The organism is Pseudomonas lijiangensis (assembly GCF_018968705.1).
In the GTDB taxonomy this organism is placed as follows: domain Bacteria; phylum Pseudomonadota; class Gammaproteobacteria; order Pseudomonadales; family Pseudomonadaceae; genus Aquipseudomonas; species Aquipseudomonas lijiangensis.
Window position 1 is genome coordinate 1 of sequence record NZ_CP076668.1, and the last position, 57,671, is coordinate 57,671.

Consider the following 57,671-nt stretch of genomic DNA (forward strand, 5'->3'; position numbering starts at 1 on the left):
GTGTCAGTGGAACTTTGGCAGCAGTGCGTGGAGCTTTTGCGCGATGAGCTGCCTGCCCAGCAATTCAACACCTGGATCCGTCCGCTACAGGTCGAAGCCGAAGGCGACGAGTTGCGTGTATATGCACCGAACCGTTTCGTTCTCGATTGGGTAAACGAAAAGTACCTGAGCCGTCTGCTTGAGCTTCTGGGCGAGCACGGACAGGGAATGGCGCCTGCCCTTTCCTTATTAATAGGCAGCAAGCGCAGCTCGGCCCCGCGTGCAGCACCCAATGCCCCATTGGCTGCTGCCGCTTCGCAAGCGCTGTCTGCCAATAACGTCAGCAGTGTTTCAACACCTGTTGCCGCTCCGGTGGTGGCTGTTCCTGCGCCGGCTCCTGCAGTACAGAGCGCCGAGACTCACGACGAGCCGTCGCGTGACAGTTTCGATCCGATGGCGGGCGCCAGTTCGCAACAGGCTCCGGCGCGGGCCGAGCAGCGTACAGTCCAGGTCGAAGGTGCGCTCAAGCACACCAGTTACCTGAACCGCACGTTCACCTTCGAGAACTTCGTCGAAGGTAAATCCAACCAGCTCGCCCGTGCTGCGGCCTGGCAGGTTGCGGATAACCCCAAGCATGGCTACAACCCGCTCTTCCTTTATGGTGGCGTTGGTCTGGGTAAGACTCACTTGATGCATGCCGTGGGCAACCACCTGCTCAAGAAGAACCCGAATGCGAAGGTTGTCTATCTGCACTCGGAGCGTTTCGTGGCCGACATGGTCAAGGCGCTGCAACTGAACGCGATCAACGAATTCAAGCGTTTCTATCGTTCGGTCGATGCCTTGCTGATCGATGACATTCAGTTCTTCGCCCGCAAGGAGCGTTCCCAGGAAGAGTTTTTCCACACCTTCAACGCACTGCTCGAAGGTGGGCAGCAGGTCATTCTTACCAGCGACCGCTATCCCAAAGAGATCGAAGGTCTGGAAGAGCGTCTGAAATCCAGGTTCGGCTGGGGGCTTACTGTGGCTGTAGAGCCGCCTGAGCTGGAAACCCGCGTTGCGATCCTGATGAAGAAAGCCGATCAGGCCAAGGTCGAATTACCCCATGACGCTGCATTCTTCATTGCGCAGCGCATTCGCTCCAACGTCCGTGAACTCGAAGGTGCACTCAAGCGTGTCATCGCTCACTCGCACTTCATGGGCCGGGATATCACGATCGAACTGATTCGTGAGTCTCTGAAAGATTTGTTGGCGTTGCAGGACAAACTGGTGAGTGTGGATAACATTCAGCGTACTGTCGCCGAGTATTACAAGATCAAAATCTCCGACCTGTTGTCCAAGCGTCGCTCTCGTTCTGTTGCCCGTCCACGTCAGGTGGCGATGGCGCTTTCCAAAGAGCTGACGAACCACAGTCTTCCGGAAATTGGCGATGTATTCGGCGGTCGTGACCACACGACCGTTCTGCATGCATGCCGCAAGATCAACGAACTCAAGGAATCCGACGCGGATATCCGCGAGGACTACAAGAACCTGCTGCGGACTCTGACTACATGATGACGCCAGTGCAGCTTATCAAGGCAAGGGACTAGACCATGCATTTCACCATTCAACGCGAAGCCCTGTTGAAACCTCTGCAATTGGTCGCCGGCGTTGTTGAACGCCGTCAGACCCTGCCGGTGCTATCCAATGTGCTGATGGTCGTCGAAGGCCAGCAACTTTCGCTGACAGGTACCGACCTGGAAGTGGAGCTGGTCGGTCGTGTCCAACTCGAAGAGCCAGCCGAACCCGGGGAAATCACTGTTCCTGCGCGCAAGCTGATGGATATCTGCAAAAGCCTGCCGAACGACGTGCTGATCGACATCAAGGTCGATGACTCCAAAGTCGTGGTCAAGGCCGGTCGTAGCCGCTTCACCTTGTCCACATTGCCTGCCAACGACTTCCCTACTGTAGAAGAAGGTCCTGGCTCGCTGACGTTCGATCTGGTGCAGAGCAAACTGCGCCGCCTGATCGAACGCACCAGTTTTGCAATGGCCCAGCAGGATGTCCGTTACTACCTCAACGGCATGCTGCTTGAAGTCAGCGCTGGCATCTTGCGCGCTGTCGCCACCGACGGTCACCGTCTGGCCATGTGCTCGATGTCTGCACAGATCGAACAAGCCGACCGCCATCAGGTGATTGTGCCTCGTAAAGGTATTCTGGAAATGGCGCGTCTGCTCACCGAGCAGGACGGCATTGTCAGCATCGTATTGGGTCAGCACCACATTCGTGCCACGACCGGCGAGTTCACCTTTACCTCCAAACTGGTAGACGGCAAATTCCCGGACTACGAGCGCGTCCTGCCAAAAGGCGGTGACAAGCTGGTACTGGGTGATCGTCAGGCATTGCGTGAAGCGTTCAGCCGTACTGCAATTCTGTCGAACGAAAAATACCGTGGCATCCGTCTGCAACTGGCCAACGGTCAATTGAAGATTCAGGCCAACAACCCTGAACAGGAAGAAGCGGAAGAAGAGATCAGCGTAGAGTACAGCGGCGACTCCCTGGAAATCGGTTTCAACGTGAGCTACCTGCTCGACGTGCTGGGTGTGATGACTACAGAGCAAGTGCGCTTGATTCTGTCCGACTCCAACAGCAGCGCCCTGGTACAAGAATCGGATAACGATGATTCCGCCTACGTTGTCATGCCGATGCGTCTGTAACCTCATGTTCAGCGCTATCTAGATGTCTCTTAGCCGCATCTCGGTCACTGGGGTGCGCAATCTGCACCCGGTGACCTTCTCCCCCTCCCCGCGTATCAACATCCTTTACGGTGCCAACGGAAGTGGCAAAACCAGCGTGCTGGAAGCCATTCACTTGCTGGGCATTGCACGCTCGTTTCGCAGCAGTCGTCTTCTTCCTGTCATTCAATATGAACAGCCAGCCTGCACGGTCTTTGGTCAGGTTCAACTGGCTGAGAGTGGCCAAAGCAATCTGGGCATTTCCCGAGACAGACAAGGCGAGTTTCAGATTCGCATTGATGGGCAGAATGCACGCAGCGCTGCTCAACTGGCCGAGATACTTCCACTGCAACTGATCAACCCTGACAGTTTTCGCTTGCTGGAAGGTGCACCGAAAATTCGCCGACAGTTTCTGGACTGGGGAGTGTTCCACGTGGAACCTCGTTTCATGTCCACCTGGCAGCGGCTCCAGAAGGCCCTGCGGCAGCGGAACTCATGGCTGCGGCATGGTACACTTGACGCCGCTTCGCAAGCGGCATGGGATCGGGAACTGTGCCTGGCCAGTGATGAAATCGATGAGTTTCGTCGCACTTATATCAAGGCCCTGAAACCCGTCTTTGAACAAACTTTGAGCGAACTTGTTGAGCTTGAAGGTTTGACCCTGAGCTACTACCGAGGCTGGGATAAGGAAAAAGAGCTGAGCACTGTGCTCGCTTCATCCTTGCATCGCGATCAGCAAATGGGCCATACACAGGCCGGACCACAACGAGCTGATTTGCGTCTTAGATTAGGCGCACACAATGCCGCGGATATATTGTCCCGCGGTCAGCAGAAGCTAGTGGTCTGTGCATTGCGCATCGCTCAAGGGCATCTGGTTAGCCAGGCTCGCCGCGGCCAATGTATATACCTGGTGGACGACTTGCCTTCCGAACTGGATGACAACCACCGCCGCGCACTTTGTCGCTTGCTGGAAGAATTACGCTGCCAGGTATTTATCACCTGTGTAGATCAAGAATTTTTGAGGGAAGGCTGGCAGACGGAAACGCCAGTTGCTTTGTTCCACGTGGAACAAGGCCGTATCACCCAGACCCACGACCATCGGGAGTGATTGCATGAGCGAAAATCAAACGTACGACTCGTCCAGCATTAAAGTGCTGAAAGGACTTGATGCCGTACGCAAGCGTCCCGGAATGTACATCGGTGATACAGACGATGGCAGCGGTCTGCACCATATGGTGTTCGAGGTGGTTGATAACTCGATCGACGAAGCTTTGGCTGGCCACTGCGACGACATCAGCATCACCATCCATCCAGACGAATCCATTACCGTACGCGACAACGGCCGCGGTATTCCGGTAGACGTCCACAAAGAAGAAGGCGTTTCGGCTGCAGAGGTCATCATGACCGTGCTCCACGCCGGCGGTAAGTTCGATGACAACTCCTACAAGGTTTCCGGCGGTCTGCACGGTGTAGGTGTTTCTGTAGTTAACGCCCTCTCGGAAGTCCTGCAACTGACTGTACGTCGCAGCGGCAAGATCTGGGAGCAAACCTACGTTCACGGTGTTCCACAGGAACCCATGAAAATCGTGGGTGAGAGCGATAGCACCGGTACACAGATCCACTTCAAACCTTCCGCTGAAACCTTCAAAAACATCCATTTCAGCTGGGACATCCTGGCCAAGCGGATTCGTGAACTGTCATTCCTGAACTCCGGCGTTGGTATCTTCCTGAAGGACGAACGCAGCGGTAAGGAAGAGCTGTTCAAGTACGAAGGTGGTCTGCGCGCTTTTGTTGAATATCTCAACACCAACAAGACTGCGGTCAACCAGGTCTTCCACTTCAACGTCCAGCGTGACGATGGCGTGGGTGTCGAGATCGCCTTGCAGTGGAACGACAGCTTCAACGAGAACCTGTTGTGCTTCACCAACAACATTCCGCAGCGTGACGGCGGTACGCATCTTGTTGGTTTCCGTTCTGCGTTGACCCGTAACCTGAACAACTACATCGAACAGGAAGGTCTGGCCAAGAAGCACAAAGTTGCCACGACCGGTGACGATGCGCGTGAAGGCCTGACTGCGATCATCTCGGTCAAGGTGCCGGATCCGAAGTTCAGCTCCCAGACCAAAGACAAGCTGGTTTCGTCCGAAGTCAAAACCGCAGTTGAACAAGAGATGGGTAAATACTTCTCTGACTTCCTGCTGGAAAACCCGAACGAAGCCAAGGCTGTCGTGGGCAAGATGCTCGATGCTGCACGCGCTCGTGAAGCTGCACGCAAGGCTCGTGAAATGACTCGCCGTAAAGGCGCGCTGGATATTGCAGGTCTGCCGGGCAAGCTCGCTGACTGCCAGGAAAAAGACCCTGCCCTTTCCGAACTGTACCTCGTGGAAGGGGACTCTGCTGGCGGTTCAGCCAAGCAGGGGCGTAATCGTAAAACCCAGGCAATCCTGCCGCTCAAGGGCAAGATCCTCAACGTCGAGAAAGCACGTTTCGACAAGATGATCTCTTCCCAGGAAGTGGGCACTTTGATCACTGCCTTGGGCTGTGGCATCGGCCGCGAAGAGTACAACATCGACAAACTGCGTTATCACAACATCATCATCATGACCGATGCTGACGTCGACGGTTCGCACATCCGTACCCTGCTGCTGACGTTCTTCTTCCGTCAGTTGCCGGAGCTGGTCGAGCGTGGCTACATCTATATCGCTCAGCCACCGCTGTACAAAGTCAAGAAAGGCAAGCAAGAGCAGTACATCAAAGACGACGACGCCATGGAAGAATACATGACCCAGTCGGCTCTGGAAGACGCCAGCCTGCACCTGAACGACTCGGCTCCTGGTATCTCCGGCGAATCGCTGGAACGCCTGGTCAACGACTTCCGCATGGTCATGAAGACTCTCAAGCGTCTGTCGCGTCTCTATCCTCAGGAGCTGACCGAGCACTTCGTTTACCTGCCTCCTGTCACGCTCGAGCAACTGTCTGACCATGCAGCCATGAAAGACTGGCTGGCCAAGTTTGATGAGCGTCTGCGTGCGGGTGAGAAGTCAGGTCTGGTGTACAAGGCCAGCCTGCGTGAAGACCGTGAACGTAACGTATGGCTGCCAGAGGTCGAACTGATCTCCCATGGCCTGTCGAACTACGTCACCTTCAACCGCGACTTCTTCGGCAGCAACGACTACAAGACCGTCACTGCCCTGGGTGCACAAATCAGCTCCCTGCTGGAAGAAGGCGCCTACGTGCAACGTGGCGAGCGCAAGAAGCCAGTCACCGAGTTCAAGGATGCCCTCGCCTGGCTGATGGCCGAAAGCACCAAGCGCCACACCATCCAGCGCTATAAAGGTCTGGGCGAAATGAACCCGGATCAGCTCTGGGAAACCACCATGGACCCAAGCGTGCGCCGCATGCTGAAAGTCACGATCGAAGACGCAATCGCCGCCGACCAGATCTTCAACACCCTCATGGGTGATGCGGTCGAGCCACGTCGCGACTTCATCGAGAGCAACGCGCTGGCGGTTTCCAACCTGGATTTCTAAGGTTGTTGTAGGTGCAAGTTGGACGTACTTTTATCGTCCCCTGAATTAACCCCAGCCTCGGTGCTGGGGTTTTTTTTACGATTCTTGCCGGCTTCCTGAATGGGGCATTTGATAGCATGCGCTCTTCATTCGTTGAAGGCCATGGACGAAAGTCAATTGAGCTATGGCCGTCGTCGTAGAGGTAAAAGCTGTGACAGATGGCAACCTCCTGGTAAGACTACAAGCCGAGAATGCAAGACTGATTGCGCTGCTCGAGGCCCATGGCATTGACTGGCAAGTGCCTGCTGAGCCAATCAGAGAAACGCCTGTTCAAATCGAGACATCCTCGCAACTGAATACGGATAGCAAGATTGCACTCTTCAGAAGCCTTTTTCGTGGCAGGATTGATGTCTATCCCATTCGCTGGGAAAGCAAGGCTGGCAAGTCCGGATATGCCCCAGCCTGCGCTAATGAATGGCGGCCAGGTGTTTGCGAAAAGCCACGGATCAAATGTGGCGACTGCGGCAACCGTCAACTGCTTCCGCTGACCAATGAGGTGATTTTTCGCCATCTTGCAGGCGATGTGGTTATCGGCATCTTCCCATTGCTTCCTGACGATACCTGTTTTTTTCTGGCTGTTGATTTTGATGAGGCCGAATGGCGAGATGACGCCAAAGCGTTCATTCAGTCTTGCCGTGAGCTAAATGTACCAGTAGCGCTGGAAATATCGCGCTCGGGCAATGGTGCACATGGATGGGTTTTTTTCGAGCGTAATGTCTCTGCATTTGATGCTCGTCGTTTGGGGGCTGCAATAATTAGTTATGCCTGCAAAATGACTCGCCAGTTAGCCCTCAGCTCATATGATCGCTTGTTTCCAAATCAGGACTATATGCCCAAAGGTGGGTTCGGTAACCTCATTGCGTTGCCTTTGCAAAAAAAGGCCCGAGCCTTGGGTAACAGTGTTTTTGTAGATGATTCGCTGGAGCCTTATGCTGACCAATGGGCTTTTCTGGGGGCTATCCGTCAGATGAGTCCAGAAGACATTCAGCCAGCGATCACAAAGGCAACGGGCAATCAGGACCCGTTAGATGTTGCTTTTGTTGATGAGGAAGAAGGTGATATCGAACCCTGGAAAGATCGAAAGCCCAAGTCAAACCAGTTGGCGTGCCCTCTTCCTGCCACTCTCAACATTACTCTAGCCAACCTGATCTATTTTGAAAAAACAGAGTTGCCGCAGCCATTAGCCAATCAATTTATTCGGCTCGCTGCGTTTCAAAATCCAGAGTTCTATAAAGCTCAAGCCATGCGTATGTCCGTGTGGAACAAGCCGAGAGTAATTGGCTGTGCGCAAAATTTTCCTAAGCACATTGCTCTGCCACGTGGCTGCTTTGAGGCAGTTCTCAAGCTTCTCGATGAAAATGAGATAGTTCCGATTATCCAAGATGAGCGCTTTACGGGTAATGCAATTGAGGTAAGTTTCCTTGGCACCTTGCGTGCTGATCAGGAGGTTGCGGTCAGTGCAATGCTAAGTCATGACACTGGTGTTCTCTGTGCTCCAACAGCGTTCGGCAAGACGGTGAGTGCGGCTGCACTGATTGCTCGCCGTGGGGTTAACACCCTGGTTCTTGTTCACCGGACAGAGTTATTAAGGCAATGGCAAGAGCGTTTGCAGATGTTCCTGAAGGTTGGAGCGGATGCCATCGGAACTTTGGGAGGCGGCAAGTCGAAACTGTCCGGCGTCATCGATATAGCAGTCGTTCAGTCGCTGTCGCGAAAGGGTGAGATCAACGATCATGTGAAAAACTATGGCCAAGTCATTGTGGATGAGTGTCATCATCTTTCAGCTGTGTCGTTTGAGGCTCTTTTGAGAAATGTCCCATCTCGCTATGTAGTGGGATTGACGGCGACTCCGGTTCGTCGTGACGGGCAACACCCCATCATTTTTATGCAGTGCGGGCCTATCAGACATTCTGCTTCTCGTGCAGCGAGTGCTCCCCATGATCTGACTGTTTTCCCCTTCTGGCTTTCAAAGCCTTTGGTACTCCCCGAAGGCTCTGGGATTCAAGATGTCTTCCGGCTCTTGGCAGACGACGCTGAGAGGACGTCCAAAATTGCTTTGGAGGTTCAAGCAGCCTACAACCAAGGTAGAAAAGTGCTGGTACTGACGGAGCGGACTGAGCATATTGATGCTCTTGAGAAAGCTCTTATACCGCTAGTGGGCAATCTGTTTATCCTTCATGGACGAGTACCCAAGAAACAGCGTATTTCTCGCTTGAACGATCTGGAGTCCCTGCCAGCAGACACGCCGCGAGTACTTTTGGCTACGGGAAAACTGGTAGGTGAGGGTTTTGACCATCCACCCCTGGATACACTGGTTCTGGCGATGCCCGTTTCGTGGAAGGGCATCCTTCAACAATATGCCGGACGTTTGCACAGGGAGCACTCAGATAAAGCAGACGTTCGAGTGATCGATTTCGTCGACACGGGAAACTCCGCTTTATTGAGGATGTGGGACAAGCGACAGGCTGGGTATAAAGCAATGGGCTATCGGCTGATAGATAAAGCAGCCACCATGAAATTGCTTTAGCGCATTTTTATGGAAGACAGGTCTGTGTCTTGAGCTACTGACCAGCAGCAAACTCATACTGGCGAGTTAAAAAAAAATAGGCATAATCGGCTTTTCTTAAAATTTTCTGGGCTCAGTAAAGAAAAAATGTGCGGCCGAGCCAAATGTAAGGATTTTCGCCATGAACTCCGTTGGATATGCTTGGCTGTGCGAGGCCTTGCGGCTCTCTGCTTTTCCTTTACGCCGACCAGCCCGGATTCAGCCAGTCACTCGAATTGAGCATATTGGTGAGACTTTGGCGGTCCCCGCAGGTATTTCTCCTGCCCCTGATGACCTGCTCGGACACCTGCTTTTTGCCCTGAAGCATGAAGGTATCAATCTGGTCATTCTGGCTCAAGCACTGCCTCAGATATCCAATTCAAGGCTTGAGGCCGAATTACAGGCGGCTCCAAATGGCAGCTATATTCGCAAGGCTTGTTTTCTGCGCGAAGCATTCACGGGTGAAGAGGTACACCAACATTTTCCGGTAAAGGGGCGCTTTGTACCTCTGTTCGATCCTGAGCAGTATCTGACGATGCCTGGGGAGCGTAATTCCCGGTGGCGAGTAGAGTTCAACGGTATAGGCACGCTGACTTACTGCGCCACCGTTGAACGCACCCCCGAAATTGTTGCGATGCTTGAACACGATATCCTGAGGCGTGCGCAGGCATTCATCCAGAGTCTGCCCTCTGGAATGATGGATCGGGCCATCAACTGGGCCTACCTGCACGAAACTCAAGACTCATTTGCTATCGAAAAAGAAGCACCCAGCGAAGAGAAATCCCGCCGCTTTATTCAGTTGCTCAGACAGGCCCATGAGCGCTTACCGCTGAGCGAGGAATATCTGGTTGCCCTTCAAAACGCAACGCTATCCAACCCCTATGCAATGGCTGCTGCCTTTCGTCATGAACAGAACCATTTGGCCAATGGTTTGCAGGGGGCAGCAGGGGTCACTTATGTTCCTCCTGACCCAGAGTTGTGCCGTGAACTCATGGAGCAGCTCATGACCTTTGGAAATGAAGCTGCTACCCAGATTGATCCCTTGGTTGCCGCTGCAATCATTTCGTTTGGATTCGTATTCCTCCACCCTTTCATGGATGGAAATGGTCGACTTTCCCGGTTTCTCATTCATCAGACACTCTGTCGCACGGGGGCTTTAGAGAACGGGCTGCTCCTGCCTGTCTCCGTAGCGATGAAGCGTGAGGAACGTTTGTATCTGGAAACCCTTCAGGCGTTTTCCCGGCCTGCGCGTGAGTTCTGGGATGTCAGGTGGATCGATCAGGGCAATATGTCGTTTAACTTTACAGGGCATCCGGCTATCTACCGTTTCTGGGATGCCACACCAGGCGTCCGATTTACGATGGAAATGGCTAAACGAGCCCTGGAAGTTGAGCTTCGTGAAGAGACTGTCTTCCTTGAGAATTACGACAAGATTGTCAGAGCTGTTGATGAGCGCTATGACGTACGTGGCAGTGATTTATCCAACCTGGTAATGATGTGTCTGACGCAACAAGGCATAGTTTCAAACCATCGTCGAAAGCAGTACAGGTATAAGGTTCAGGAGGAGGTTTTTGATTATATCGAGCAGGTGACGCAGAACCTGCTTGCGGAACAGCGGCAGGAGAATCAATCGTCCCATTAAGACGGCAACTGAGCTTGTGGGTGACGGGGCGAAAAGAAAAATGTGGGGCAGATGCCAATAAAGGCTTTCTCCGTAAGCGTTGCGGCCAATCGATCTCGGCTTTCCCGCATAACTGGAATATTGGATCAAAGTGAAATAGCGATACCGATGCAGCCTATCAGCATCGTGGCTCCCAGCCCCAAGGAACGTAGCCGCTCTCCCTGTTCCCGCCCTTCCCCCTTGTTGATTTCAAAAGCACCTGCTGCAGCCACCATGAGGGAAAACGCCATGAACCAGAGCATCAATCCCCAGCCATAGCTGTAACCCGAAGCATAAAAGAAAGTGATCGTATTGAGCGACAGCATTAGCGCCAGAAAAGCGGGTCCTGTTGTACTTTGCGAGGATTGCAGCCGTAGAAAACTGATGAGGAAGAGAGGGTTTGCATACCAGGCAAATTGAAAACGCAATGGCCCGAGCCAACCGTTAGTCAACAGGGTCCACCCGATGGTGATTTTCTGACCATCTCTGATTATTACCGGAAAAAACAGGGAAGCTATCCACAGAACAAGTGCTGCTTTTGACAACACGTCACTTGAAAGAGCGCCACTTTCTAATGATTGATGGGCAGGCTTTCTTGCTTTCCATATGAAGGGAATCAGCAAACCCGCGTAAAAGCACAAAGTTGAAAAGACGCGACTTCCCGGTTCCCTGTGCATGACATATCCCATGGATAAAGCGGCTACTGCACCCCCTGCAAGAATCCAGTAGGCATACCCTGCAAACTCCTTGATGACAGGAGACTTGTGCAGTCGCATCAATTGCTTCATCAGCGTCAGTACAAGCGCCAATGAGTACCCGAGCACTCCACCCCAAAACAGAGAATGGGTTGTGGAGCGTGAAAGCATCTCTTCCATTTTCCATCCTTGTCGATCCAGAACCTGCGCCCACTAAAAAGCCGACCCCAAGGTCGGCTTTCTATCTACCCGCAAAATTTATGCACGTTTTCAGCTCACTAATGAGCTTCAGAAATAAGCAGCTAAATTAATGACTTAGCCGCTTTTTTCGATGATTTCGCAAAAATGGTGCACAGGTTATCCACAAAATCAGACTTCTACTTTCTCGCTGCTCGAGACAGGTGCAACATCTGAACCCAGGGACTTCTGGGTGGCTTCGTTCCAGGCCTGTACGCGGTCGTTGAGGGCTGCAATGGCGCGGGGGCCGGAGCCTTCGGCGTACATGGGTTCACCGATGACCACCTGGATAGTGCCTGGCTTTTTCGCCCAGCCTTCCTTCGGCCAGTACTTGCCGGCGTTGTGTGCCACAGGCAGCACAGGCAGTTCGGCGTTGACGGCCAGGGCGGTGCCGCCACGGGAGAACTTGCCGACCTGACCGAACGGGACGCGGGTGCCTTCCGGGAAGATCAGTACCCAGATACCGTCTTTGAGCAATTCATCACCCTTCTTGGCGATCTGCTTGAGTGCGGCCTTGGGGTTCTCGCGATCAATCGCGATAGGGCGCAGCATGGCCATTGCCCAACCGAAGAACGGCACATACAGCAGCTCACGCTTGAGGACCTGGCTCATGGGCTCGAAGTAAGCCGATAGGAAGAAGGTTTCCCAGGTGCTCTGGTGGTTGGAAATGATCACGCAGGGGGTTTTGGGAACGTTGTGCGCGCCGGTCACTTCCACGTGGATATTCAGGAAGACGCGGGTCAGCCAGATTGCACAGCGGCACCAGTAGACATTGATGAACCGGTAGCGGGCTTTGAAGGACAGAAAGGGCGCGATGAAGAAACTCAATGTGCACCACAGCAGCGAGCTGGTGCCTAGCAACAGGTAAAAGAAAAAGGTCCTGATTGCCTGGATGATCGACATAGTTGCTTTTACCGTACGGGCAGGTGCCCGCTCATTCAGCGTGCCGTTGAACCTGAGGGCTTACAGCGAGACGCTATTGTGGATAAGTTCTGCGGCAACTGCCGCCAGATCGTCAAAAATCAAAGTGCCGGCCGGCACTGTTCCGTCCATTGTCCTGCGGCCTTTACCGGTCATTACCAGAACAGGTTGTGCATCGACGGCCAAAGCAGCCTGCAGGTCACCCTTGCTGTCGCCCACGAACCATAAACCTTTCAGGTCTGTTGCGTAATGATTGGCGATGGTCTGCAGCATGCCAGGCTTTGGCTTGCGGCAGTCACAACCTTGATCCGGCCCATGTGGGCAATAAACGATCAAGCCAACCTCGCCACCCTGCCCTGCCACCAGCTCGCGCAAACGCGCATGCATGGCATCCAGAGTAGCAAGATCGTAATAACCTCGTGCAATGCCCGACTGGTTGGTGGCAATCGCCACCGTCCAGCCGGCCTTGCTCAATGTTGCGATGGCCTCGATCGAGCCAGGAATGGGAATCCACTCCTCTACCGACTTTATATAAGCGTCGGAGTCATGGTTGACGACTCCGTCCCGATCGAGAATCAGCAGCTTCACTCTCTATTCCTCAACCCAGCAGCGAGATATCGGCAACGCCCAGGAACAGGCCGCGCAGACGTGCCAGCAATGCATAACGGTTGGCGCGCACATTGGCGTCGTCAGCGTTGACCATCACTGCCTCGAAGAACGCATCCACAGGCTCGCGCAGGGTTGCCAGGCGTGCCAGGGATTCGCTGTACTGACGCTCGGCAGCCATTGGCTGTACCGCGTGGTCGGCCTGTTGAATGGCCGAATACAGGGAGAACTCGTTGGCGTTGTCGAAGTACTTGGGCTCGACGGTCTGGGCGATGCTGCCCTCGGCCTTGCTCAGCAGGTTCGATACACGCTTGTTCACCGCCGCCAGTGCAGCAGCTTGTGGCAACTTGCGGAACGCCTGAACGGCCTGGACCCGCTGATCGAAGTCCAGGGCGGAACCTGGCTGCAGGGCACGGACCGACAGGTAGACCGCAACCTCGACGCCTTCGTCTTCGTAACGCGCACGCAGGCGGTCGAAGATGAACTCCAGCACCTGATCGGCCAGGCCGGCAGCCTTGACCTTGGCGCCGAACTGGCTGACCGCGAACTTGACGGTCTCGATCAGATCCAGATCCAGCTTCTTGTCGATCAGGATGCGCAGGATACCCAGCGCAGCGCGACGCAGGGCATACGGGTCTTTGCTACCGGTTGGCAGCATGCCGATGCCGAAGATGCCGACCAGAGTGTCGAGCTTGTCGGCAATGGCCACGGCCGCGCCGGTCAAGGTAGTCGGCAGTTCTGCACCCGCACCGCGAGGCATGTACTGCTCGTTGAGCGCCAGAGCAACGTCTTGCGCCTCACCGTCCGCCTTGGCGTAGTAGAAACCGGCAATACCCTGCATTTCCGGGAACTCGCCAACCATCTCGGTCGCCAGGTCGCACTTGGAAAGAATGCCCGCACGTGCCGCACGCTGGGCGTCGCCGCCAATGCGTGGCGCGATGAAAGCGGCCAGCTTGGAAACGCGCTCGGCCTTGTCGAAGACGCTGCCCAGCTGAGCCTGGAACACGACGTTCTTCAGGCGATCATTGAAGGTTTCCAGCTTCTGCTTCTTGTCCTGCTTGAAGAAGAACTCGGCATCGGTCAGACGTGGGCGAACCACCTTCTCGTTACCGGCGATGATCTGTGCCGGGTCCTTGCTCTCGATGTTGGCAACCGTGATGAAGCGCGGCAGCAACTTGCCTTCGCTGTCCAGCAGGCAGAAATACTTCTGGTTGTCCTGCATGGTGGTGATCAGGGCTTCCTGAGGCACTTCGAGGAAGCGCTCTTCAAACGAGCAGACCAGCGGCACCGGCCACTCGACCAGACCCGCCACTTCGTCCAGCAGGCTTGGCGGCACGATGGCAGTGCCTTCCTGCTGGGCAGCCAGTTCGTCGACGCGCTTGCTGATGATCTGGCGACGTTCGTTGAAGTCGGCCAGTACATGAGCGGCCCGCAGGTCGCTGAGGTAGCTGGCTGGCGAGGAAATACGCACGTCTTGCGGATGATGGAAGCGGTGACCGCGAGAATGACGGCCTGCGCTCTGGGCCAGGATCGTGCAGTCGATCACCTGGTCGCCCAGCAGCATGACCAGCCATTGGGTCGGACGCACGAACTCTTCCTTGCGGGCACCCCAACGCATGCGTTTGGCGATTGGCAGGTCGTTCAGCGAGTCTTCGACGATGGTCGGCAGCAGTGAAGCGGTCGGTTTGCCGATGATGGTCTGGCTGTAACGCAGCTTGGGACCACTCTGATCGATTTCGCTCAGATCGACGCCGCATTTCTTGGCGAAGCCCAGTGCTGCCTGAGTCGGGTTGCCTTCAGCATCGAAAGCGGCCTGACGAGGCGGACCGTCCAGATTGACGCTGCGATCCGGTTGTTGCGTGGCCAGGCCGGTCACCAGCACCGCCAGACGACGTGGCGCGGCGTAAACCTGTTTGGCGCTGTAGGTCAGGCCAGCGCTCTGCAGGCCTTTTTCGATACCGGCCAGAAATGCATCGCCCAAGGCACTGAGGGTCTTGGGTGGCAGTTCTTCGGTACCCAGTTCGACCAGAAAATCTTGAGCACTCATTGTGCAGCCTCCAGCTTAGCCAACACTTCATCGCGTAGATCGGGCGGTGCCATCGGGAAGCCAAGCTTGGCCCGGGCTTGCAGGTAGCTCTGGGCGACAGAACGGGCCAGCGTGCGCACGCGCAGGATGTACTGCTGACGCGCAGTCACGGAAATGGCCCGGCGCGCATCCAGAAGGTTGAAGGTGTGCGAAGCCTTGAGGACCATTTCATAGCTTGGCAATGGCAGCTCAAGCTCGATCAGGCGTGCAGCTTCGCTTTCATAGAAGTCGAACAGCTCGAACAGTTTTTCGACGTTGGCGTGTTCGAAGTTGTAGGTCGATTGCTCCACTTCGTTCTGGTGGAACACATCGCCGTAAGTCACCTTGCCGAACGGGCCGTCAGCCCAGACCAGATCGTAGACCGAGTCCACGCCCTGCTGGTACATGGCCAGACGCTCCAGGCCGTAGGTGATTTCGCCGGTCACCGGGTAGCACTCGATGCCACCGACCTGCTGGAAGTAGGTGAACTGCGAGACTTCCATGCCGTTGAGCCAGATTTCCCAGCCCAGACCCCAGGCACCCAGAGTTGGCGATTCCCAGTTGTCTTCGACGAAACGGACGTCATGCACCAGCGGGTCGAGGCCGATGTGCTTGAGTGAGCCCAGGTACAGTTCCTGAAAGTTGTCCGGGTTCGGCTTCAGGATCACCTGAAACTGATAGTAATGCTGCAGGCGGTTGGGGTTTTCGCCGTAACGGCCGTCAGTCGGGCGACGGCTTGGCTGTACGTAAGCGGCGTTCCAGGTTTCCGGGCCTACGGCGCGCAGAAATGTGGCGGTGTGGAAAGTGCCGGCGCCTACTTCCATATCGTAGGGCTGAAGTACCACGCAACCTTGTTCTGCCCAGTATTGCTGGAGGGCGAGGATCAAGTCTTGGAAGGTACGCACGGCTGGCGTAGGCTGGCTCACAAAATTCACCTGTGCTGGGCTGCGATTTAAAGAGCGGGAGTATACCCGATTCGGCTGCACGTCCACCCTTGGAAGGCCTATGACTCGCTGCTTTTGGTGCAATGAAGACCCGATTTACATCGCTTATCACGATCAGGAATGGGGAGTGCCGCTGCGCGATGCGCAGAAGCTCTTCGAGTTGCTTTTGCTCGAAGGGTTCCAGGCCGGTCTGTCATGGATCACGGTTTTGAAAAAACGCCCGCGATATCGCGAAGTCATGTTCGGTTTTGATGTTCATCGCATCGCCGTCATGACCGACGACGAGATTGAAGTCCTGATGCAGGAGCCGGGCATCATCCGTAACCGCCTCAAACTCAACGCTGCCCGCCGCAATGCACAGGCCTGGTTGAAACTGGACGACCCGGTCGGCTTTCTCTGGTCGTTTGTCGGTGGAGAACAGAAGGTCAACCACTTCAAGGACCGCAGCGAGGTCCCGGCCATCACGCCAGAGGCCGAAGCCATGAGCAAGGCCTTGAAGAAAGCAGGGTTCACTTTTGTCGGCCCGACCATTTGCTACGCCTACATGCAATCGAGCGGCATGGTCATGGATCACACCGTCGATTGTGATCGATACGCGACTCTGGTCCGCTGAAGGTTACAATGCGCACCTCGAGAATTTGGGAGTGATCTGTGGATAAGTTCAAAGGTGCCATGATTGTCGGGGCGTTGCGGTTGTTTGCCCTGCTGCCCTGGCGTGCCGTGCAATGGGTCGGTACTGCGATTGGCTGGTTGATGTGGAAACTGCCCAACCGTTCCCGTGAAGTGGCGCGGATCAATCTGTCCAAATGCTTTCCGGAACTGAACAAGACTGAGCTGGACCAATTGGTGGGTCGCAGCCTGATGGATATCGGCAAGACCCTGACCGAAAGCGCCTGCGCCTGGATCTGGCCTGCCCAGAAGTCCATCGACCTGGTGCGTGAAGTCGAAGGCCTCGATGTGCTCAAGGACGCTCTCGCTTCTGGCAAGGGTGTGGTCGGGATCACCAGCCACCTGGGCAACTGGGAAGTGCTCAACCACTTCTATTGCAGCCAGTGCAAACCGATCATTTTCTATCGTCCACCCAAGCTCAAGGCTGTGGACGAACTGCTGCGCAAGCAGCGGGTGCAGTTGGGCAACCGTGTTGCGGCTTCCACCAAGGAAGGCATCCTCAGTGTCATCAAGGAAGTGCGTAAAGGCGGCTCGGTGGGGATTCCTGCGGATCCGGAGCCGGCAGAGTCGGCCGGTATCTTCGTACCCTTCTGCGGTACCCAGGCACTGACCAGCAAATTCGTGCCCAACATGCTGGCTGGCGGCAAAGCCGTTGGCGTCTTCCTGCACGCCATGCGCCTGCCGGACGGTTCAGGCTACAAGGTGGTTCTGGAAGCTGCACCTGAAGACATGTACAGCACCGACACTGAAACATCGGCGGCAGCCATGAGCAAGGTGGTCGAGAAATATGTGCGGGCTTATCCGAGCCAGTACATGTGGACCATGAAGCGCTTCAAGAAGCGTCCGGAAGGCGAAGCGCGCTGGTATTGAACAGTTCAGGAACACTTTGTGGGAGGCAGCTTGCTGGCGACTTCACGTACAGACGCAGAATGTCTGTCGGTTTTCAGGCCTTTTTCGCCAGCAAGCTGCCTCCCACAGGTTTGTCTGTTTCTTTATTGATCAGTTAAAAGAAGCTCAACCCCACCTGAAACAGCCGCTCAACATCGCGGATGTATTTTTTATCCACAAGGAACATGATCACGTGGTCGCCGGATTCGATCACGGTGATGTCGTGGGCGATCAGGACTTCTTCGTCGCGGATGATGGCGCCGATGGTGGTGCCCTGCGGGAGGATAATGTCCCTGATGGCCTTGCCGATGACCTTGCTGGATTTGGCATCGCCGTGGGCTACGACCTCAATGGCTTCGGCCGCTCCCCTGCGCAGTGAATGCACACTGACGATATCACCGCGCCGCACGTGGGTCAGCAAGGTGCCGATGGTCGCCAGTTGCGGGCTGACGGCGATATCGATTTCCCCGCCTTGCACCAGGTCCACATAGGCCGGGTTATTGATGAGGGTGACCACCTTGCGCGCCCCCATTCGCTTGGCCAGCAGCGACGACATGATGTTGGCTTCGTCGTCGTTGGTCAGGGCCAGGAACAGGTCGGTATTGCCGATGTTCTCTTCCATCAACAGGTCGCGATCCGAAGAACTGCCTTGCAGAACCACCGTGCTGTTGAGGGTTTCCGAGAGATGACGGCAACGGGCCGGGTTCATCTCGATGATCTTCACCTGATAGCGGCTTTCGATGGCTTCGGCCAGACGCTCGCCAATGTTGCCGCCACCGGCGATCACGATGCGTTTGTAGCTTTCGTCCAGGCGGCGCATCTCGCCCATTACGGCGCGAATATGCGCCTTGGCCGCAATGAAGAACACTTCGTCATCGGCTTCGATAACGGTGTCGCCATGGGGCGTGATAGGCCGGTCGCGACGGAATATCGCGGCTACCCGGGTGTCGACATTGGGCATGTGCGCCCGCAGCTGGCGCAGTTTCTGACCCACCAGCGGTCCGCCGTAATAAGCCCTGACGGCCACTAGTTGTGCCTTGCCTTCGGCAAAGTCGATCACCTGAAGGGCGCCGGGGTATTCGACCAGACGCTTGATGTAGTTGGTGACGACCTGTTCCGGGCTGATCAATACATCCACCGGAATCGCATCGTTGTCGAACAGACCGGCGCGGGTCAGGTAAGCCGCTTCACGGACCCGGGCAATCTTGGTCGGCGTGTGGAACAGCGTGTAGGCCACCTGGCAGGCGACCATGTTGGTTTCATCGCTGTTGGTGACGGCCACCAGCATGTCGGCATCATCGGCACCCGCCTGGCGCAGCACTGTGGGAAACGAGCCCTTGCCCTGTACCGTGCGGATATCCAGGCGGTCGCCCAGGTCACGCAGGCGGTCGCCATCGGTGTCCACTACGGTGATGTCGTTGGCTTCACTGGCCAGATGTTCGGCCAGCGTGCCGCCAACCTGCCCTGCACCCAGGATGATGATTTTCAACGGCTATCTCCCTGTCAGACCGACGCTGCGATCTTGATCAGTTTGGCGTAATAGAAGCCATCATGCCCACCTTCCTGCGCCAGCAACTGGCGGCCGTGGGGCTGCTTGATGCCTGCGGGTTGCTGGCCGAGCTGTCCGGCGATGTCCAGCTCGCGGGCGCCGGAGGTACGGGCCAGGAAGGCCTCGATCACTTCAGTGTTTTCCGTGGGCAGCGTCGAGCAGGTGGCGTACAACAGAATGCCGCCGACTTGCAGCGTCGGCCAGAGCGCGTCCAGCAACTCGCCTTGCAGCGTGGCCAGGGCGGTAATGTCATCGGCCTGACGGGTCAGCTTGATATCCGGGTGGCGGCGGATCACGCCGGTGGCCGAGCAAGGCGCATCGAGCAGAATGCGCTGGAAGGGCTTGCCGTCCCACCATTGGGCGGTTTCCCGGGCGTCGGCTGCGATCAGTTCGGCATCCAGGCCCAGGCGGTCGAGGTTTTCCCGCACGCGCACCAGACGCTTGGCTTCCAGATCAACAGCCACCACGCCGTCGAGTTGCGGCTGCACTTCCAGCAGATGGCAGGTCTTGCCGCCCGGCGCGCAGCAGGCATCCAGCACACGTTGGCCGGGCGCCAGTTCCAGCAGGTCGGCAGCCAGTTGCGCGGCTTCATCCTGCACGCTGATCCAGCCTTCGGCAAAACCGGGGAGTGAGCGCACATCACCCGGCTCGGCCAGCAGGATGCCATCCTGGCTGAAGGTGCAGGCAACGGCTTCGATCCCGGCGGTTTTCAACAGCTCAAGGTATTGAGCGCGACTGTTATGCCGACGGTTGACCCGCAGGATCATGGGCGGATGCGCGTTGTTGGCGGCGCAGATGGCTTCCCATTGCTCGGGCCATGCGGCTTTCAGGGCTTTTTGCAGCCAGCGCGGGTGAGCGGTACGCACCACCGGATCGTGTTCCAGTTCAGCCAGCAGCGCTTCGCTTTCTCGTTGGGCACGACGCAGGACGGCATTGAGCAATGCTTTGGCCCATGGTTTTTTCAGCTTGTCGGCGCAACCCACCGTTTCACCGATGGCGGCGTGGGCGGGAATGCGGCTGTAGAGCAACTGATAAAGTCCCACCAGCAACAAGGCCTCGACATCGGCATCAGCGGCCTTGAAGGGTTTTTGCAGCAGTTTGGCTGCCAGCGCGGACAGGCGTGGCTGCCAGCGTGCCGTGCCGAAAGCCAGATCCTGAGTGAGGCCCCGATCACGGATGTCGACCTTATCCAGCTGGGTCGGCAACGAACTGTTCAGCGAAGCCTTGCCGCTCAGCACGGCGGCCAAGGCTCTGGCGGCAGCCAGACGCGGGTTCATTGGCCCAACACCGTGCCGGTGGCGAACTTCTCGCGACGGCTGTTGAACAGGTCAGTGAAGTTCAGCGGCTTGCCGCCCGGCAATTGCAGGCGAGTCAGGCGCAAGGCGCCCTGGCCACAGGCGACGATCAGGCCGTCCTTGCTGGCACCGAGAATCGTGCCCGGTGCGCCCTGCCCTTCGGCAAGGCTGGCGGCCAGTATCTTGAGGGCTTCTTCATTCAAGGTGCTGTGGCAGATGGGCCACGGATTGAAGGCGCGGATCAGGCGTTCCAGCTCGTCTGCCGGGCGGCTCCAGTCGATGCGTGCCTCGTCCTTGTTCAATTTGTGAGCATACGTGGCGAGTGTATCGTCCTGCACTTCGCCCACCAGCGAACCCTCTGCCAGACCCGCCACGGCTTGCACTACGGCAGGCGGACCTAGTTCGGCAAGGCGATCGTGCAAGGTGCCGCCGGTGTCTTCTGCCGTGATGGGCGTCGTGACCTTGAGCAGCATCGGGCCGGTATCCAGGCCGGCTTCCATGCGCATGACGGTCACGCCGCTTTCGGCATCACCCGCCTGCACGGCCCGCTGGATCGGCGCTGCACCGCGCCAGCGTGGCAGCAAGGAGGCATGGCTGTTGATGCAGCCCAGACGAGGAATATCCAGCACCACTTGCGGCAGGATCAGGCCATAAGCGACCACCACCATAAGGTCGGGCTTGAGCTCGGCCAGCTCCTGCTGAGCGGCGGCATCACGCAGGGTTGGCGGTTGCAGCACTTGCAGGCCATGCTGTAGCGCCAGTTGCTTGACCGGGCTTGGCATCAGCTTCTGTCCACGACCGGCCGGGCGATCAGGCTGGGTATAGACCGCGATGATCTGATGAGGGCTGTCCAGCAGGGCCTTCAAGTGTTCGGCGGCAAATTCCGGAGTACCGGCGAAGACGATGCGCAGTGGCTCGGTCATGGGCTTCTCGTTGTGTAAAAAAGAAAAGGCCCTCACAGGCCTTTTGGGTGATGGATCAAGCGTTCTGTCTGTGCTGTTTTTCCAGCTTTTTCTTGATCCGGTCACGCTTCAGATTGGAGAGGTAGTCGACGAACAGCTTGCCGTTCAGGTGATCGCATTCATGCTGGATGCAGACGGCGAGCAAACCTTCGGCAACCAGTTCGTAAGGCTTGCCGTCACGGTCCAGAGCCTTGATGCGAACTTTTACGGGGCGGTCGACGTTTTCATAGAACCCGGGTACCGAGAGGCAGCCTTCCTGATACTGATCCATTTCTTCGGTCAGCATTTCGATTTCGGGGTTGATGAAGACGCGAGGCTCGGTGCGATCTTCGCTCAGGTCCATCACGACCACGCGCTTGTGGACGTTGACCTGGGTCGCTGCCAGACCGATGCCCGGGGCCTCGTACATGGTTTCAAACATGTCGTCGACCAACTGGCGTATGCCGTCGTCTACTATCGCCACAGGTTTGGCGATGGTGCGCAGGCGCGAATCGGGAAATTCGAGAATGTTTAGAATGGCCATATACGTAAGGGCTGCACTGTAGGGTAAAGTCAAAATCGGCTGCCAGGCTTGAAACGTCAAAGCAGACAGCTATATGAGACTGATGGGACTTATGTTTACGCGAGACAACATGATAAAGGGATTCACCGCATGAGGAAATCACTACTCGCCCTGCTGCTTTTGACTGCCAGCGGTCTTGCTCAGGCGCAAGTGCAACTCAAGGAAGGCCACCCGCAGAGTTATACCGTCGTTGCCGGTGACACACTTTGGGATATTTCCGGCAAATTCTTGCGCGAACCATGGAAATGGCGCGAGATATGGCGGGCCAATCCCCAGGTACGCGATCCTGACCTCATCTATCCCGGCGACTCGCTTTCGCTGATCTACATCGACGGCCAGCCTCGTGTGGTACTCAACCGCGCCGAATCCCGCGGCACCATCAAATTGTCACCGCGTGTGCGCAGCACGCCGACGATCGAAGCGATCCCGAGCATTCCGCTGGGCGCCATCAATGCGTTTCTGATCAGTAACCGGATCGTCGACGACGCCGACCAGTTCAACAAGGCCCCTTACATCGTTGCAGGCAATGCCGAGCGTGTACTCAGCGGCGGAGGCGACCGCATCTATGCGCGCGGCAATCTGGACCCTGATCAGATGAGCTACGGGATCTTCCGTCAAGGCAAGGTCTACACCGATCCGGCCACCAAGGAAGTGCTGGGCATCAATGCCGACGATATCGGCGGCGGTGAAGTCGTTGCCACCGAAGGTGATGTTTCTACCCTGATGTTGCAGCGCTCTACCCAGGAAGTGCGTCTGGGCGACCGCCTGTTCACCAGTGAAGAGCGGGCAATCAATTCGACGTTCCTGCCCAGTGCGCCACAGAACGCCATCGAAGGCCTGATTCTCGATGTGCCTCGGGGCGTGACCCAGGTCGGCGTCTACGACGTGGTGACACTCAACAAAGGTCGACGCGACGGTCTGGTCGAAGGCAATGTGCTGGCGATTTTCAAGACTGGCGAAACGGTCCGCGACCGGGTGACTGGCGATCAGGTGAAAATTCCCGACGAGCGCTCCGGGCTGCTGATGGTTTTCCGCACTTATGAAAAGCTCAGTTACGCCTTGGTCCTGCACGCGAACCGATCTTTGGCCATTATGGACAAGGTCCGTAACCCCTGAGGCTCTGTCTCAGGCCTGATACAGGTTTTTTCCACCGGGCTTTTCACTTATCAAATTGTTGTCAACAGAGTTATCCACAGGTTTGCCCACCTCCTGAAGTGGGCTATGGATCAAGGACGATCTTATGCCGCTGTTTGAAAAAGCTGTTCCTTCGCCTGCCGAACTGGAAGCGCGCCTGCGTTTACATCGCTTGCCGGAGGTAGGACCCAAGCGCTTTTCCAGACTCATCGATGCCTTCGGTTCCGCCTCGGCTGCCCTCTGTGCACCTGCCAGTGCATGGCGCGCATTGGGGCTGCCGACGGCCTGTGCCGAAGCCCGGCGCGACCCGCTGGTGCGTGATGGAGCCAGTGCCGCAATGGCCTGGCTTGAGCATGAGAACCAGCATTTATTGATGTGGGACGACCCTGGCTACCCGGCACTGCTTGCTGAAATCGCCGACCCACCGCCTCTGTTATTCATCGCTGGCAACCCTTCGATTCTTGAGCGACCCCAGTTGGGAATGGTCGGCAGTCGTCGTGCCTCGAAGCCGGGGATGGACACCGCCGCAGCTTTTGCCCGAAGCCTTGCGGGTGCCGGTTTTGTCATCACCAGCGGTCTGGCGTTGGGAATCGACGGTGCTGCGCATCAGGGTGCCCTCGACGTTGGCGGAGCCACAATCGGCGTGCTGGGCACGGGCCTCGAAAAACTTTATCCACAGCGCCATCGACACCTGGCCGCGCAGATGATTGCCCAGGGCAGCGCGGTGATTTCCGAGTTTCCGCTGGATGCCGGACCACAGGCCAGCAACTTCCCGCGTCGCAACCGGATCATCAGCGGCCTGTCTCTGGGCGTGCTGGTGGTGGAGGCCAGTGTGGGCAGCGGATCGTTGATTACGGCGCGACTGGCGGCGGAACATGGTCGAGAGGTCTATGCCATTCCCGGCTCCATCCATCACCCCGGTGCCCGTGGTTGTCATCAGTTGATCCGCGATGGCGCGGTGCTGGTGGAAACCGTGGATCATATTCTCGAAGCCCTCCAGCACTGGCACCTTATTGATGCAGGAGCGCGCTTGCCCGCGACTGAGGGCGAAGCGCTCGCAAAATCCAAGACGCCCGCTTGTCAGAGTGCTGCCCAGGGTAAGCACTCTCCAACCTCTTTGCTGCTGACCCTCCTGCACGCCGCACCCCAGACCAGCGAAGCGCTGGCGGCTGCCAGTGAATGGCCGCTGCCTCGGGTGCTGGCAGCCCTGACCGAGCTGGAACTGGACGGAATGATCAGCAATGAAGCCGGACGATGGTTCGCACGGGCGCCCTGAGGTTAAACTGCCCGGCAAGATTTAGCGGAGATACATCAATGGTCAGCAGTTGGCGTGTGCAGCAAGCCGCTCGAGATATTCGTGCCGGAGCGGTGATTGCCTATCCAACCGAGGCAGTCTGGGGACTTGGTTGCGATCCGTGGGATGAAGAAGCGGTTTATCGCTTGCTGGCGATCAAGTCGCGGCCTGTGGATAAAGGGCTGATTCTCATCGCCGACAACATCCGGCAGTTCGACTTTCTGTTCGAGGATTTCCCCGAGCAGTGGATCGATCGCATGTCCAGCACCTGGCCGGGTCCCAACACCTGGCTGGTGCCGCATCAGAACCTGCTACCCGAGTGGATCACCGGCGTGCATGAAACCGTGGCCCTGCGCGTGACCGATCACCCGACCGTGCGTGAGCTGTGTGCTCTGGTCGGCCCCTTGATTTCCACCTCTGCCAACCCGGCCGGTCGCCCCGCTGCCCGCTCGCGGCTACGCGTGGAGCAATATTTCCGTGGGCAGATCGATCTGGTGCTCGGCGGCAGCCTGGGCGGTCGCCGAAATCCCAGTGTCATTCGAGATATCGAGACCGGCCAGGTGGTGCGGCCCGGTTAAGGAATCAGAATCGTCGACCCCGTGGTGCGCCGTGCCGACAGTTCGATCTGCGCCTGGGCGGCGTCCTTCAGGGCGTATTGCTGGATATCGTTGAGCTTGATCTTGCCGCTGGCGAGCATGTTGAACAGATCGTCAGCCATCGCTTGCAGGTTCTGCGCGTTGTTGGCGTAGCTGCCCAGGGTCGGGCGGGTCACGTAAAGCGAACCCTTCTGCGCCAGAATCCCCAGATTCACGCCTGAAACCGGCCCGGAAGCATTGCCGAAGCTGACCAGCAGACCGCGAGGTGCCACGCAGTCGAGAGAGGTCAGCCATGTGTCCTGGCCGACGCCGTCATAGACCACCGGGCACTTCTTGCCTTCGGTCAGTTCCAGTACCCGGCTGGCCACGTTTTCATGGCTGTAGTCGATGGTTTCCCACGCACCCAGGGCTTTGGCGTGCTCGGCCTTTTCCGGTGAACTGACCGTGCCGATCAGGTTTGCGCCCAGAGCCTTCGCCCACTGGCAGGCCAGCGAACCGACACCACCGGCAGCGGCGTGGAACAGAAAGGTTTCTCCGGGTTTGACCAGATAGGTCTGGCGCAGCAGGTATTGCACCGTCAGGCCTTTGAGCATGACGGCTGCCGCCTGCTCGAAGCTGATGGAATCGGGCAGCTTCACCAGATTGGCCTCGGGCAGTACATGCAACTCGCTGTAGCCGCCCAGCGGGCCTGTGCCATAAGCCACACGGTCGCCCACCTGAAAGCGCGTCACTTCGTTGCCGATGGCCTCGACAATGCCCGCGCCTTCAGTGCCAAGCCCCGAAGGAAACGAGGGCGCCGGGTAAAGGCCGCTGCGGTAATAGGTGTCGATAAAATTCAGGCCAATGGCCTTGTTGCGAACCACGACCTCTTGCGGGCCGGGTTGGGCCGGCTCGAAGTCGACATATTCAAGTACTTCGGGTCCTCCGACAGTGCTGAACTGGATACGCTTTGCCATTTGCTATCTCCATGCTGAAACGAATCGTCAGATAGGCTATCGGACTCCTTCAAGTGATTCTCGTCAACTGCGAAGGCAGGTCGGCCAGTGGTATGCTACGCGCCAATTTGCCTGTACCCCTTGGCATTCGGGGGGCTCAGCCGTTTGAAGTCAGCATCAGGGATCAACTATGACTACCCGTACCGAGGCCGTAAAAGCCTACCTGCTGGATCTGCAAGACCGAATCTGCAAGGCCCTGGAGCTCGAAGACGGCAGCGCACACTTTGTCGAAGATGCCTGGACACGTCCTGCAGGTGGCGGTGGTCGAACGCGGGTCATCGAAAACGGCTCTGTCATTGAAAAGGGCGGCGTCAACTTTTCCCATGTCTTTGGCAGCAACCTTCCGCCGTCGGCCAGTGCTCACCGGCCCGAACTGGCCGGGCGCGGCTTCGAGGCCCTGGGTGTTTCCCTGGTGATCCATCCGCACAATCCCCATGTGCCGACTTCCCACGCCAACGTGCGGTTCTTCATCGCAGAAAAAGAAGGCGAAGAGCCGGTCTGGTGGTTCGGTGGCGGTTTCGACCTGACGCCCTACTACGGCGTCGAAGAGGATTGCGTTCACTGGCACCGGGTTGCCGAACGCGCCTGCGCGCCGTTTGGCGATGACGTCTATCCCCGTTACAAGGCCTGGTGCGACAGCTACTTCCATATCAAGCATCGCAATGAGCCACGCGGGGTTGGCGGTCTGTTCTTCGACGATGTGAATCACTGGGATTTCGATACCAGCTTCGCTTTCATGCGTGCCATCGGTGATGCCTACATCAACGCCTACCTGCCGATTGTGCGTCGTCGCAAGGCCACGGCTTATACCGTGCAACAGCGCGAGTTCCAGGAATTCCGACGTGGCCGTTATGTCGAGTTCAACCTCGTCTATGACCGTGGCACGCTGTTTGGCCTGCAATCGGGTGGCCGTACCGAATCGATCCTGATGTCCCTGCCCCCGCAAGTGCGTTGGGGTTATGACTGGAAGGCTGCGCCGGGCAGCGAAGAAGCTCGCCTGACCGAGTACTTTCTGCAGGATCGGGACTGGCTGGCTGAATGACAGAAACCCGGTCTTTGTGGGAGGCGGCTTGCCGGCGACAGGGGCCAGTGAAGCCAAAGCATTTTTATCGGCTTCAACTCCGCAGTCGCCGGCAAGCCGCCTCCCACAGTCAGTACTGCACTGGGCGATAAACACATCAACAGGAACACAAATGGACCAGTACGTCGTATTCGGTAATCCCATCGGCCACAGCAAGTCGCCATTGATCCACAGCCTGTTCGCCAGGCAGACAGAGCAGCAACTGGATTACCAAACCGCGCTGGCGCCACTGGATGACTTCACGGCCTTCGCCCGGAATTTTTTCCAGACCGGTCGCGGAGCCAATGTGACCGTGCCGTTCAAGGAAGAAGCCTATCGCCTGGCTGACAGCCTGACCCAGCGTGCCAGGCGCGCAGGTGCCGTGAATACCTTGAGCAAGCAGGCCGATGGCACGCTGTTGGGGGATAACACCGATGGCGCCGGGCTGGTGCGTGATCTGACGGTCAATTACGGTGTCAGCCTGCAAGGCCAGCGTATCCTGCTGCTCGGTGCCGGTGGCGCTGTTCGTGGTGCTCTGGAGCCGTTGCTCGCGCAGAAACCCGCCGCACTGGTGATCGCCAATCGGACAGTGGAAAAAGCCGAAAACCTGGCTCAGCTCTTTACCGACCTCGGTCCGGTATTCGCCAGCGGTTACGACTGGCTGGAAGAGTCGGTCGACCTGATTATCAACGCCACCTCCGCCAGCCTGTCGGGCGAGTTGCCGCCGATTGCCCCTAGCCTGATCCAGCCGGGCCATACCTTCTGCTACGACATGATGTACGGCAAGGAGCCTACCGCCTTCTGTCGCTGGGCGAGTGAACACGGCGCAGCCCAGGCCGTTGATGGCCTGGGCATGCTCGTCGAACAGGCTGCCGAAGCCTTCCTGCTATGGCGCGGCGTGCGTCCGGATTCCTCGCAGGTCCTGGCCGAGATGCGGCGGCAGTTGGCGAGCGCCTAATCCTCGAACAGGATCGGGCACTTTTCCGCGCCTTCCAGCTTCTGCAATTCTTCGACGACCTGCTGCCGGGCGCGACGCAAAGTCAGCGTCCGGTCCTGTTTGAGCAGGCGTCGTGCTTCCTGGTGCAGCATTTCCACGCCTGAATAGTCGATGAAGTTGATGTGCTGGGCATCGATCACCACGTGCTTGCCTTCCGTGCGCTGCAGACGGGTTTGCAGGTAGTGACTGGCACCGAAGAAAATCGACCCGCCGACCCGCATGATGTCTTCGTCACCTTCGCGCCACTGCTGCACTTTGGGCTGCGATGTGCGCTTGAGGTAGAAGAACAGCGAAGCCAGCACGCCCGCGTAGATTGCGGTCTGCAACTCCAGCAGCAGGGTTGCGACACAAGTCAGTGCCATCACGAAGAACTCTGAACGGCTGACCCGGAACAACGCCGCGATACCGCGATGATCCACCAGCCCCCAGCAGATCAGCAGAATCGAGGCCGCCATGCCAGGAATCGGGATATGGGCAATCAGTGACGCTCCCGCCACGGCAAACAGCATGACCCATAACGCTGAAAAGACCCCCGCCAAAGGCGAGCGGGCACCGGCTTCATAACTCAAGGCGGCGCGGGTAAAGGAACCGGCGGACATGTAACCCGAAAACAGGGAGCCGACCATGTTCGACAGGCCTTGTGCGCGGACTTCCTGGTTGGCATTGATCAACTGCTGGGAGCGCGCCGACAGTGAGCGTGCAATCGACAGGCTGTTCACCAGCCCGAGCATCCCTATGGCCACAGCGGTCGGCAGCAGTTTGAGGATCAACTCCAGATCCAGCGGCAGCGGGCTGAACGGCGGCAACTGACCCACGAAAGCCTTGACCACTTTCACATGGCCAAACATCGCAGGCCACAGCCAGGCCAGCAGGCTGCTCGATACCAGCGCGATCAATAGCGTCGGCCAGCGCGGCACGAAATATTTCAGGGTAATGCCCAGCGCCAGTGTCAGCAGGCCGAGGATCAGCGAAGGCTTGTCGATCTCCTGGCTGTGCTCAAGGAACGCGGTCAGGCTGTTGAGGGCCGTGCTCTGGCTGGGCAGGTCGATCCCGGTCAGATTCGGTATCTGTCCCAATGCAATCACAATGGCTGCGCCCAGGGTAAAACCCAGCACGACGGAATGTGAGACGAAATTCACCAGCGCGCCGAAGCGCATCATGCCCAGCAGCAACTGGAATGCTCCGGCGATGAACGTCAGCAACAGGATGAGGGTGATGTAGTCCTGACTGGCCGGAACCGCCAGCGGACTGATGCTGGCATACAGCACGATGGAAATGGCTGCCGTCGGCCCGCAGATCAGATGCCACGACGAACCCCAAAGACAGGCGATCAGCACCGGCACGATGGCCGCGTACAAACCATATTCCGGAGGAAGACCGGCGATCAGCGCGTAAGCGATGGATTGTGGCAATGCCAGAACGGCACCGCTCAGACCTACCAATGCATCCCGACCGACGCTGGCACGTGTCTGTGCGGGCAGCCAGGCGAGAAACGGCAGGAATTTGTGACGGTTGAACCAACCCATGAAACCCTCGTCGATTGGTTACGGCAGCCTGCAAGGGTACACGTGCGGACTATGCTTATGCACTTGCGAACATGGCTTGTGTCACTTGCAGAGATGAAGAGTGAAACGAGGGATGCGGGAGACCAGACATACGGGGGTGTGCCCGGATGTCTGGTCCTTGAGAGGTATCAGGGATGCCGATCAATACCAGTTCGGGTCTTTGCTCAATTGCTCTTTAAGCAATTGCTGCATGCCTTCATCCGGTTTGCCCAGGAAACGGTATGTCGCGTGCCGGGTAGGCGATTTGTCGGCCGGGAGTCCGGCAGGCACTTCGACCAGCATGGCGTAGGCATCTTCCTTATCGAGGCTGAACGACACGATGAGGCGTTTGCTGCGACAGGTTTCTGCGGTTTCGCACAGAGGGCCGACGAGGTAAGGGTCCCCGTCTTCGGTAACGGCTGTCATCTGTTCGGAAGTACCGGACAGGTTGATGACCCATTCGGGCAACCGTTCCTCTTTCTGTACGACCTTGGTCCACGTCTGGCGGTACTCGGGTGCAGAACTCAACAGCTCATTGACCCGAGCCTGACCGTCATTGGCGGCTACTGCCATGGCACTGCCGCCCATCAACAGGGCGGCGGCCAGTGATTGCAAGGATTTGCCCATTACTCAGCCTCGTCCACGGCGTCCGAAGAAGAAAGATACGACGAACATGACCAGGAACACGATGAACAGAATCTTGGCGATACCTGTTGCAGTGCCTGCGATACCACCGAAGCCCAGAACGGCTGCGACAATGGCGATGATCAAGAACGTGATAGCCCAACTCAGCATGGTGATACTCCTTTTTACAGCTATTTGAATTTGGAACGTTTCGTTCGGTTTTTCCGGATCAGAAGATCCATTTTTGCGGCGTTACTACTTCGTTTGCAGACACCAGGCCATCAACCGGCTGGGGTCCGAGACCATTGATCTGTGCGGTGCGCGTCAGGCTCTGATGCGACGTGCTGATCTTGATGATTTTCTGTTGGGTCTGGGCCGCTTCACGCGACTGATCCCAGCTCTGGAATTGCTGGACCGCAATCAGGGTGACGAGCAAGGCCAGCAGCAGAAAAAGGCCTTGTTGGATGTGCAAGGATGAAATACGCAAATGAGCAATATGCTGGCTGTTCATCCTTAAACTCCCTTTACCTGAACGGTGTGGTGAATGTGGTTGGCCATGAGGTCAGGCCTTGGACGAAAGGGATATTGCAGGCTGCATGCCATTTTTTGATTTTTTAATAAGTTCAATAAAATCAATGGCTTGAGATATTTTCGAAAAAGTTCCGGCCAGCAAGCTGCACGATCGACCCCCTGCGGTCGTGCGTTCTGCACGAATGCCTGAAAGCCTGTTCAAACCTGTAAATCAGGGGCATCGGGAGGCCATGGATTCGAACCATGGCTGGTGGAAGAAATATCGTCAGGAAAATCAGGCGGTTAGCCAAGGCTCGAACAGATAGCTAACATGCATGTCACAGAATCAATCAGAATCAACCATGCAACTTGCCCGATGATTCCGACACTAACCAAGATCATTTACTTAGGAGCGTAGGAAAAATGGAAACAGCCACTGAGAATCAGGGCCGTATTCTGCTAGTGGACGACGAGTCCGCCATCCTTCGCACGTTCCGGTATTGTCTGGAAGATGAGGGTTACAGTGTCGCCACTGCCAACAGCGCAGCACAGGCCGACACCTTGATGCAGCGCCAGGTGTTCGACCTGTGCTTTCTGGACTTGCGTCTGGGCGAGGACAACGGGCTGGATGTACTGGCGCAGATGCGTATTCAGGCACCATGGATGCGCGTAGTGATCGTCACGGCCCATTCGGCTGTCGATACCGCGGTCGATGCCATTCAGGCCGGTGCCGCCGATTATCTGGTCAAGCCCTGCAGCCCGGACCAACTGCGCCTTGCCACTGCCAAGCAGCTGGAAGTCCGGCAGTTGTCTGCCCGTCTGGAAGCGCTGGAAGGCGAGATACGCAAACCCAAGGACGGCCTGGACTCACACAGCCCGTCGATGATGGCCATTCTGGAAACGGCTCGGCAGGTTGCCGTGACCGACGCCAACATCCTGATCCTGGGCGAATCGGGGACCGGTAAAGGTGAACTGGCTCGCGCCATTCATGGCTGGAGCAAACGGGCCAAGAAGTCCTGCGTCACCATCAACTGCCCTTCCCTGACCGCCGAACTGATGGAAAGCGAATTGTTCGGCCACAGTCGTGGCGCCTTTACCGGTGCCAGCGAGAGTACGCTGGGTCGTGTCAATCAGGCGGATGGCGGTACGCTGTTTCTTGATGAAATCGGCGATTTTCCACTCACGTTGCAACCCAAGTTGCTGCGCTTCATTCAGGACAAGGAATACGAGCGCGTCGGCGACCCGGTCACGCGGCGTGCCGATGTACGGATTCTGGCGGCCACCAACCTGAACCTGGAAGACATGGTGCGCAGCGGGCGTTTCCGTGAAGATCTGCTGTATCGCCTGAACGTAATCACCCTTCACCTTCCGGCGCTGCGTGAGCGAAGCGAAGACATCCTGACGCTGGCCGACCGCTTCCTGGCGCGCTTCGTCAAGGATTACGCCCGACCGGCTCGCGGGTTCAGCGACGAAGCCCGTGCCGCACTGCTCAACTACCGCTGGCCCGGCAATATCCGTGAACTGCGCAACGTCATCGAGCGTGCCAGCATCATCTGCCCGCAGGATCGTGTAGAAGTCAGCCATTTGGGCATGGCCGAAGTCCCGACCAACAACGCGCCTCGCGTGGGCGCGGCCTTGAGCCTGGATGAGCTGGAAAAGGCTCATATCGGCGCCGTCCTGGCCACCAGCGACACGCTCGATCAGGCTGCGAAGACTCTGGGTATCGACTCCTCGACGCTTTATCGCAAGCGTAAGCAGTACAACTTATGAGTTGTTCTGTATGAAACTGGCAATGAAGTTACGTACCCGCCTGTTCCTTAGCATTTCGGCGTTGATGACGGTTGCGTTGCTGGGGCTGCTGCTGGGTCTGGTCAGTGTCATGCAAATGGCCAAGAGCCAGGAAGCGCTGATCCAGGGCAATATCAGTAACCTTGAGCTGGGCCTGAAGCTGCGGCAGAACCTGGGTGATCAACTGGTAATGATGATCAGCCCGTCGCCTGACAAGCGCATGCTGAAGACCTATCAGGATGAGTTTCACAAGTTGCTGGCCGAAGGCATCGAGCATGATGCACAAAACCTGGTGCATGGCCGCTTCGAGAATACGAGCCGGTACTATCAGCGTTTCCTCGAGGCCTCTCAGCGCTTCGCGGATGACGCGCGCACCATGCATGACAATCCGGAACTGCGCGACAGCTTCGACGCCTTGCGCAACGACTTGCTGGATACCCATGGCGAGGCCCTGAAGAACATCAGCACTGCCGAAGCCTATTCCCGGGAGCGTGCGCTGTGGATTGCCGGGTTGCTTGGGCTGGTAGGCATCGCGGTGCTGTGCGTCGGATTCATCACTGCCCATGGTATTGCCCATCGCTTTGGCGCTCCCATCGAGGCGTTGGCCAAGGCGGCCGATAATATCGGCCAGGGCAACTATGAAGTGACGCTGCCGATCTCTTCGGCAGCCGAAATGAACCTGCTGACCCGACGTTTCGGCCTCATGGCCGAGGCTTTGCGTCAGCATCAGGCCACCAATGTCGATGAGCTGCTGGCTGGCCAGCAGCGCCTGCAAGCGGTGCTCGACAGTATCGACGACGGCCTGCTGATGATCGATCGCCAAGGCCGTCTGGAGCATTTGAACCCTGTGGCTCAGCGCCAGCTCGGCTGGGATGAGAGTCGTCTCGGGCGTGGCCTGGGTGAAGCGCTGGAGCATCCCGAACTGGATGAGCAGTTATTCCTGATCCTGCGCGGCGGGACTCTGGAGCATGCGCCGGAAGACCTGAGTATCGATATCGATGGCGAATCCAGGCTGCTGACCTACAGCCTGACACCCGTCAGCCATACCAAGGGCCATATTCTCGGTGCCGTGATGGTGCTGCGCGATGTGACCGAGCAACGGGCGTTCGAGCGAGTGCGCAGCGAGTTCGTCCTGCGCGCTTCTCATGAACTGCGCACACCGGTGACCGGTATCCACATGGCCTTCGGGCTGTTGCAGGAGCGTCTGCACTTTGCGGCAGAGTCCCGCGAAGCGGACTTGCTCAATACCATCACCGAAGAAATGCAGCGCCTGATGCAACTGATCAACGACCTGCTGAATTTCTCGCGTTACCAGAACGGATTGCAGAAACTCAAGCTGGCTCCCTGCTCAATCAAAAATCTGCTCGAAGAAGCCAGAGGCCGCTTCGAGGAACAGGCTCGGTTGCGCGACATCACTCTGATGCTGGACATTCAGGAGCCCGTTTCCCATTTGCATGCCGACCAGGCGCAGCTGGAGCGGGTGCTGGATAACCTGTTGGACAACGCTCTGCGTCACACCCCGGAAAATGGCTTGATCCGCCTGCAGGCACGCCGCCATGGCGAGCGGGCAATCATCAGCATCGAAGACAATGGCGAAGGCATTCCCTACGGGCAACAAGGAAGAATCTTCGAGCCGTTCGTGCAGGTGGGCCGCAAGAAAGGCGGCGCCGGTCTCGGCCTGGCGCTGTGCAAGGAAATCGTGCAACTGCACGGCGGGCGAATGGGCGTCTACTCACGACCCGGGCAGGGGACGCAGTTTTACATGGCGTTGCCGCTGTAGGTTCATGCCACATCATCCTTGCGCCGCCCCGTCCCTCTTCGACCGCCGGTGACCAGTTCGCAGAATCGCGTGGCGGTCAGAGGGCGGGCGAACAGCCAGCCCTGGCCGTAGACGACGCCTTCGCTCCTGAGCAGGTGAGCCTGGGATTCGAACTCGATGCCTTCGGCAATCACCCGCAATTGCAGGGCGTGGGCCATGCGGATGATATGGGGCGCCACACCGCTGCTGGCGGCGTCATGCCCTAATGCATCAATGAAGGCTTTGTCGATTTTCAGGCAGTCCACCGGCAAGGTTTGCAGGTAGGCCAGGCTGCAATAGCCCGTGCCGAAGTCATCGATCAGGATCTGATGGCCGCGGTCGCGCAGCATTTGCAGATGGTTGCGCGCCACGACCACATCGATCAGGCCGCGCTCGGTCACCTCGAACGCGATCTGTCGGGCAGCCACCTTGTGCTGGGCCAGTAATCTGGCCGTTACGCGACCAATACGCGGGGCGATGACATCGCAGGCTGCCAGGTTCACCGAAATGTACAGATGCGGGTTGGCGCGCAACAGCGGCCCCAGTTTTTCCAGCGACTGCTGCAAGACAAAGTCGGTGATCTGGCGGATCTGTCCGGTGTTTTCAGCCAGCGGGATGAACAGGTCCGGACTGGTCAGTGTGCCGTCCGGCCTGCGCCAGCGCACCAGCGCTTCGGCACCCACACACAAGCCGGTTTCAAGGTTGAAGATGGGTTGATAGAGGACTTTCAATTCCTCGCGCCGCAATGCCCCCGATAACTCGGCCCCCAGGGATTTGCGCTGCTGCATCAATTGCAGGACCAGCGCCGCGATGCACAAAGACATCAACAGGCTGGCGGGCACCAGCAACCTCCAGGCTCCGGTGATCTTGACCTGCAAGTCGGTGCGCGGGGTTATCAGCACCAGTTGATATTCCGGGCTCTGGGTGGGCATGCGGTAGATCAGTTGGTCCGCTGTCGTGATCAGCGTGGTGTTGCTGTCCGGCAACCAGTCTTTCACGGGCGGCCAGGCTTGCGCCGGTCCCAGCACCGGTATCGCACGGGTGCCGTTATCGAGTACCACCAGCAGGCTGCCGCCCGCCGGAAGATCCACCACATCCGTCAGATGTCCCCGTGAAGTCGATACCCGGAAATCTCCACGGCCCAATACCAGTGCCGCCAGATTGTCGTCCGGCTGGGCCGAGGTGTTGAGCCAGTAATCGTAGGTCGGGCCGCGAATGTCGGGCGCCCGTGGCTCGCTGAGCACCTTGGGCCGTGGCCAACTGGAGCAGGTGCGCGCGTCTCCCACATACGCGGCTTCATAAATGAAGCGGTGGCTGGAAATGACCTCGCGCAAGCGCCCGACCATTTCCGGGCTGCAGCGCCTCAGCGGTTGCTGCTCCAACTGGTCCAGCCCTGCCCTCAGTTGACCGAAAAGCTGCTCCAGCCGCACCAGGAAGCGTTCGCCCTGAGCATTCATCTGCAGGCTTTCGTTTTGTCGCGCCTGATGCATGGCCAGCCCGAAACTGCCGAATAAAAAGACAGCCGCGCTCAACAAGGCCGCCAGCAACGCCAGCAGCCAAGGGTGGGAAAGGTGAATGCGAAAGCGCGTTTGCGCGATTAGCATCGGTGGATATCCGCATGGAATATCCATCAGGTATAGCAACAAGCACGCAAATAGCTTGGTAAAGAATGCAGCCCTGAAGCCTGATTTAGTCGACCCGGTTGAGCACCTTCAGGATGGCTGCGCTCTGGATATCGGGTTGCCCGTCGAAACGTGCCGGACGGTAATGCATCTGGAAAGCAGCCAGAACGTTGCGTGTAGCGGTGTCCAGCTCGCCGGTCTGCGGCGTGGTGTAACCCAGGCGTGCCAATTGCTCCTGGAACCAGACGATGCTGGGCAGGTTATCCATCATCTGTGCCTGACGCTGGGCGACCTGCCGTTCGTCTGGCCAGATGCCGATACCCTCATGGGCCAGTCGTTTCCAGGGGAACAGTGGGCCCGGGTCCAGCTTGCGCATCGGGGCGATATCGCTGTGTCCGATGATGTGACGAGGGTCGATATTGTTGCGCTTGATGATGTCCTTGAGCAGCACGATGATCGACTGGACCTGGCTTTCGGTGTATGGATACCAGAGGCGTCCCGTGGGCGTATCGGTGTAGCCGGGGTTGACGATCTCGATGCCGATCGAGCTGGAGTTGAGCCAGGTACGGCCTTCCCATTCACTCTCGCCGGCATGCCAGGCGCGGGCACTTTCATCGACCAGCTTGTAGATCGTTGCCGGGTTGTCATCGCCGATCAGGTAATGGCTGCTGACTTCGCCATGGGTCAACAACTCCAGCGAGCGCTCAAGCGAGGCGGAGGTGTAGTGCATGATGACGTATTGAACCCGGCCGTCATAGTTGACCGAAGGATGGCTGGTATCGAGTTTTGGCCCGCTGGAGCAGGCAGTCAGGACCAGAAGGAGGAATGCAGGGAAGAACAGCTTCATGGCAGTCAGGATACGTCGGCAGCGAATGCAACATCATAACAAAATGCGACTGAATTGCTTCATCTGTGAAACGTCGATGGATTCCAGATGTTTCTGTCAGCCCTGTTCGACGCGATTCCTGCCGTTTTCCTTGGCCCGATACAGCGCCTGATCGGCCCGTTTGAGCGCGATATCGCTGCGCTCGCCTGTGCGCAAGGCGGTTACGCCCATGGATACTGTGATCGTTACCCGTTCACCCTTGAAGTGAAACGGGCACAGTTCGACCGCAGCCCGCAGTTCGTCGAGCAGCGTCAATGCTGTTGAGACTTGGGTGGCAGGCATGAGCATGACGAATTCTTCGCCACCGAAGCGGGCCAGGAAGTCTGTAGGGCGGATGCGTTTTTTCAGGACGCTGGCCACGATCTTCAGCACCTTGTCACCGGCCAGATGCCCGTAGCCATCGTTGATCCGCTTGAAGTGATCCAGATCCAGCATGCACACCAACAGGCTGTTCTTGTCCTGTTGCCATTGCGCGACTTCCTGCTCCAGACGCTCGCCCCACGCCGCCCGATTGGGCAGGCTGGTCAGCGGGTCGATCAGGGCTTTCTGGCGTTGCTCTTCAAGGTGAGTCCGGAAACCCAGGGCTTCCTGCTCCATGCTGGCGACGCGGGCGGCGAGGCCTTGCAGGCGCGAGGCGACTTCCTGCTCGCGGTCATCCCGTTTGCGCTGATAGTGATCCATCGTGCTGAGCAGGCCTTCCAGCCGCTTATCCAGTACCTGCTTGAGGCTGGGCAGGTCGGAGGCGTCCTGGACGCTGCTCTGCAAGCCACCCACCTGTTCGCGCAACTGCTCGTTGAGATCGCGGGCGGTGGACTGGTTTTCTGCATGATCTTCGCTGGCGGCCTGCAGATGGCTCTGGAACGACTCCAGCCGCTCGTTGAGCTGCTTGAGATACGTCCCGAATTCCTGCTGGCCACCGTTATTGATCGCCAGCATCAGAACGGCCAGATCGTCGAGGATCGGCAGCAGTTCATACCAGTTGAGCCCGTGTTTGAGGCGTGACTGCATGTCTTCGACTTGGGGGCGATGGTGCTCTGACAAGGTCAGGTCCTTGAGCAGCCCCAGCAAGGTTTCTTCGATATGAGACGCCACCGAGCTGTAGCTCGGCTCCGGGGAGTAAGGCAGGGAATAATTGGGATCGCCTTCGCTGGCTTCTTCCTCATCGAGCGCTGGCTCATCTTCTTCGCTGTCGCCCTCGACGGGGGCCTGCACAACGGGCACATGCTCGTAAGGCACGGTGGGCGTTGGTGCCAGCAAGTCTTGCGGCGGAGCCGGCACCGGTGCGGGAACCGCTTTTTCGACTGGGGCGGGAGCAGCGGCTACTACCTCAACCGGCTTTGGCGCTTCAGCGACGGGCTCAACCACAGGTGTGGGAGCGGGAGTCTCTGTCTTTGCCTCGGCTTTGGGTGTTTCAATCTCGATTTTTGGTGCCGGTGCAGGCATGGGCCTCGAAGGCGGCTCAGCTACCTCGTTGACGTCTTCATGCTCCGGCTCGGCAGAGGCAGGTGCAGGCGGATGAACAGGCTGGGCGCTTTCGGGGCCATGGGCCGCCTCGCCATGTTCTTCGCGGGTGCCGAACAGGCGTTGCAGGATTCCGGGGCGATGGCCTTCTTCGTGCTTTTCAAGCAAGGTCAGCGCCTTGCCCTGTAAACCGCTGAGCTCGCTCAACAGCAGCGGCAATTCCCGGGCCTGGGAGGCGCGGTCTTCAAGGTCCTTGGCAAAGCGCTTGAGGGGTTTGCGTACCTCGCGGGGCAGCGGCAAGGATTGGAGTTGGTGCACCAGCGCGTTCAAGGCGCTGCTGATCTGCCCGACCCGGACTTCGCGACGTTGCTCGGAGTCCAGTACTGCCTTTTCAAGGCGCGGTATCAGAGCGGCCAAACCCGCATCCATGTCGTCCTTGCGCACGATTTCGCGCATTTCCTTCATGCATTCGTCGACAGCGCGGTCGGTACCTTCCGCCGCGAGACTACTGCGGACCAGACCCCGGCGCAGCAAGTCGAGCCGGGCGTTCCAGCGTTCCGCCAGTCTGTCCTGCTGCTCGATACCCTTGAGATACTTCTCTTTCCAGCGCTCGGCTTCTTCGCTCATTCAAGGGGTCCACCAGAGAGCACGGGTAGCGAGTCCCCACACAATGAAGCAGGCAGGCGAATCTCTACAGCAACGGGCAGGTGATCGGAAATGGGTTGGGCCAGTACCTGAACGCGTTCGAGCGTCAGTGTCGGGCTGAGCAGAATATGATCAAGGCAGCGCTGTGGGCGCCAGCTCGGAAAGGTTGCCTCGACCTGCGGCGCCAGAAGACCAAGATCGCGCAGCGGCGAATGCTCCAGCAAGTCGTTGGCATGGGTATTCATGTCGCCCATGAGGATCTGGTGGCGATAACCGCCAATCAGTTCCCGGATATAGGCCAGTTGTCTTACACGAGTGCGTGGCCCCAGGGCCAGATGCATCATGACCACTACCAGCGCGTCCTCGCCTTCCCCGAAACGGACCAGGATGGCACCGCGTCCGGCAGGCCCCGGCAATGGGTGATCTTCGATCTTGCCGGGTCGCAGACGGCTGAGCACGCCGTTGCTGTGCTGACCCAGGCGACCCAGGTTGCGGTTGAGTTGCTGATACCAGTAGGGGAAGCCACCGAGTTGAGCCAGATGCTCTACCTGGTTGATGAAGCCGGAGCGCAGGCTGCCACCATCGGCTTCCTGCAACGCCACCAGATCGAAATCGTTGAGAAGATCGCCGATCTTCTGCAGGTTGCCTGCACGTCCACCATGAGGCAGCAGATGCTGCCAGCCGCGTGTCAGGTAATGCCGGTAACGCTCGGTGCTGATACCGACCTGGATATTGAAGCTGAGCAAACGAAGCCGGCCATCGGCTGGCAATCCGCTTTGCAGCAGATGGTGTTCGTTGACCTGCGGATCATGCAGGCCAACGACTCGCTCCGTGCCCTTGCCCCAGCGGCGCATGGCGAACGGCTCTTACTTGTTTGCCTGAGTGGCCGCTCGCTCTTTGGCGATCAGCTGATCAGCAACCTTCAGGGTTTCTTCCGGGCCACCGGAGCTGCCCAGGTCGAAACGGTATTTGCCGTTAACGATCATGGTCGGTACGCCAGTCACTTCGTACTTCTTGGCCAGTTCCTTGTATTGGGCAATCTTGCCTTTCACTGCGAAGGAGTTGAAGGTTTCGAGGAACTTGGCTCTGTCGATGCCTTGAGTGGCAACGAAGTCAGCCATTTCTTCCGGCTTGGTCAGAGGCTTGCGGTCTTTCTGGATGGCGTTGAATACAGCTGCGTGAACCTTGTGCTCTACGCCCATGGTGTCCAGGGTGATGAACAACTGGCCGTGGGCATCCCACGCGCCGCCGAACATGGCAGGGATGCGTACGAAATTGACATCTGCAGGCAGTTTTTCAGCCCATGGGTTGATGGTCGGCTCGAATGCATAGCAATGTGGGCAGCCATACCAGAACAGTTCAACCACTTCGATCTTGCCTGGCTCGGAAACAGGCACAGCGCTGCTCAATTCAACATATTGCTTACCAGCTTCGATGGGTGTTGCAGCCTGAGCGGACATGCCGAACAGACTGGCGGCAACCAGAGCGGCGCTGATGATCAGATTACGCATGCTTTACTCCTGAGCAGATTGAGTCGCCTTGAAGCGACGGTTTTTCGACCGGTCATCAAGACATGAGTTCTTAGTGTAACGCTGACAATCAAAAAAAAGGGCGGCCCGGGCCACCCTTTTTGCGTCTGTCATGAAACACGTCACGCATTGGCCTGCGATTACCTGCTTGAAGGCCCTCGCATCGATCAGTGCAACCCCTGGATATATTGCGCCAGAGCCTCGATATCCTTGTTGCTCAGCTTGGCCGCGATGGAGCGCATGACCATGGTGTCGCCATCATTGACCCGATCCCCTTCACGGAATGCAGTCAATTGTTTCTTGATGTAATCGGCATGCTGGCCACCCAGGTGCGGATAACCGGCCGGGGCATTTCCTGTGCCGTCAGGCGAGTGGCAACCGGTACAGGCAGGCATGCCCTCTTCCAGCTTGCCGCCGCGAAACAGGGCTTCGCCACGCGCCACCAGATTGGGGTCTGCGGCACCGACGCTGCCTTTCTGGCCTGCATAATAGGCGGAGATGTCTGCAAGATCCTGATCGTTGAACGGAGTCAGCAGGCCGGTCATTTCCACTACCGGTCGCTTGCCATCCTTGATCTCGTGCAACTGCTTGAGCAGGTAGCGCTGGCCCTGGCCTGCCAGTTTCGGGAAGTTGGGAGCCAGGCTGTTGCCATCAGGTCCATGGCAGGCGCCACACACGGCTGCCTTTGCATGACCGGCAGCCGCATCGCCGGTAACGTCGGCGGCCTGGGTCGCCCCACTGATGCCCAGCGTCAACAGCAGACTCACGAATAATTTGTTCATCAGGTAATCCAGATCGGCTAATGGTGAAAAGTTAGGTAGCAGGTGATTTGCTCATCTCCAGGATGATGGTTCGCAAATGCTGACTACTGCGGTCCTTGCACATTTCACGCGCGGCATTGTTACGATCCTGGCAAAAGGAGCTCCAACAGGCTGTGTGAAAACTACTGCGCTCGATCATGCAGCGTTGAAAACAGGCTCAGAATGCTCATTTACAACACGTAAACTCCGCTTCCTCGCCTGTTTTCGCCTTGCCTGATCTTCGCTCGTTACGTTTCACACGGCCTGCCAAAGTCCTCTTGCGCAGTAAAAACCTTTCAGGTTGAAAGCGGACTGCGTTCTAATGCGCATATTAGTTCTCGCTTCAGTGTTCTTCCCCCGCTGCCGGGGAATTCCACACAAAATTTGCGGCATTATATACTCGCGCTACCCAAACGGAAACGACACCTCTTGCCGCACCCCTTGCAGGCAAGGCCTTCACCGGAAATCACATGCAACTCAAGAACCCCATCCTCGGCCTGTGCCAACAGTCCACTTTCATGCTCAGCGCCGCCAAGGTCGATCAGTGCCCTGATGACGAAGGCTATGAAGTCGCGTTTGCCGGGCGTTCCAACGCGGGCAAGTCCAGCGCGCTCAACACGCTGACCCACGCCAGCCTGGCGCGCACCTCGAAAACGCCGGGGCGTACGCAACTGCTGAACTTCTTCAAGCTCGATGACGACCGCCGTCTGGTGGACCTGCCCGGCTACGGCTACGCCAAAGTGCCGATCCCGCTCAAGCAACACTGGCAGCGTCACCTGGAAGCCTATCTGGGCAGCCGCGAAAGCCTGAAGGGCCTGATCCTGATGATGGACATCCGTCATCCAATGACCGACTTCGACATCCTCATGCTGGACTGGGCAATCGCCAGCCAGATGCCGATGCATGTCCTGCTGACCAAGGCCGACAAACTGACCTACGGCGCAGCCAAGAACACGCTGCTCAAGGTTCAGTCGCAGATCCGCAAGGGCTGGGGCGAAGCGGTCACCATCCAGCTGTTCTCGGCACCAAAGCGCATGGGCCTGGAAGAAGCCTATACCGTTCTGGCCGACTGGATGGAGCTGGAAGACAAAGCGCCTGCCGAAGGGTAAATCGCAGGCAAAAAAAACCCCGGACTTCATATGGGGAGGGGGGAAGTTCGGGGTCCAAGGTCCAGATCCTTAGGGTGGGATCCGGATATCTGCCAACACTTAACACAACTAGGAGCATGACGGGTTTCTCAACCAGTCGAAATCTCTGACTCGCAGCTGGCCGGTTAAGTTCCCGGCCAGCCGAAAAGTTCATGTAGTCAGGGGGTCAGTGCGCCTCGTCCCAGTTGTTGCCCACACCCACTTCAACCAGCAACGGCACGGCCAGTTGCGCAGCGCCGCTCATGTGCGGGCGAATCTGCTCGCTGATCTGCTCGACCAGATCCTCGCGCACTTCCAGTACCAGTTCGTCGTGAACCTGCAGGATGACGCGTGCGTCGAGACGCGACTCTTCCAGCCAGTTGTTCACTGCAACCATGGCCTTCTTGATGATGTCGGCGGCGGTGCCCTGCATCGGCGCGTTGATCGCCGTGCGCTCGGCCCCGGCGCGTTTCATGCCGTTGTCGGAGTTGATGTCCGGAAGGTAGAGCCGGCGCCCGAAGAAGGTTTCGACATAGCCTTGCTCCTTGGCCTTCTCGCGAGTGCGCTCCATGTATTCCCGAACGCCCGGGTAACGAGCGAAGTAACGCTCGATATACGCCTTGGCCTGCTTGCCATCGACGCCGATCTGCCGGGCCAGGCCTGATGCACCCATCCCATAGATAAGTCCGAAGTTGATGGCCTTGGCGCTGCGGCGCTGATCGCTGGTGACCTCATCCAGCTCGACGCCGAATACCTCGGCCGCCGTCGCACGGTGTACGTCCAGGCCATTGCGGAAGGCATCCAGCAGCCCTTCGTCGCTGGCCAGGTGCGCCATGATCCGCAACTCGATCTGCGAGTAGTCCGCTGCCAGCAGTTTGTAACCCGGCTGGGCAATGAACGCCTGACGAATCCTGCGCCCTTCCGCGGTGCGCACCGGGATGTTCTGCAGGTTGGGTTCGCTGGAAGAGAACCGTCCCGTTGCGGCGCCCGCCTGGTTATAGGACGTGTGAACGCGACCGGTCCTCGGGTTGATCTGCCCTGGCAGGCTGTCGGTGTAGGTGCTTTTCAGCTTGCTGATCGAGCGGTACTGCAACAGCAAGGTGGGAAGCTCATGGCCTTGCTCGGCCAGCTTGACCAGCACATCTTCCGAAGTCGAAGGCTTGCCCGTGGGCGTTTTGCCCAGAATCGGCAGGTTCAGTTTTTCATAAAGGATTTTCCCGAGCTGGGTCGGGGAGCCCAGGTTGAACTCCTCGCCTGCCAGAACAAAAGCCTGACGCTCCAGTTCGACCATGGTGTTGCCCAGCTCGACACTTTGAATACCGAGCAGATTGGCATCCACTTTCGCGCCTTCGCGTTCGATCTTCGCCAGTACAGGCACCAGCGGCATTTCGATTTCGGTCAGAACGCGAGACAGCTCAGGCTCGGCTTCTAGCTTTGCAAAAAGCGTCTGGTGCAGACGCAGGGTGATATCTGCATCTTCAGCCGCGTAAGGGCCGGCCTGCTCCAGAGCTATCTGATCGAATGTCAGTTGCTTTTTGCCTTTACCGGCAATGTCTTCAAAGCTGGTGGTCTGGTGACCGAGATACTTCAGCGCCAGGCTGTCCATGTTGTGGGCAGTGGCTACGGAATTCAGCACGTAGGATTCCAGCATGGTGTCGAAGGCAACGCCTCGCACGGTAATGCCGTTTTCCTGATCGCCGCCGATGGCACAGTTGGCCAGGATGTTCATGTCGAACTTGGCGTTTTGCCCGACCTTCAGGATGGCCGGGTCTTCCAGCAGCGGCTTGAGGGCCAGCAGCACGGTGTCGCGGTCCAGTTGGTCCGGCACGCCCATGTAGGAATGGGTCAGCGGGATGTAGGCGGCTTCACCGACTTTGACGGCGAACGAGAGGCCGACCAGTTGCGCCTGCTGGGCATCCAGGCCGGTGGCTTCGGTATCGAAGGCGATCAGGCTGGCGGTGCGCAGTTCTTCCAGCCAGACGTCGAAGCGGGCCTGATCGAGGACGGTTTCGTAGTGCAGCTCGATTTCGGAGGCGACTTCTTCCTTGACGATTTCCACGCCGGCGCGCTTGGCTTGCCGCTGCAGATCCTCGAGCCAGCTCTTGAATTCAAGCTCGGTATAAAGCTCGGTGAGCTTTTCCAGATCCGGCTCGCCGACCTGCAACTCGTCCAGAGTGATGTCCAGCGGCACATCGACCTTGATGGTCGCCAGCTCATAGGACAGAAACGCCATGTCGCGATGTTCTTCGAGCTTGGGCGCCATGGTCTTGGCTCCCCGGAAGGCCATGCCCGCGACCAGGTCGAGGTTTTCATACAGCTCTTTCAAACCGCCGCCGACACCCACCAGCAGGCCCACGGCCGTTTTCTCGCCCACGCCGGGAACGCCGGGGATGTTGTCGACTTTATCGCCCATCAGGGCCAGATAATCGATGATGTGCTCAGGACCGACGCCGAATTTCTCTTTAACGCCAGGGACATCCAGCACGCTACCGGTCATGGTGTTGACCAGCGTAATGTGGCCGTCGACCAGTTGCGCCATGTCCTTGTCGCCGGTGGAGATGATCACCGGGCGATCCGCCGCCGCGCTACTGCGCGCCAGGGTGCCGATGACGTCGTCAGCCTCGACACCTTCCACGCACAACAGCGGGTACCCCAGCCCTTTGACGCAGGCATGCAACAGATCGACCTGCACGCGCAGATCGTCCGGCATGCTTGGGCGGTTGGCTTTGTATTCGGCGAACAGATCGTCCCGGAACGTCCCGCCCTTGGCATCGAAAACCACCGCGAACGGGCTTTTCGGGTATTGCCGGCGCAGGCTCTTGAGCATGTTCAGCACGCCCTTTACGGCCCCTGTCGGCAAACCTTTGGACGTGGTGAGAGGTGGCAGCGCATGGAAGGCGCGGTACAGGTAAGAAGAACCGTCCACCAGGACGAGGGGCGCTTGGCTCATGAGCAGAATCAACCTTTTCGGCGGGGTCGGCGCTAGAATGCGAGGACCATTGACGACAAAGGGACAAGGTTATCATGCGCACGGCAAATCGACTGTTGTTGGCTGGGTTGTTGGTATTTTGTCCCCTGGTGATTGCAGCCGAGGATTCTCCTGCGGACGCTCCAGACGTTACCATCCGCACCGACGGTGACAAGACCATCCAGGAATACCGCCAGAACGGGTTTCTTTATGCTGTGAAGATCACGCCCAAGAACGGAAAACCTTATTTTCTTGTGCGCGCTGATGGTACGAGTCCCAATTTCATCCGTTCGGACCAACCGGACATGCTGATCCCCCAATGGGAAATATTCAGCTGGTAACACCTAAAATTCACTTACTTTGCTGGCAGTCCTGATATGTCCGTTTTTACCCCACTGGCTCGGCCCGAGCTGGAAACATTTCTTGCCCCCTACGGGCTCGGCCGTTTGCTCGACTTTCAAGGCATTGCCGCAGGGAGTGAAAACACCAATTACTTCATCAGCCTGGAGCAGGGCGAGTTCGTCCTGACCCTCGTCGAGCGTGGTCCGATTCAGGATCTGCCGTTCTTCATCGAACTGCTGGATGTGCTGCACGACGCTGACTTACCGGTGCCTTACGCCTTGCGGACCACCGACGGCCAGGCCTTGCGCGAACTGGCAGAAAAACCGGCGCTCCTGCAGCCGCGGCTGCCGGGCAAGCACATCAGCGAACCCAACACCCAGCATTGCGTGCAGATCGGCGAGTTGCTCGGCAACCTGCATCTGGCGACGCGCGGCAATGTACTGGAGCGCAAGACCGATCGCGGCCTGGACTGGATGCTCAGCGAGGGTACGAACTTCCTTTCGCACCTGGGCGAGCCACAGAGAACACTGCTGGAAAAGGCTTTGCAGGAGATCGAAGCGCTCAAGCCGCAGATCATGGCGCTGCCTCGGGCCAACCTGCACGCCGACCTGTTCCGCGACAACGCCCTGTTTGAAGGCACGCACCTGACCGGGCTGATCGACTTCTACAACGCCTGCTCCGGCCCGATGCTGTATGACCTGGCCATTGCGCTGAACGACTGGTGCTCCCATGAAGACGGCCAGATCGACCCGGTACGCGCCAGAGCCCTGCTGGGCGCCTACGCCGCCTTGCGGCCGTTCACGTCGGCTGAAACGAAACTCTGGGCAACCATGCTGCGCATAGGTTGCGTACGCTTCTGGCTCTCCCGCCTGATCGCGGCCGAATCCTTTGCCGGACAAGACGTGCTGATCCATGACCCGGCAGAGTTCGAAAAGCGCCTGGCACAGCGCCAGGACGTTCACCTGCCGTTGCCGTTTGCCTTGTAAACGCTTGTGGGAGGCAGCTTGCTGGCGACTGTCGCCAGCAAGCTGCCTCCCACTACCAAGCCGGTGGCGCTACAAGCTTTCCAGGCACCCCGCCAGATCATCACCCAGTTTCTGCAGCACCTGCTCGTACCCCTGAGCGGTGGCGGGTGTGTAGCCGCCGAGGGCATCGAGTTCGGCCAGTTTCACCGGCAGGCCCGCTGTCAGGGTTTCGGCCAGACGAGGGCGCAGGGGTGGTTCGCTGAATACGCAGGTCTTGCCCACTTCCTTCAAGCGCTCGCGCATGGCGGCGACATGTTGGGCACCTGGCTGGATTTCGGCTGCGACGCTGAATACGCCGGTGTGCTTGAGCCCGTAAGCTTCTTCGAAGTAGTCGAAGGCTTCGTGGAAGACGAAGTACGGCTTGCCCGCCACAGCGCTGACGCGGCTCTTGATCCGGGTATCCAGAGCATCCAGACGCTTGGCGAAGGCTTCGGCGTTGCTCTTGTAGCGAGGGGCGTTGTCCGGGTCGGCGGCCGAAAGGTCGGCAGCCATCTTCGCGGCAATCACTCGTGCGTTGACTGAGGACAGCCACAGGTGCGAGTCCAGGCTGCCGGGACGGTGATCATGGTCGTGCTCTTCTACGCCATGGTCATGATCGTGATCGTCATGTGAAGCATTGTCAGCCTCGAAATGACGCAAATGCATGCCGGGCAAACTTTGCACGGCAACCGCTGGCAGTTTGCGGCCCTGAATGACGCGCGGCAGGAAGCTTTCCATGTCCGGGCCGATCCAGTAGAGCAGTTCGACCTCGTTCACACGCCGTACGTCGGATGGACGCAAGGCATAATGATGCGGCGATGCGCCGGGCGGCAAAAGTACTTCGGGTGTACCCACACCATCCTGTACGGCAGCCGCAATCAGCTGCAATGGCTTGATGCTGGTCAGGACCCGAACCTCGGCCTGGGCGGGGGCGGCAGCCAGCCAACTGGCCGACAAAACGACAAAAAGGTTAAAAAGACGGCGCACTTGAGCCACTCATATAAGACAGGAACGGGTAACATAATAACGTCTCTAGCAAATATCGTCGCCGCTCATGCCTATTACACCGCTGGCCAGCCGTCCTCATGATCACTCACATTGCGTGCATTCCGCGCTCACAGAAGCCGATGCGCTGTGCGCCAGCAAAGGTCTGCGCCTGACGACGCTGCGTCGTCGCGTGCTGGAGCTGGTCTGGCAAAGTCACAAGCCGCTGGGTGCCTACGACATCCTTGCCGTACTGAGCGATGAGGACGGTCGCCGCGCAGCGCCGCCTACCGTTTACCGGGCGCTGGATTTCCTTCTGGAAAACGGCCTGGTGCATCGCATTGCCTCGCTCAACGCCTTTACCGGCTGCAACCACCCGACTCATGCGCATCAGGGCCAGTTCCTGATCTGCCGCGAGTGCCATGCCGCCATTGAACTGCAGCACGCTTCCATCAGCGATGCCGTGGTCAATGCTGCCAAAGAAGTCGGTTTTCAGGTTGAAGGCCAGACCGTAGAAATCGTCGGCATCTGTTCCGGCTGCAAGGCTGCCTGATGAGTAATGCGTTGATTCGCCTGGAGCAGGTCGCTGTCACGCTCGCCGGGCAAAACGTGCTGCACAACATCCAGTTGAATGTCAGCCCTGGCGAAATCGTTACCCTGATCGGCCCCAACGGCGCAGGCAAGACGACGCTGGTGCGTGCCGTGCTGGGGCTGCTCAAGCCCGATGCCGGGACGGTCTGGCGCAAGCCTGGCCTGCGGGTCGGTTACATGCCGCAAAAGCTGCATGTGGACCAGACCCTGCCGCTCTCGGTGCTGCGCTTTCTGCGGCTGGTACCGGGCGTTGATCGTTCGGCGGCGCTGGCTGCGTTGCAGGAAGTCGGTGCAGAAAAGGTCATCGACAGCCCGCTTCAGGGGATTTCCGGCGGTGAGATGCAGCGCGTCCTGCTGGCCCGTGCCTTGTTGCGCGAACCTGAGCTGCTGGTCCTCGACGAACCGGTGCAGGGTGTCGACGTGGCCGGTCAGGCCGAGCTTTACAGCCTGATTACCCGTTTGCGGGACCGTCACGGTTGCGGCGTGCTGATGGTTTCCCATGACCTGCATCTGGTGATGAGCACCACCGACCAAGTGGTGTGCCTGAACCGTCATGTCTGTTGTTCCGGCCACCCGGAGCAGGTCAGCAACGATCCGGCGTTCGTCGAACTGTTCGGCAAGAACGCGCAAAGCCTGGCGATCTATCACCACCATCACGACCATGCCCATGACCTGCATGGTGAAGTCGTGAGTGGCGACGCTACGCCCGCATCCCCTATCCACACCCATGTCCATGGAGACAACTGCAAGCATGGCTGATTTTCTTCTTTACGCCTTGCTCGCAGGCTTGTCCCTGGCAGTGGTCGCGGGCCCCTTGGGGTCTTTCGTGGTCTGGCGGCGAATGGCGTATTTTGGCGACACCCTTTCCCACGCAGCCCTGCTGGGTGTGGCACTGGGCTTTCTGCTGGATGTCAGCCCGACGATTGCCGTGACGGTGGGCTGTCTGCTGCTGGCGGTCCTGCTGGTCACGCTGCAACAGCGTCAGCCCCTGGCTTCGGACACACTGCTGGGGATTCTCGCGCCGAGTACCTTGTCCCTTGGGCTGGTGGTCCTGAGCTTCATGCATGAAGTGCGTATCGACCTGATGGCCTACCTGTTCGGTGACCTGTTGGCGATCAGCCCGACGGACCTGGCCTGGATTCTGGGCGGCAGCGCACTGGTTCTGGTGCTGATCGTCTGCCTGTGGCGACCGTTGCTGGCGGTGACGGTGCATGAAGAGCTGGCCAAGGTCGAAGGCCTGCCGGTGGCCTCGTTGCGCATGACGTTGATGCTGCTGATTGCCGTGGTGATTGCCGTCGCGATGAAAATCGTCGGGGTTCTGCTGATTACCTCGCTGTTGATCATTCCCGCGGCTGCGGCACAACGTCACGCCCGCTCTCCGGAACAAATGGCACTGGGCGCAAGCCTTATTGGCGTGACGGCTGTGTGTATTGGGCTATCGTTGTCATGGTTCAAGGACACCCCGGCCGGACCGTCTATTGTGGTATCCGCTGCGGCTCTGTTCTTGCTCAGCTTTGTTCTCCCCAAGCGAGCGGTGTAGACTTGCTCGTTTTTTGCGCAACTTAGAGAATCGCAGGAATGAAGCCTCTCGCCTCCCGTTATCTGCTGCTTTTCGCATTTTCCATCCTGTTGGGTGCCTGCCAGAGTGCCCCGACTGTTGAAACGCCTGTGGCCGAAGCTCAGCCAGACGGGTTCGCTCAGCTGGAGCAAAGCATTACCAGCAATGAATTGGCGACGGCCGAAGAGCAATTGGCGACCCTGCAGGCTGCAGCACCTACTGACATCCGTCTGGAGCCCTTTCAGCGCAGACTGGCTGAAGCCTATCTGAGCCGCAGCCAGATAGGCCTGCAGAAAGGCGACATGAATGCCGCTGCTGCGGCATTGAGCCGTGCTCGTGCGCTGATGCCCAAGGCACCGGCGCTGACCAGCGGGGTCAATGGCGCCATTGCTCATGCCCGCAAGGCAGAGCTGGAAAAAGCCGAAGCTGAATTGCGCGCTGCTGAAGCCAGGCGCGTTGCGAAGCTGATCGACCCGGACGCCGAAAGCACCACCATCGATTTGAAAATCGGTGACATGCCGCAATTGCGTCGCCAACTGGATGCGATTGCCTCCGATACAGTGGCATTCAATTGCGAAGTCCTGTTGCAGGTTCCCCGCACCGACGATTACCCATGGCTGGCGACTCTGCTGACCAAGCGGGTGGTCAAGATCAATCCTGACTTTGAGCTGGAGTTGCGCCGTCAGATCGAGCGCAATGAGTCAGCGCAGATTGTTTTGACCCCGGCCAAGCCTGTTCGCGAATAAGCGGCGCGCCAGTACTCCTGCAAGCCTGAGATGCTTTTTCTGTGGGAGCGGATTCATCCGCGAGACGTTCTTGAGGATGTACGGGCGTCTCGCGAATGAGCGGAGCGCCGCCCGATTCGCTCCCACTGGCTGAACCTCAATCAGGCAGGTACAGCCTTGGCTTTCGGCTCTCGATCCCACACCCGATGCTGGGCAATCGCCTTGAAGAAAGCATCGTATGAGCTGCCCGTCACCACCAGCAATCCGGCGTCCTGATCCAGATGCAGCAGATCCTGCAACGTCTTCGCATCGCCAGCCAGCGCGATAGCCTTGAGGTGTTTGTAGGCTTCCAGCACGAAATGCAAGGCAACCCCGTCAGTGCTCAAGGCTTTTATCGAGTCCTTGCCGCCCGGGATGAATACCGCATCGAACGCCACTGAAGGCAGACCCTCCATCGAAGCATCCACTGCCAGGCTCTTGCCGTCGGCTGTGACCACAGGCGCCGAAGTCGGCCCCAGCACTTTGCCGTGGGCACCTTCGGCCTGCAGAGCCGCTTTCAAGGCCTCGACGGCTTTTGCGTCCACGCCATTGGCTACCAGAATGGCGACCTTGCGCGAAGCAATGTCGCCCGAGAGCAGATTGGCTTGGCTCAATGCTGGCGACTGCTTGATAGACGAAGCTCTGGCAGGCACTGTCCCGGCTTTTGGCGCAGGCAGGCCGAGGTTCTGTGCAACGCGACCGGCCAGCTCAAGATCGATGTTGGCCAGAATCTCGTTCACTGTCCGTGCCCGGATATATTCACGTTCCACCTTGCCCAGCTCGAAGCTGTAAGCCGAGATGATGTGTTCTTTCTCGTGCTTGCTCATGCTCTGGAAGAACAGCGTGGCCTGGGAGAAGTGATCGCCAAAGGACTCGCTGCGCTCGCGTATCTTGTGCGCATCGATGCGTTCCGGGTACGACTCGAAACCACCGTCCTCTGCCGCGACAGGGGTTTCCTTCGGCCAGCCACCATCGATGGAGTTCGGCTCGTAGGACGTGCGGCCCTTGTGGATCGTCGTGCGATGTTGCGCATCGCGCTGCCCGTTATGGTTGGGCGCGACCGGCCGGTTGATCGGGATCTCGTGGAAGTTCGGCCCGCCCAGGCGGCTGATCTGGGTGTCGGTGTAGGAGAACAGTCGGCCTTGCAGCAGCGGGTCATTGGAGAAGTCGATGCCCGGCACGATATGACCCGGGCAGAACGCGACCTGCTCGGTTTCGGCAAAGAAGTTGTCCGGGTTGCGGTTGAGCACCATCTTGCCCAGGGGCGTCACCGGCACCAGCTCTTCTGGAATGATCTTGGTGGGGTCCAGCAGATCGAAGTCGAAGTTATGTTCATCTTCTTCGGCAACAATCTGTACGCCAAGCTCCCACTCGGGGTAGTCGCCCATTTCAATGGATTCCCACAGGTCCCGGCGATGGAAGTCGGTGTCCTTGCCTGCCAGCTTCTGGGCTTCATCCCAGACCAGCGAGCAGACGCCGTATTTGGGTTTCCAGTGAAACTTCACGAAGGTCGATTTGCCTTCGGTATTGATCAGGCGAAAGGTGTGGACACCGAAACCCTGCATGGTGCGCAGGCTTTTCGGAATGGCGCGGTCGGACATGGTCCACAGCACCATGTGCGCCGATTCCGGCACCAGCGATACAAAGTCCCAGAAGGTGTCGTGAGCCGAACCACCGGTTGGGATTTCGTTGTGCGGTTCTGGCTTCACGGCATGCACGAAGTCCGGAAACTTGATGGCATCCTGAATGAAAAAAACCGGCATGTTGTTGCCAACCAGGTCGAAATTGCCTTCATCGGTGTAGAACTTCACCGCAAAACCGCGAACATCCCGCACCGTGTCGCCCGATCCCCGTGGCCCTTGCACGGTGGAGAAGCGCACGAACACCGGGGTTTTCTTGCCCGGGTCGCGAAGGAAGCCGGCCTTGCTCAAGGTGGCGTGATCGTCGTAGCTCTGGAAGTAACCATGCGCCGCAGTACCCCGTGCATGAACGATACGTTCCGGGATGCGCTCATGGTCAAAGTGAGTGATCTTCTCGCGCATGATGAAGTCTTCAAGCAACGAAGGACCCCGGCTGCCGGTTTTCAGCGTGTTCTGGTTATCGGCGATCCTGACGCCCTGATTGGTGCGCAGTGCCTGTTGCGTTGCATCGGAGCGAAACGGTTCGAGGCTTTCCAGTTTCTCGTTGGTATTGCCTCGATCAAGGGTGTCTGTTCCTGCCAGTTCGCTTTTGGGTGTATCGCTGACTGGCGGCTTTTTCGGGCTAGACATCGGGTGCGTCTCCTCATTCCCTGGCCCTGACTTCATGTCGGGCTCTTTGATCCAGTTCCCTTGGCAAGCCACGGGAATCACGGTGTTAAAGGAGTGACCTGTCTGGCAAAGTGCCGTTCAGTAAATTTTCCGGTCAGTAGCACCACCGGTCGCGTTATGCCAATTCAACATGGATGCTGGCAAATAAATGCTAAGCAGTGCTTTGCGGACAGGCTAAAATGCGCGCCCGGCTTACCCCGCCGAGGTAACGAAGCAAGTGACTTTCTTGTCACTGCGCTGATTTTTTAACGCGCCCCCACAAGGTTCGCTCCGTGATCGAGTTTCATAACGTCCATAAAACCTATCGGGTTGCAGGCAAGGATATTCCGGCCCTGCATCCCACCAGCCTGCGTGTCGAAGACGGCCAGGTATACGGCCTGATCGGCCATTCCGGCGCCGGCAAAAGTACTTTGCTGCGCCTGATCAACCGCCTTGAAACCCCGAGTGGCGGGCAGATAGTGGTCGACGGCGAAGATGTCACGGCACTGGACGCCAACGGCCTTCGGCGTTTCCGTCAGCAGGTCGGGATGATTTTCCAGCATTTCAACCTGCTGTCCTCCAAGACCGTTGCCGACAACGTGGCCATGCCGCTGACACTGGCGGGCACTATGTCCCGCGACCAGATCGATCAGCGAGTGGCCGAGCTGCTGGAGCGTGTCGGTCTGTCCGACCATGCCAGAAAGTACCCGGCGCAACTGTCTGGCGGGCAGAAGCAGCGCGTCGGCATTGCCCGCGCCCTGGCGACCAAGCCCAAGATCCTGCTGTGCGATGAAGCCACCAGCGCCCTGGACCCGCAGACCACTGCGTCGGTGTTGCAGTTGCTGGCCGAGATCAATCGCGAGTTGAAACTGACCATCGTGCTCATCACCCATGAAATGGACGTGATCCGCCGTGTCTGCGATCAGGTGGCCGTGATGGACGCCGGTGTGATCGTCGAACAGGGCAATGTGGCCGATGTGTTCCTGCACCCGCAGCATCCGACCACCAAGCGCTTCGTCCAGGAGGATGAGCAGGTCGACGAGAACGAGCAGCGTGACGACTTTGCCCATGTGCAGGGCCGCATCGTGCGCCTGACCTTCCAGGGCGATGCCACTTACGCGCCGCTGCTGGGCACCGTCGCCCGGGAAACCGGCGTGGACTACAGCATCCTGGCGGGCCGTATCGACCGCATCAAGGACACACCTTACGGGCAACTGACGCTGGCCATCACTGGCGGCGACATGGAGGCCGCCTTCACCCGCTTCACCGCCGCTGACGTTCATATGGAGGTGCTGCGCTGATGGACGCTTTCCTGAATCTGTTTTCCAACGTCGACTGGTATGAAATCTGGGTCGCCACGGGCGATACCCTGATCATGCTCAGTGTCTCGCTGGGTTTCACCATCCTGTTGGGCCTGCCTCTGGGCGTGCTGATGTTCCTGACCTCGCCGCGCCAGTTGCTGGAACACAAGCAGCTGTATGCGACGGTCGGGTTGATCGTCAACATGCTGCGCGCCCTGCCCTTCATCATCCTGCTGATCGTGATGATGCCGCTGACCGAGATCATCACCGGCACGTCGCTGGGCATTCTCGGTACGCTGCCGCCGCTGATTGCCGGTGCCACGCCGTTCTTTGCCCGTCTGGTGGAAACCGCCTTGCGTGAAGTGGACAAAGGCATCATCGAAGCGACCCAGGCCATGGGCGCCACGACCCGGCAGATCATCCTCAAGGCGCTGCTGCCCGAGGCGCGTCCCGGCATTCTGGCTGCCATTACCGTGACTGCCATTGCGCTGGTGTCCTTCACTGCCATGGCGGGTGCCGTGGGTGCTGGCGGGCTGGGTGACCTGGCGATCCGCTACGGTTATCAGCGCTTCCAGAACGACGTGATGTTCGTGACGGTCGTATTGTTGCTGGTGCTGGTGCAGATTCTGCAAACCGTCGGCGACAAGCTGGTCGCGCACTTCACCCATCGTTAACCGAATTTGTTGGTTGGGCCTGCTTGGTGCGGGCCTCATAAAAGGAGCTGTTGCATGAAAAAACTATTGGCCGTATTTGCCGCCGTTACAGCATTGTCCGCACAGGCCAACGAAACCCTGAGCATCGCCGCGACTGCTGTCCCGCAGGCCGAGATTCTGGAATTCATCAAGCCAACACTGGCCAAGGAAGGCGTGGACCTGAAAATCAAGGTCTTCACCGACTACATCCAGCCGAACGTGCAGGTTGCCGAAAAGCGCCTGGACGCCAACTTCTTCCAGCACCAGCCGTACCTGGATGAGTTCAACAAGGGCAAGGGCACCAACCTGGTCACCGTTGCCAAGGTTCACGTAGAGCCCTTCGGTGCCTACTCGGACAAGTACAAGAAACTGGAAGACCTGCCAAGCGGTGCCACCGTCGCACTGCCAAACGATGCTACCAACGAAGGCCGTGCCTTCCTGTTGCTGGCCAAGGCTGGTCTGATCACCCTCAAGGACCCGAGCAGCATCCTGGCCACGCCTAAAGACGTTGCCAGCAACCCGAAGAACCTGAAGTTCCGTGAGCTGGAAGCCGCCACCCTGCCGCGCGTGCTGACCCAGGTGGATCTGGCGCTGATCAACACCAACTATGCGCTGGGTGCCAAGCTCGATCCAACCAAGGATGCGCTGGTGATCGAAGGTGCCGAGTCGCCTTACGCCAACATTCTGGTTGCCCGCCCGGACAACAAGGATTCGGACGCCATCAAGAAACTGGCTGCTGCGCTGAACACCCCGGAAGTGAAAGCGTTCCTCGTCGAGAAGTACAAAGGCGCTGTGGTTCCGGCGTTCTAAAACCGGAACCCTGTGGGAGATCACCCGCCGCCCGCCGCGCTGTCGCGCAGCAAACAGGTAGGAGCGCGCTTGCCCTGGGCGGCACTCCGACGACCGGCTGCGTAGCAGTCGTAAATTTGCGAGCGCTTCGCACTCGGTCGCGGGCAAGCGCGCTCCTTGTATGGCAACTATCGACATTTCTGGTGTCGATAGTTCTCGACTGATCATCGAGGGAGGGCCAAGAAGCTGTCGCGCTCCTAAGGCCCAGAGCCTGCAATACGTAGATTGAGCTCTGGCCCTCCACCCTCACTCAGCAAGTCCGAACGGTATCTGGTGCCCGTCAGTGACGTGAGCACGTATTGAATTGCAAGGCTGGACAGAGTGCAGCTCGATCATCACCCAACTGATCAAGGAGCCCATATGCCTGTAGCTGTCGGCGTCGATTGCGCTAAGAAAACCTTTGATATCGCTCTGCTCCAGGGCAACCAAAAATTTCGTACCAAAGCCAAGCTGGCCAATACGGAGGCTGGTTTCAATCAGTTCGAGCAGTGGCTGGAAACGCATGCAGAGAAAGCCTGCTGGGTCGTCATGGAAGCAACGGGCATCTACTACGAAGCCTTGGCTGAATTTCTCTACGCCAGAGGATTCAAGGTCGCAGTGCTCAATCCAGCCATCATTCATGCCTATGGCAAAGAGGATCTGCGGCGAGTCAAGACGGACAAGGCAGACGCCAAGCTCATTGCCCGGTACGGTTCTGAGCGAACTCACAAACTGCGAGAGTGGACACCGGAACCTCCGTCACAGCGGCGTTTACGGGCGCTGGTACGCCGACTGGAGGACTTGCAGGAAATGCGGCAGATGGAAGCCAATCGCCTGGAAGTTTGCGACGTCAGCGTTCAGCACTCCATACGGTCGCTCATCGACTCCCTTGACGAGCAGATCGAACACACCAGAAAAAAGATTCGTCAGCACATTGATGACGATCCCGATCTGCGCGGCAAGCGTGATTTGATCGTATCAATCGACGGTCTGGGTGACACAAGTGCGGCCTCTCTGCTGGCAGAGCTTGGGGATCCACTTAAGTACAAAGGGGCTCGTGCCATTGTGGCATTTGCCGGCCTTAACCCGGTACCTGACCAATCAGGTGAATACACAGGGCCGACGCCCATCTCCAAAACCGGGTCCGCCAGACTGCGTAAAAGCCTGTATATGCCCGGCATTGTGGCCTCCCGCCATAACGCCGTGATTAAGGCTCAAAGCGATAGGCTCAAGGCGCGAGGCAAAGCGCCCCAACAGATCATCTGCGCAGCCATGCGTAAGCTCTTGCACCTGGTGTATGGCGTGATCAAGTCAGGCAAGCCATACGATCCTAAATATGCGATGGCTGTGTAAAAGACGCCCCTTACATCCGGTATTGCAAGGGGCTGATCAAGACGGTATCTACATTAACCTTGCAATTCATGATGTTGCGTTATGTTTGATGAGAGGCAGCTTGCTGGCGACTCTTCGCCAGCAAGCTGCCTCCCACAAATTCCACCTCAAAGGGTGGGGTTAGTGTCGCTGCAACAACCCTGGCAATTGCACCACCAGCTTCTGGCTGCTCAACGGTGCACGAATGAACCCGCGCTGAGTGCCGTCCGGCCCCAGCAGTGCCAGGTTCCCGCTGTGGTCGACGGTGTAGTTCGGCTTGCTGGTATCGGCAGGGATGAACGGGATGCTCACTGCATTGGCCAGTTTCTGAAGATCCGCCATCGAGGCGGTCAGCCCGACGAATTCCTTGTCGAAATAACCCAGGTATTGCTTTAGCTGCTGCGGCGTGTCGCGGTTCGGGTCAACGCTGATCAGCACCACGCGCAAGTTGCCGACCACGTCCTTGGGTAGCTCGCTCTTGATCTGACGGATCTGCGCCAGAGTGGTCGGGCAGATGTCCGGGCAGAAGGTGTAGCCGAAGAACAGCACCGTCCATTTGTCCTTCAACTGGTTGATGGCAACGGGCTCACCGTTCTGGTCGATCATCTTCAGGTCGGGCAGGTTACGGCTTTGCGGCAGCAGGATGATGCCCGCATCGATCAGCGCTGTCTGATCGCCCGCTCCTTTGCCCGACAGCACGCGGTTGAAGGTCA

Annotated in this window: 49 protein-coding genes and 2 pseudogenes (1 of these 51 running past the window's edge); 27 read left to right on the top strand and 24 right to left on the bottom strand. The window is 58.1% G+C overall.

Features of this window, described 5'->3' with window-relative positions; translation table 11 throughout:
• The 6 genes from dnaA (at window position 1) to KQP88_RS00030 (ending at window position 10,446) form a co-directional block, all read left to right on the top strand.
• Window positions 1–1,530, top strand: coding sequence for a chromosomal replication initiator protein DnaA (dnaA, locus tag KQP88_RS00005; protein WP_216704509.1), 1,530 nt, complete (start codon window positions 1–3; stop codon window positions 1,528–1,530).
• Window positions 1,531–1,568: 38 nt separating this feature from the next.
• Window positions 1,569–2,672, top strand: coding sequence for a DNA polymerase III subunit beta (gene dnaN / locus KQP88_RS00010; protein ID WP_025257773.1), 1,104 nt, complete (start codon window positions 1,569–1,571; stop codon window positions 2,670–2,672).
• A gap of 22 nt (window positions 2,673–2,694) precedes the next feature.
• Window positions 2,695–3,798: a DNA replication/repair protein RecF gene (gene recF, locus KQP88_RS00015; RefSeq protein ID WP_025257774.1), complete on the top strand. Its 1,104-nt coding sequence runs from the start codon at window positions 2,695–2,697 to the stop codon at window positions 3,796–3,798.
• Between the two features lie 4 nt (window positions 3,799–3,802).
• Complete coding sequence (gyrB, locus tag KQP88_RS00020; protein ID WP_200994297.1) at window positions 3,803–6,220, top strand: DNA topoisomerase (ATP-hydrolyzing) subunit B; 2,418 nt, start codon at window positions 3,803–3,805, stop codon at window positions 6,218–6,220.
• A gap of 163 nt (window positions 6,221–6,383) precedes the next feature.
• A complete protein-coding gene (locus KQP88_RS00025; protein ID WP_260406138.1) occupies window positions 6,384–8,786 on the top strand; it encodes a TOTE conflict system archaeo-eukaryotic primase domain-containing protein in 2,403 nt (800 codons plus the stop codon).
• A gap of 160 nt (window positions 8,787–8,946) precedes the next feature.
• On the top strand, window positions 8,947–10,446 hold the full coding sequence (locus KQP88_RS00030; RefSeq protein ID WP_216704510.1) for a Fic family protein: 1,500 nt from the start codon (window positions 8,947–8,949) through the stop codon (window positions 10,444–10,446).
• 125 nt (window positions 10,447–10,571) lie between these two features.
• On the opposite strand, the gene KQP88_RS00035 is transcribed toward KQP88_RS00030, so the two are convergent.
• The 5 genes from KQP88_RS00035 to glyQ all read right to left on the bottom strand — a co-directional run bounded on the left by KQP88_RS00035 (window position 10,572) and on the right by glyQ (window position 15,914).
• Complete coding sequence (locus tag KQP88_RS00035; RefSeq protein ID WP_200994299.1) at window positions 10,572–11,339, bottom strand: hypothetical protein; 768 nt, start codon at window positions 11,337–11,339, stop codon at window positions 10,572–10,574.
• Between the two features lie 189 nt (window positions 11,340–11,528).
• Window positions 11,529–12,299, bottom strand: a complete 771-nt coding sequence (locus tag KQP88_RS00040; RefSeq protein ID WP_216704511.1) for a lysophospholipid acyltransferase family protein — start codon at window positions 12,297–12,299, stop codon at window positions 11,529–11,531.
• A 60-nt stretch (window positions 12,300–12,359) separates the two neighbouring features.
• On the bottom strand, window positions 12,360–12,905 hold the full coding sequence (gmhB, locus tag KQP88_RS00045) for a D-glycero-beta-D-manno-heptose 1,7-bisphosphate 7-phosphatase (protein WP_216704512.1): 546 nt from the start codon (window positions 12,903–12,905) through the stop codon (window positions 12,360–12,362).
• A 10-nt stretch (window positions 12,906–12,915) separates the two neighbouring features.
• Entirely contained in the window at window positions 12,916–14,970 is a 2,055-nt protein-coding gene (gene glyS / locus KQP88_RS00050) for a glycine--tRNA ligase subunit beta (RefSeq protein ID WP_216704513.1), read from the bottom strand.
• On the bottom strand, window positions 14,967–15,914 hold the full coding sequence (gene glyQ, locus KQP88_RS00055) for a glycine--tRNA ligase subunit alpha (RefSeq protein WP_025257781.1): 948 nt from the start codon (window positions 15,912–15,914) through the stop codon (window positions 14,967–14,969). Before glyQ ends, glyS begins: the two co-directional genes overlap by 4 nt.
• 79 nt (window positions 15,915–15,993) lie before the next feature.
• Between glyQ and KQP88_RS00060 the strand changes: the two genes are divergently transcribed.
• Both KQP88_RS00060 and KQP88_RS00065 read left to right on the top strand, forming a co-directional pair.
• Entirely contained in the window at window positions 15,994–16,545 is a 552-nt protein-coding gene (locus tag KQP88_RS00060) for a DNA-3-methyladenine glycosylase I (protein ID WP_216704514.1), read from the top strand.
• A gap of 38 nt (window positions 16,546–16,583) precedes the next feature.
• The gene (locus KQP88_RS00065) at window positions 16,584–17,471 is read left to right on the top strand and encodes a lysophospholipid acyltransferase (protein WP_216704515.1); all 888 of its coding nucleotides are present in this window, start codon (window positions 16,584–16,586) and stop codon (window positions 17,469–17,471) included.
• A gap of 133 nt (window positions 17,472–17,604) precedes the next feature.
• Here KQP88_RS00065 and trkA read toward each other — a convergent pair whose 3' ends face one another.
• Genes trkA through def form a run of 4 tightly spaced genes read right to left on the bottom strand, consistent with a single transcriptional unit; the run spans window position 17,605 to window position 21,818 of the window.
• Window positions 17,605–18,978 carry a Trk system potassium transporter TrkA gene (gene trkA / locus KQP88_RS00070; RefSeq protein ID WP_025257784.1) on the bottom strand — a complete coding sequence of 458 codons (1,374 nt, stop codon included), beginning with the start codon at window positions 18,976–18,978 and terminating at the stop codon, window positions 17,605–17,607.
• A 14-nt stretch (window positions 18,979–18,992) separates the two neighbouring features.
• On the bottom strand, window positions 18,993–20,315 hold the full coding sequence (gene rsmB, locus KQP88_RS00075) for a 16S rRNA (cytosine(967)-C(5))-methyltransferase RsmB (RefSeq protein WP_216704516.1): 1,323 nt from the start codon (window positions 20,313–20,315) through the stop codon (window positions 18,993–18,995).
• Window positions 20,312–21,256, bottom strand: coding sequence for a methionyl-tRNA formyltransferase (gene fmt / locus KQP88_RS00080; protein ID WP_216704517.1), 945 nt, complete (start codon window positions 21,254–21,256; stop codon window positions 20,312–20,314). The genes rsmB and fmt overlap by 4 nt, the downstream gene beginning before the upstream one ends.
• A 55-nt stretch (window positions 21,257–21,311) precedes the next feature.
• Window positions 21,312–21,818, bottom strand: a complete 507-nt coding sequence (def, locus tag KQP88_RS00085) for a peptide deformylase (RefSeq protein ID WP_216704518.1) — start codon at window positions 21,816–21,818, stop codon at window positions 21,312–21,314.
• 129 nt (window positions 21,819–21,947) lie between these two features.
• Here def and KQP88_RS00090 point away from each other — a divergent pair, with 129 nt between their 5' ends.
• From KQP88_RS00090 to KQP88_RS00100, 4 genes and pseudogenes are all read left to right on the top strand, one after another.
• A complete protein-coding gene (locus KQP88_RS00090; protein ID WP_216704519.1) occupies window positions 21,948–22,973 on the top strand; it encodes a LysM peptidoglycan-binding domain-containing protein in 1,026 nt (341 codons plus the stop codon).
• 124 nt (window positions 22,974–23,097) lie between these two features.
• Window positions 23,098–24,001, top strand: a pseudogene (gene dprA, locus KQP88_RS00095) (DNA-processing protein DprA); the annotation flags it as partial.
• Window positions 24,002–24,099: 98 nt separating this feature from the next.
• A pseudogene (locus KQP88_RS25470) lies at window positions 24,100–24,267 on the top strand (DprA-like winged helix domain-containing protein); the annotation flags it as partial.
• A gap of 38 nt (window positions 24,268–24,305) precedes the next feature.
• Window positions 24,306–24,863: an L-threonylcarbamoyladenylate synthase gene (locus KQP88_RS00100; protein ID WP_200994308.1), complete on the top strand. Its 558-nt coding sequence runs from the start codon at window positions 24,306–24,308 to the stop codon at window positions 24,861–24,863.
• On the opposite strand, the gene KQP88_RS00105 is transcribed toward KQP88_RS00100, so the two are convergent.
• Window positions 24,860–25,837, bottom strand: a complete 978-nt coding sequence (locus KQP88_RS00105) for an NADPH:quinone reductase (protein WP_200994309.1) — start codon at window positions 25,835–25,837, stop codon at window positions 24,860–24,862. The two genes, KQP88_RS00100 and KQP88_RS00105, sit on opposite strands and share 4 nt — an antisense overlap.
• Before the next feature lie 169 nt (window positions 25,838–26,006).
• Between KQP88_RS00105 and hemF the strand changes: the two genes are divergently transcribed.
• Together hemF and aroE are read left to right on the top strand one after the other, a co-directional pair.
• Entirely contained in the window at window positions 26,007–26,918 is a 912-nt protein-coding gene (gene hemF / locus KQP88_RS00110) for an oxygen-dependent coproporphyrinogen oxidase (protein WP_200994310.1), read from the top strand.
• A 151-nt stretch (window positions 26,919–27,069) separates the two neighbouring features.
• Window positions 27,070–27,894: a shikimate dehydrogenase gene (aroE, locus tag KQP88_RS00115; protein WP_216704521.1), complete on the top strand. Its 825-nt coding sequence runs from the start codon at window positions 27,070–27,072 to the stop codon at window positions 27,892–27,894.
• Here the strand turns inward: aroE and KQP88_RS00120 are convergent.
• From KQP88_RS00120 to KQP88_RS00135, 4 genes are all read right to left on the bottom strand, one after another.
• Window positions 27,891–29,459, bottom strand: a complete 1,569-nt coding sequence (locus KQP88_RS00120) for a SulP family inorganic anion transporter (RefSeq protein ID WP_216704522.1) — start codon at window positions 29,457–29,459, stop codon at window positions 27,891–27,893. The genes aroE and KQP88_RS00120 overlap by 4 nt on opposite strands.
• A 180-nt stretch (window positions 29,460–29,639) precedes the next feature.
• Window positions 29,640–30,104 (bottom strand): inhibitor of vertebrate lysozyme family protein, encoded by a 465-nt coding sequence (locus KQP88_RS00125; RefSeq protein ID WP_095068091.1) that lies wholly within the window; start codon window positions 30,102–30,104, stop codon window positions 29,640–29,642.
• A 3-nt stretch (window positions 30,105–30,107) separates the two neighbouring features.
• On the bottom strand, window positions 30,108–30,272 hold the full coding sequence (locus KQP88_RS00130; RefSeq protein ID WP_025257796.1) for a DUF1328 domain-containing protein: 165 nt from the start codon (window positions 30,270–30,272) through the stop codon (window positions 30,108–30,110).
• A gap of 58 nt (window positions 30,273–30,330) precedes the next feature.
• Window positions 30,331–30,612 carry a hypothetical protein gene (locus tag KQP88_RS00135; RefSeq protein ID WP_200994313.1) on the bottom strand — a complete coding sequence of 94 codons (282 nt, stop codon included), beginning with the start codon at window positions 30,610–30,612 and terminating at the stop codon, window positions 30,331–30,333.
• Window positions 30,613–31,034: 422 nt separating this feature from the next.
• On the opposite strand from KQP88_RS00135, the gene algB reads away from it, so the two are divergent.
• Together algB and KQP88_RS00145 are read left to right on the top strand one after the other, a co-directional pair.
• Window positions 31,035–32,381: a sigma-54-dependent response regulator transcription factor AlgB gene (gene algB, locus KQP88_RS00140; RefSeq protein WP_200994314.1), complete on the top strand. Its 1,347-nt coding sequence runs from the start codon at window positions 31,035–31,037 to the stop codon at window positions 32,379–32,381.
• Between the two features lie 10 nt (window positions 32,382–32,391).
• Window positions 32,392–34,179 (top strand): KinB sensor domain-containing domain, encoded by a 1,788-nt coding sequence (locus KQP88_RS00145; RefSeq protein WP_200994315.1) that lies wholly within the window; start codon window positions 32,392–32,394, stop codon window positions 34,177–34,179.
• A 2-nt stretch (window positions 34,180–34,181) separates the two neighbouring features.
• On the opposite strand, the gene KQP88_RS00150 is transcribed toward KQP88_RS00145, so the two are convergent.
• The 6 genes from KQP88_RS00150 to KQP88_RS00175 all read right to left on the bottom strand — a co-directional run bounded on the left by KQP88_RS00150 (window position 34,182) and on the right by KQP88_RS00175 (window position 41,122).
• Window positions 34,182–35,801 carry an EAL domain-containing protein gene (locus KQP88_RS00150; protein ID WP_216704523.1) on the bottom strand — a complete coding sequence of 540 codons (1,620 nt, stop codon included), beginning with the start codon at window positions 35,799–35,801 and terminating at the stop codon, window positions 34,182–34,184.
• A gap of 85 nt (window positions 35,802–35,886) precedes the next feature.
• Entirely contained in the window at window positions 35,887–36,666 is a 780-nt protein-coding gene (locus KQP88_RS00155) for an N-acetylmuramoyl-L-alanine amidase (RefSeq protein WP_025257801.1), read from the bottom strand.
• Window positions 36,667–36,762: 96 nt separating this feature from the next.
• Window positions 36,763–38,793 (bottom strand): diguanylate cyclase, encoded by a 2,031-nt coding sequence (locus KQP88_RS00160; protein WP_216704524.1) that lies wholly within the window; start codon window positions 38,791–38,793, stop codon window positions 36,763–36,765.
• Window positions 38,790–39,665, bottom strand: coding sequence for an endonuclease/exonuclease/phosphatase family protein (locus KQP88_RS00165; protein WP_200994318.1), 876 nt, complete (start codon window positions 39,663–39,665; stop codon window positions 38,790–38,792). Before KQP88_RS00165 ends, KQP88_RS00160 begins: the two co-directional genes overlap by 4 nt.
• Window positions 39,666–39,677: 12 nt before the next feature.
• Window positions 39,678–40,322 carry a thiol:disulfide interchange protein DsbA/DsbL gene (locus KQP88_RS00170; RefSeq protein WP_200994319.1) on the bottom strand — a complete coding sequence of 215 codons (645 nt, stop codon included), beginning with the start codon at window positions 40,320–40,322 and terminating at the stop codon, window positions 39,678–39,680.
• A gap of 185 nt (window positions 40,323–40,507) precedes the next feature.
• Window positions 40,508–41,122 carry a c-type cytochrome gene (locus KQP88_RS00175; RefSeq protein WP_216704525.1) on the bottom strand — a complete coding sequence of 205 codons (615 nt, stop codon included), beginning with the start codon at window positions 41,120–41,122 and terminating at the stop codon, window positions 40,508–40,510.
• A 488-nt stretch (window positions 41,123–41,610) separates the two neighbouring features.
• On the opposite strand from KQP88_RS00175, the gene yihA reads away from it, so the two are divergent.
• Window positions 41,611–42,249 (top strand): ribosome biogenesis GTP-binding protein YihA/YsxC, encoded by a 639-nt coding sequence (yihA, locus tag KQP88_RS00180; RefSeq protein ID WP_025257806.1) that lies wholly within the window; start codon window positions 41,611–41,613, stop codon window positions 42,247–42,249.
• Between the two features lie 205 nt (window positions 42,250–42,454).
• On the opposite strand, the gene polA is transcribed toward yihA, so the two are convergent.
• On the bottom strand, window positions 42,455–45,217 hold the full coding sequence (gene polA, locus KQP88_RS00185; protein WP_216704526.1) for a DNA polymerase I: 2,763 nt from the start codon (window positions 45,215–45,217) through the stop codon (window positions 42,455–42,457).
• 74 nt (window positions 45,218–45,291) lie between these two features.
• On the opposite strand from polA, the gene KQP88_RS00190 reads away from it, so the two are divergent.
• Complete coding sequence (locus KQP88_RS00190; RefSeq protein WP_025257808.1) at window positions 45,292–45,576, top strand: DUF2782 domain-containing protein; 285 nt, start codon at window positions 45,292–45,294, stop codon at window positions 45,574–45,576.
• Between the two features lie 36 nt (window positions 45,577–45,612).
• Window positions 45,613–46,563 carry a homoserine kinase gene (locus tag KQP88_RS00195; protein ID WP_216704527.1) on the top strand — a complete coding sequence of 317 codons (951 nt, stop codon included), beginning with the start codon at window positions 45,613–45,615 and terminating at the stop codon, window positions 46,561–46,563.
• Between the two features lie 69 nt (window positions 46,564–46,632).
• On the opposite strand, the gene znuA is transcribed toward KQP88_RS00195, so the two are convergent.
• Window positions 46,633–47,568 (bottom strand): zinc ABC transporter substrate-binding protein ZnuA, encoded by a 936-nt coding sequence (gene znuA, locus KQP88_RS00200; RefSeq protein ID WP_216704528.1) that lies wholly within the window; start codon window positions 47,566–47,568, stop codon window positions 46,633–46,635.
• A gap of 67 nt (window positions 47,569–47,635) precedes the next feature.
• Here znuA and KQP88_RS00205 point away from each other — a divergent pair, with 67 nt between their 5' ends.
• From KQP88_RS00205 to KQP88_RS00220, 4 genes are read left to right on the top strand one after another with little or no spacing between them, the layout of a single operon-like run.
• Entirely contained in the window at window positions 47,636–48,118 is a 483-nt protein-coding gene (locus tag KQP88_RS00205; protein WP_117163896.1) for a Fur family transcriptional regulator, read from the top strand.
• Entirely contained in the window at window positions 48,118–48,915 is a 798-nt protein-coding gene (znuC, locus tag KQP88_RS00210; RefSeq protein WP_200994324.1) for a zinc ABC transporter ATP-binding protein ZnuC, read from the top strand. The genes KQP88_RS00205 and znuC overlap by 1 nt, the downstream gene beginning before the upstream one ends.
• Window positions 48,908–49,696: a zinc ABC transporter permease subunit ZnuB gene (znuB, locus tag KQP88_RS00215; protein ID WP_198723570.1), complete on the top strand. Its 789-nt coding sequence runs from the start codon at window positions 48,908–48,910 to the stop codon at window positions 49,694–49,696. The genes znuC and znuB overlap by 8 nt, the downstream gene beginning before the upstream one ends.
• Before the next feature lie 38 nt (window positions 49,697–49,734).
• On the top strand, window positions 49,735–50,460 hold the full coding sequence (locus KQP88_RS00220) for a PA5502 family lipoprotein (RefSeq protein WP_198723569.1): 726 nt from the start codon (window positions 49,735–49,737) through the stop codon (window positions 50,458–50,460).
• A 140-nt stretch (window positions 50,461–50,600) separates the two neighbouring features.
• Here KQP88_RS00220 and katE read toward each other — a convergent pair whose 3' ends face one another.
• Window positions 50,601–52,784, bottom strand: coding sequence for a catalase HPII (katE, locus tag KQP88_RS00225; protein WP_216704529.1), 2,184 nt, complete (start codon window positions 52,782–52,784; stop codon window positions 50,601–50,603).
• 275 nt (window positions 52,785–53,059) lie between these two features.
• Here katE and KQP88_RS00230 point away from each other — a divergent pair, with 275 nt between their 5' ends.
• From KQP88_RS00230 to KQP88_RS00245, 4 genes are all read left to right on the top strand, one after another.
• Window positions 53,060–54,067, top strand: coding sequence for a methionine ABC transporter ATP-binding protein (locus KQP88_RS00230; protein ID WP_216704530.1), 1,008 nt, complete (start codon window positions 53,060–53,062; stop codon window positions 54,065–54,067).
• A complete protein-coding gene (locus tag KQP88_RS00235) occupies window positions 54,067–54,741 on the top strand; it encodes a methionine ABC transporter permease (RefSeq protein WP_025257817.1) in 675 nt (224 codons plus the stop codon). The genes KQP88_RS00230 and KQP88_RS00235 overlap by 1 nt, the downstream gene beginning before the upstream one ends.
• A 54-nt stretch (window positions 54,742–54,795) precedes the next feature.
• Window positions 54,796–55,569 carry a MetQ/NlpA family ABC transporter substrate-binding protein gene (locus tag KQP88_RS00240; RefSeq protein ID WP_216704531.1) on the top strand — a complete coding sequence of 258 codons (774 nt, stop codon included), beginning with the start codon at window positions 54,796–54,798 and terminating at the stop codon, window positions 55,567–55,569.
• Between the two features lie 399 nt (window positions 55,570–55,968).
• A complete protein-coding gene (locus KQP88_RS00245; RefSeq protein WP_216704101.1) occupies window positions 55,969–56,940 on the top strand; it encodes an IS110 family RNA-guided transposase in 972 nt (323 codons plus the stop codon).
• 159 nt (window positions 56,941–57,099) lie between these two features.
• Here the strand turns inward: KQP88_RS00245 and KQP88_RS00250 are convergent, their stop codons facing one another.
• Window positions 57,100–57,671: the 3' portion of an SCO family protein gene (locus tag KQP88_RS00250; protein ID WP_216704532.1), read on the bottom strand. Its footprint extends 61 nt past the window's final position; the window shows 572 of its 633 coding nt (coding positions 62–633); its start codon lies off the right edge, out of view; the stop codon is at window positions 57,100–57,102.

Coding starts and splice junctions, on each gene's coding strand:
- dnaN (WP_025257773.1), top strand. CDS start 1,569: ATGCATTTCACCATTCAACGCGAAGCCCTGTTGAAACCTCTGCAATTG.
- recF (WP_025257774.1), top strand. CDS start 2,695: ATGTCTCTTAGCCGCATCTCGGTCACTGGGGTGCGCAATCTGCACCCG.
- gyrB (WP_200994297.1), top strand. CDS start 3,803: ATGAGCGAAAATCAAACGTACGACTCGTCCAGCATTAAAGTGCTGAAA.
- KQP88_RS00025 (WP_260406138.1), top strand. CDS start 6,384: ATGGCCGTCGTCGTAGAGGTAAAAGCTGTGACAGATGGCAACCTCCTG.
- KQP88_RS00030 (WP_216704510.1), top strand. CDS start 8,947: ATGAACTCCGTTGGATATGCTTGGCTGTGCGAGGCCTTGCGGCTCTCT.
- KQP88_RS00035 (WP_200994299.1), bottom strand. CDS start 11,339: ATGGAAGAGATGCTTTCACGCTCCACAACCCATTCTCTGTTTTGGGGT.
- KQP88_RS00040 (WP_216704511.1), bottom strand. CDS start 12,299: ATGTCGATCATCCAGGCAATCAGGACCTTTTTCTTTTACCTGTTGCTA.
- glyS (WP_216704513.1), bottom strand. CDS start 14,970: ATGAGTGCTCAAGATTTTCTGGTCGAACTGGGTACCGAAGAACTGCCA.
- KQP88_RS00060 (WP_216704514.1), top strand. CDS start 15,994: ATGACTCGCTGCTTTTGGTGCAATGAAGACCCGATTTACATCGCTTAT.
- rsmB (WP_216704516.1), bottom strand. CDS start 20,315: ATGAACCCGCGTCTGGCTGCCGCCAGAGCCTTGGCCGCCGTGCTGAGC.
- fmt (WP_216704517.1), bottom strand. CDS start 21,256: ATGACCGAGCCACTGCGCATCGTCTTCGCCGGTACTCCGGAATTTGCC.
- def (WP_216704518.1), bottom strand. CDS start 21,818: ATGGCCATTCTAAACATTCTCGAATTTCCCGATTCGCGCCTGCGCACC.
- KQP88_RS00090 (WP_216704519.1), top strand. CDS start 21,948: ATGAGGAAATCACTACTCGCCCTGCTGCTTTTGACTGCCAGCGGTCTT.
- KQP88_RS00100 (WP_200994308.1), top strand. CDS start 24,306: ATGGTCAGCAGTTGGCGTGTGCAGCAAGCCGCTCGAGATATTCGTGCC.
- KQP88_RS00105 (WP_200994309.1), bottom strand. CDS start 25,837: ATGGCAAAGCGTATCCAGTTCAGCACTGTCGGAGGACCCGAAGTACTT.
- hemF (WP_200994310.1), top strand. CDS start 26,007: ATGACTACCCGTACCGAGGCCGTAAAAGCCTACCTGCTGGATCTGCAA.
- aroE (WP_216704521.1), top strand. CDS start 27,070: ATGGACCAGTACGTCGTATTCGGTAATCCCATCGGCCACAGCAAGTCG.
- KQP88_RS00120 (WP_216704522.1), bottom strand. CDS start 29,459: ATGGGTTGGTTCAACCGTCACAAATTCCTGCCGTTTCTCGCCTGGCTG.
- KQP88_RS00125 (WP_095068091.1), bottom strand. CDS start 30,104: ATGGGCAAATCCTTGCAATCACTGGCCGCCGCCCTGTTGATGGGCGGC.
- KQP88_RS00130 (WP_025257796.1), bottom strand. CDS start 30,272: ATGCTGAGTTGGGCTATCACGTTCTTGATCATCGCCATTGTCGCAGCC.
- KQP88_RS00135 (WP_200994313.1), bottom strand. CDS start 30,612: ATGAACAGCCAGCATATTGCTCATTTGCGTATTTCATCCTTGCACATC.
- algB (WP_200994314.1), top strand. CDS start 31,035: ATGGAAACAGCCACTGAGAATCAGGGCCGTATTCTGCTAGTGGACGAC.
- KQP88_RS00145 (WP_200994315.1), top strand. CDS start 32,392: ATGAAACTGGCAATGAAGTTACGTACCCGCCTGTTCCTTAGCATTTCG.
- KQP88_RS00150 (WP_216704523.1), bottom strand. CDS start 35,801: ATGCTAATCGCGCAAACGCGCTTTCGCATTCACCTTTCCCACCCTTGG.
- KQP88_RS00155 (WP_025257801.1), bottom strand. CDS start 36,666: ATGAAGCTGTTCTTCCCTGCATTCCTCCTTCTGGTCCTGACTGCCTGC.
- KQP88_RS00160 (WP_216704524.1), bottom strand. CDS start 38,793: ATGAGCGAAGAAGCCGAGCGCTGGAAAGAGAAGTATCTCAAGGGTATC.
- KQP88_RS00165 (WP_200994318.1), bottom strand. CDS start 39,665: ATGCGCCGCTGGGGCAAGGGCACGGAGCGAGTCGTTGGCCTGCATGAT.
- KQP88_RS00170 (WP_200994319.1), bottom strand. CDS start 40,322: ATGCGTAATCTGATCATCAGCGCCGCTCTGGTTGCCGCCAGTCTGTTC.
- KQP88_RS00175 (WP_216704525.1), bottom strand. CDS start 41,122: ATGAACAAATTATTCGTGAGTCTGCTGTTGACGCTGGGCATCAGTGGG.
- yihA (WP_025257806.1), top strand. CDS start 41,611: ATGCAACTCAAGAACCCCATCCTCGGCCTGTGCCAACAGTCCACTTTC.
- polA (WP_216704526.1), bottom strand. CDS start 45,217: ATGAGCCAAGCGCCCCTCGTCCTGGTGGACGGTTCTTCTTACCTGTAC.
- KQP88_RS00190 (WP_025257808.1), top strand. CDS start 45,292: ATGCGCACGGCAAATCGACTGTTGTTGGCTGGGTTGTTGGTATTTTGT.
- KQP88_RS00195 (WP_216704527.1), top strand. CDS start 45,613: ATGTCCGTTTTTACCCCACTGGCTCGGCCCGAGCTGGAAACATTTCTT.
- KQP88_RS00205 (WP_117163896.1), top strand. CDS start 47,636: ATGCCTATTACACCGCTGGCCAGCCGTCCTCATGATCACTCACATTGC.
- znuC (WP_200994324.1), top strand. CDS start 48,118: ATGAGTAATGCGTTGATTCGCCTGGAGCAGGTCGCTGTCACGCTCGCC.
- znuB (WP_198723570.1), top strand. CDS start 48,908: ATGGCTGATTTTCTTCTTTACGCCTTGCTCGCAGGCTTGTCCCTGGCA.
- KQP88_RS00220 (WP_198723569.1), top strand. CDS start 49,735: ATGAAGCCTCTCGCCTCCCGTTATCTGCTGCTTTTCGCATTTTCCATC.
- katE (WP_216704529.1), bottom strand. CDS start 52,784: ATGAAGTCAGGGCCAGGGAATGAGGAGACGCACCCGATGTCTAGCCCG.
- KQP88_RS00235 (WP_025257817.1), top strand. CDS start 54,067: ATGGACGCTTTCCTGAATCTGTTTTCCAACGTCGACTGGTATGAAATC.
- KQP88_RS00240 (WP_216704531.1), top strand. CDS start 54,796: ATGAAAAAACTATTGGCCGTATTTGCCGCCGTTACAGCATTGTCCGCA.
- KQP88_RS00245 (WP_216704101.1), top strand. CDS start 55,969: ATGCCTGTAGCTGTCGGCGTCGATTGCGCTAAGAAAACCTTTGATATC.